At 57.9% G+C, this 56,156-nt stretch carries 55 protein-coding genes, 2 pseudogenes, 1 riboswitch and 1 other annotated feature (2 of these 59 only partly in view); of the genes and pseudogenes, 36 read left to right on the top strand and 21 right to left on the bottom strand.

The genetic code is table 11. From position 1 onward, the window contains the following. From EIO64_RS00915 to EIO64_RS00895, 5 genes are all read left to right on the top strand, one after another. On the top strand, nucleotides 1-314 hold the final stretch of the coding sequence (locus EIO64_RS00915; RefSeq protein WP_119311062.1) for a VanW family protein. It extends 517 nt beyond the left edge of the window; the window shows 314 of its 831 coding nt (coding positions 518-831); its start codon lies off the left edge, out of view; the stop codon is at nucleotides 312-314. A 72-nt stretch (nucleotides 315-386) separates the two neighbouring features. Beyond that, nucleotides 387-653 (top strand): hypothetical protein, encoded by a 267-nt coding sequence (locus EIO64_RS00910; RefSeq protein WP_025545273.1) that lies wholly within the window; start codon nucleotides 387-389, stop codon nucleotides 651-653. 56 nt (nucleotides 654-709) lie between these two features. Beyond that, entirely contained in the window at nucleotides 710-1,123 is a 414-nt protein-coding gene (locus EIO64_RS00905) for a DUF2752 domain-containing protein (protein ID WP_051320039.1), read from the top strand. 109 nt (nucleotides 1,124-1,232) lie between these two features. After that, nucleotides 1,233-1,727 (top strand): RNA polymerase sigma factor, encoded by a 495-nt coding sequence (locus EIO64_RS00900; RefSeq protein WP_025545271.1) that lies wholly within the window; start codon nucleotides 1,233-1,235, stop codon nucleotides 1,725-1,727. After that, on the top strand, nucleotides 1,720-2,643 hold the full coding sequence (locus EIO64_RS00895) for a hypothetical protein (protein WP_119311059.1): 924 nt from the start codon (nucleotides 1,720-1,722) through the stop codon (nucleotides 2,641-2,643). The genes EIO64_RS00900 and EIO64_RS00895 overlap by 8 nt, the downstream gene beginning before the upstream one ends. Nucleotides 2,644-2,728: 85 nt before the next feature. Here the strand turns inward: EIO64_RS00895 and EIO64_RS00890 are convergent, their stop codons facing one another. After that, nucleotides 2,729-4,420: a recombinase family protein gene (locus EIO64_RS00890; protein WP_136890686.1), complete on the bottom strand. Its 1,692-nt coding sequence runs from the start codon at nucleotides 4,418-4,420 to the stop codon at nucleotides 2,729-2,731. Between the two features lie 80 nt (nucleotides 4,421-4,500). After that, nucleotides 4,501-4,683, bottom strand: a complete 183-nt coding sequence (locus tag EIO64_RS00885) for a hypothetical protein (RefSeq protein ID WP_136890685.1) — start codon at nucleotides 4,681-4,683, stop codon at nucleotides 4,501-4,503. A 426-nt stretch (nucleotides 4,684-5,109) separates the two neighbouring features. Here EIO64_RS00885 and EIO64_RS00880 point away from each other — a divergent pair, with 426 nt between their 5' ends. Next, nucleotides 5,110-5,346, top strand: a complete 237-nt coding sequence (locus EIO64_RS00880; protein WP_136890684.1) for a hypothetical protein — start codon at nucleotides 5,110-5,112, stop codon at nucleotides 5,344-5,346. A gap of 597 nt (nucleotides 5,347-5,943) precedes the next feature. Here EIO64_RS00880 and EIO64_RS18945 read toward each other — a convergent pair. Continuing rightward, a complete protein-coding gene (locus EIO64_RS18945) occupies nucleotides 5,944-6,060 on the bottom strand; it encodes a hypothetical protein (protein ID WP_329757109.1) in 117 nt (38 codons plus the stop codon). 683 nt (nucleotides 6,061-6,743) lie between these two features. On the opposite strand from EIO64_RS18945, the gene EIO64_RS00870 reads away from it, so the two are divergent. Next, nucleotides 6,744-7,697 (top strand): carbohydrate kinase family protein, encoded by a 954-nt coding sequence (locus EIO64_RS00870; RefSeq protein ID WP_136890683.1) that lies wholly within the window; start codon nucleotides 6,744-6,746, stop codon nucleotides 7,695-7,697. A gap of 23 nt (nucleotides 7,698-7,720) precedes the next feature. Next, nucleotides 7,721-8,551: a DeoR/GlpR family DNA-binding transcription regulator gene (locus tag EIO64_RS00865; RefSeq protein ID WP_136890682.1), complete on the top strand. Its 831-nt coding sequence runs from the start codon at nucleotides 7,721-7,723 to the stop codon at nucleotides 8,549-8,551. A 139-nt stretch (nucleotides 8,552-8,690) separates the two neighbouring features. Here the strand turns inward: EIO64_RS00865 and EIO64_RS00860 are convergent, their stop codons facing one another. The 4 genes from EIO64_RS00860 to EIO64_RS00845 are packed head-to-tail and all read right to left on the bottom strand — an operon-like array spanning nucleotide 8,691 to nucleotide 13,870. Continuing rightward, nucleotides 8,691-11,156, bottom strand: a complete 2,466-nt coding sequence (locus EIO64_RS00860; RefSeq protein ID WP_136890681.1) for an alpha-ketoacid dehydrogenase subunit alpha/beta — start codon at nucleotides 11,154-11,156, stop codon at nucleotides 8,691-8,693. A 31-nt stretch (nucleotides 11,157-11,187) separates the two neighbouring features. Further along, nucleotides 11,188-12,552, bottom strand: coding sequence for a dihydrolipoyl dehydrogenase (gene lpdA, locus EIO64_RS00855; RefSeq protein WP_136890680.1), 1,365 nt, complete (start codon nucleotides 12,550-12,552; stop codon nucleotides 11,188-11,190). Nucleotides 12,553-12,569: 17 nt separating this feature from the next. Next, nucleotides 12,570-13,481, bottom strand: a complete 912-nt coding sequence (locus EIO64_RS00850; protein WP_158629665.1) for a dihydrolipoamide acetyltransferase family protein — start codon at nucleotides 13,479-13,481, stop codon at nucleotides 12,570-12,572. Beyond that, the gene (locus tag EIO64_RS00845) at nucleotides 13,451-13,870 is read right to left on the bottom strand and encodes a lipoyl domain-containing protein (RefSeq protein WP_136890678.1); all 420 of its coding nucleotides are present in this window, start codon (nucleotides 13,868-13,870) and stop codon (nucleotides 13,451-13,453) included. The genes EIO64_RS00850 and EIO64_RS00845 overlap by 31 nt, the downstream gene beginning before the upstream one ends. A 417-nt stretch (nucleotides 13,871-14,287) precedes the next feature. Between EIO64_RS00845 and EIO64_RS19115 the strand changes: the two are divergent. Beyond that, a pseudogene (locus EIO64_RS19115) lies at nucleotides 14,288-16,475 on the top strand (pyruvate formate lyase family protein). Here EIO64_RS19115 and EIO64_RS19110 read toward each other — a convergent pair. The 4 genes and pseudogenes from EIO64_RS19110 to EIO64_RS00815 form a co-directional block, all read right to left on the bottom strand. Beyond that, a pseudogene (locus EIO64_RS19110) lies at nucleotides 16,443-16,640 on the bottom strand (lipoate--protein ligase family protein); the annotation flags it as partial. The pseudogenes EIO64_RS19115 and EIO64_RS19110 overlap by 33 nt on opposite strands. 21 nt (nucleotides 16,641-16,661) lie before the next feature. Next, nucleotides 16,662-16,829 (bottom strand): hypothetical protein, encoded by a 168-nt coding sequence (locus EIO64_RS00825; RefSeq protein WP_158629664.1) that lies wholly within the window; start codon nucleotides 16,827-16,829, stop codon nucleotides 16,662-16,664. A 60-nt stretch (nucleotides 16,830-16,889) separates the two neighbouring features. Continuing rightward, the gene (locus EIO64_RS00820) at nucleotides 16,890-17,321 is read right to left on the bottom strand and encodes an MBL fold metallo-hydrolase (RefSeq protein ID WP_158629663.1); all 432 of its coding nucleotides are present in this window, start codon (nucleotides 17,319-17,321) and stop codon (nucleotides 16,890-16,892) included. Nucleotides 17,322-17,895: 574 nt separating this feature from the next. After that, the gene (locus EIO64_RS00815; protein ID WP_136890673.1) at nucleotides 17,896-18,582 is read right to left on the bottom strand and encodes a FadR/GntR family transcriptional regulator; all 687 of its coding nucleotides are present in this window, start codon (nucleotides 18,580-18,582) and stop codon (nucleotides 17,896-17,898) included. A 453-nt stretch (nucleotides 18,583-19,035) separates the two neighbouring features. Here EIO64_RS00815 and EIO64_RS00810 point away from each other — a divergent pair, with 453 nt between their 5' ends. The 5 genes from EIO64_RS00810 (at nucleotide 19,036) to EIO64_RS00790 (ending at nucleotide 24,047) form a co-directional block, all read left to right on the top strand. Beyond that, on the top strand, nucleotides 19,036-20,091 hold the full coding sequence (locus EIO64_RS00810) for a transaldolase family protein (RefSeq protein ID WP_158629662.1): 1,056 nt from the start codon (nucleotides 19,036-19,038) through the stop codon (nucleotides 20,089-20,091). Nucleotides 20,092-20,263: 172 nt separating this feature from the next. Then, nucleotides 20,264-21,076, top strand: coding sequence for a sugar phosphate isomerase/epimerase family protein (locus EIO64_RS00805; protein WP_136890671.1), 813 nt, complete (start codon nucleotides 20,264-20,266; stop codon nucleotides 21,074-21,076). A 38-nt stretch (nucleotides 21,077-21,114) separates the two neighbouring features. Next, the gene (locus EIO64_RS00800) at nucleotides 21,115-22,143 is read left to right on the top strand and encodes a TRAP transporter substrate-binding protein (RefSeq protein WP_136890670.1); all 1,029 of its coding nucleotides are present in this window, start codon (nucleotides 21,115-21,117) and stop codon (nucleotides 22,141-22,143) included. 141 nt (nucleotides 22,144-22,284) lie between these two features. Then, nucleotides 22,285-22,779: a TRAP transporter small permease gene (locus EIO64_RS00795; RefSeq protein ID WP_136890669.1), complete on the top strand. Its 495-nt coding sequence runs from the start codon at nucleotides 22,285-22,287 to the stop codon at nucleotides 22,777-22,779. Further along, nucleotides 22,776-24,047 (top strand): TRAP transporter large permease, encoded by a 1,272-nt coding sequence (locus tag EIO64_RS00790; RefSeq protein ID WP_136890668.1) that lies wholly within the window; start codon nucleotides 22,776-22,778, stop codon nucleotides 24,045-24,047. The genes EIO64_RS00795 and EIO64_RS00790 overlap by 4 nt, the downstream gene beginning before the upstream one ends. Nucleotides 24,048-24,345: 298 nt before the next feature. On the opposite strand, the gene glyA is transcribed toward EIO64_RS00790, so the two are convergent. From glyA to EIO64_RS00770, 5 genes are all read right to left on the bottom strand, one after another. Then, entirely contained in the window at nucleotides 24,346-25,599 is a 1,254-nt protein-coding gene (gene glyA, locus EIO64_RS00785) for a serine hydroxymethyltransferase (RefSeq protein ID WP_136890667.1), read from the bottom strand. A gap of 169 nt (nucleotides 25,600-25,768) precedes the next feature. Next, nucleotides 25,769-26,356, bottom strand: coding sequence for a 5-formyltetrahydrofolate cyclo-ligase (locus EIO64_RS00780; protein WP_136890666.1), 588 nt, complete (start codon nucleotides 26,354-26,356; stop codon nucleotides 25,769-25,771). Next, nucleotides 26,353-27,009, bottom strand: a complete 657-nt coding sequence (locus tag EIO64_RS18940; protein ID WP_346730062.1) for a DinB/UmuC family translesion DNA polymerase — start codon at nucleotides 27,007-27,009, stop codon at nucleotides 26,353-26,355. The genes EIO64_RS00780 and EIO64_RS18940 overlap by 4 nt, the downstream gene beginning before the upstream one ends. Then, nucleotides 26,967-27,566: a DNA polymerase Y family protein gene (locus EIO64_RS18935; protein WP_346730061.1), complete on the bottom strand. Its 600-nt coding sequence runs from the start codon at nucleotides 27,564-27,566 to the stop codon at nucleotides 26,967-26,969. Before EIO64_RS18935 ends, EIO64_RS18940 begins: the two co-directional genes overlap by 43 nt. Before the next feature lie 168 nt (nucleotides 27,567-27,734). Next, nucleotides 27,735-28,439: an ECF transporter S component gene (locus EIO64_RS00770; RefSeq protein WP_051320038.1), complete on the bottom strand. Its 705-nt coding sequence runs from the start codon at nucleotides 28,437-28,439 to the stop codon at nucleotides 27,735-27,737. A 104-nt stretch (nucleotides 28,440-28,543) separates the two neighbouring features. Then, nucleotides 28,544-28,672: riboswitch (FMN riboswitch) on the bottom strand. Between the two features lie 105 nt (nucleotides 28,673-28,777). On the opposite strand from EIO64_RS00770, the gene EIO64_RS00765 reads away from it, so the two are divergent. From EIO64_RS00765 to EIO64_RS00750, 4 genes are all read left to right on the top strand, one after another. Next, entirely contained in the window at nucleotides 28,778-29,341 is a 564-nt protein-coding gene (locus tag EIO64_RS00765) for an SLOG family protein (protein ID WP_249390752.1), read from the top strand. A 199-nt stretch (nucleotides 29,342-29,540) separates the two neighbouring features. Next, entirely contained in the window at nucleotides 29,541-30,104 is a 564-nt protein-coding gene (locus tag EIO64_RS00760; protein WP_136890664.1) for a helix-turn-helix domain-containing protein, read from the top strand. Further along, nucleotides 30,101-30,652 carry a hypothetical protein gene (locus EIO64_RS00755; protein ID WP_021748744.1) on the top strand — a complete coding sequence of 184 codons (552 nt, stop codon included), beginning with the start codon at nucleotides 30,101-30,103 and terminating at the stop codon, nucleotides 30,650-30,652. Before EIO64_RS00760 ends, EIO64_RS00755 begins: the two co-directional genes overlap by 4 nt. Nucleotides 30,653-30,676: 24 nt before the next feature. Next, entirely contained in the window at nucleotides 30,677-31,519 is an 843-nt protein-coding gene (locus tag EIO64_RS00750) for a magnesium transporter CorA family protein (protein ID WP_021748743.1), read from the top strand. Nucleotides 31,520-31,579: 60 nt separating this feature from the next. Here EIO64_RS00750 and EIO64_RS00745 read toward each other — a convergent pair whose 3' ends face one another. Then, a complete protein-coding gene (locus EIO64_RS00745) occupies nucleotides 31,580-32,197 on the bottom strand; it encodes a DUF1643 domain-containing protein (RefSeq protein WP_136890663.1) in 618 nt (205 codons plus the stop codon). A 98-nt stretch (nucleotides 32,198-32,295) separates the two neighbouring features. Between EIO64_RS00745 and EIO64_RS00740 the strand changes: the two genes are divergently transcribed. The 7 genes from EIO64_RS00740 to hflX all read left to right on the top strand — a co-directional run bounded on the left by EIO64_RS00740 (nucleotide 32,296) and on the right by hflX (nucleotide 42,918). After that, on the top strand, nucleotides 32,296-35,622 hold the full coding sequence (locus EIO64_RS00740) for a PD-(D/E)XK nuclease family protein (protein ID WP_136890662.1): 3,327 nt from the start codon (nucleotides 32,296-32,298) through the stop codon (nucleotides 35,620-35,622). A 1-nt stretch (nucleotide 35,623) separates the two neighbouring features. After that, entirely contained in the window at nucleotides 35,624-39,184 is a 3,561-nt protein-coding gene (addA, locus tag EIO64_RS00735; RefSeq protein WP_136890661.1) for a helicase-exonuclease AddAB subunit AddA, read from the top strand. A 12-nt stretch (nucleotides 39,185-39,196) separates the two neighbouring features. Next, nucleotides 39,197-39,613, top strand: coding sequence for an SRPBCC family protein (locus EIO64_RS00730; RefSeq protein ID WP_119311051.1), 417 nt, complete (start codon nucleotides 39,197-39,199; stop codon nucleotides 39,611-39,613). Between the two features lies 1 nt (nucleotide 39,614). Further along, nucleotides 39,615-40,682, top strand: coding sequence for a TRAP transporter substrate-binding protein (locus tag EIO64_RS00725; RefSeq protein ID WP_136890660.1), 1,068 nt, complete (start codon nucleotides 39,615-39,617; stop codon nucleotides 40,680-40,682). 126 nt (nucleotides 40,683-40,808) lie between these two features. Beyond that, nucleotides 40,809-41,012 (top strand): 50S ribosomal protein L31, encoded by a 204-nt coding sequence (rpmE, locus tag EIO64_RS00720; protein WP_021748737.1) that lies wholly within the window; start codon nucleotides 40,809-40,811, stop codon nucleotides 41,010-41,012. A gap of 112 nt (nucleotides 41,013-41,124) precedes the next feature. Beyond that, nucleotides 41,125-41,637 carry a flavin reductase family protein gene (locus EIO64_RS00715; protein WP_021748736.1) on the top strand — a complete coding sequence of 171 codons (513 nt, stop codon included), beginning with the start codon at nucleotides 41,125-41,127 and terminating at the stop codon, nucleotides 41,635-41,637. A gap of 9 nt (nucleotides 41,638-41,646) precedes the next feature. Continuing rightward, complete coding sequence (gene hflX, locus EIO64_RS00710; protein WP_136890659.1) at nucleotides 41,647-42,918, top strand: GTPase HflX; 1,272 nt, start codon at nucleotides 41,647-41,649, stop codon at nucleotides 42,916-42,918. Here hflX and EIO64_RS00705 read toward each other — a convergent pair. Then, nucleotides 42,860-43,111, bottom strand: a complete 252-nt coding sequence (locus tag EIO64_RS00705; protein ID WP_136890658.1) for a hypothetical protein — start codon at nucleotides 43,109-43,111, stop codon at nucleotides 42,860-42,862. The genes hflX and EIO64_RS00705 overlap by 59 nt on opposite strands. Nucleotides 43,112-43,209: 98 nt before the next feature. Here EIO64_RS00705 and EIO64_RS00700 point away from each other — a divergent pair, with 98 nt between their 5' ends. From EIO64_RS00700 to nifJ, 3 genes are all read left to right on the top strand, one after another. Continuing rightward, complete coding sequence (locus EIO64_RS00700) at nucleotides 43,210-43,428, top strand: helix-turn-helix domain-containing protein (RefSeq protein ID WP_021748733.1); 219 nt, start codon at nucleotides 43,210-43,212, stop codon at nucleotides 43,426-43,428. Between the two features lie 26 nt (nucleotides 43,429-43,454). Then, nucleotides 43,455-44,561: a YigZ family protein gene (locus EIO64_RS00695; protein WP_249390751.1), complete on the top strand. Its 1,107-nt coding sequence runs from the start codon at nucleotides 43,455-43,457 to the stop codon at nucleotides 44,559-44,561. Between the two features lie 258 nt (nucleotides 44,562-44,819). Then, a complete protein-coding gene (nifJ, locus tag EIO64_RS00690) occupies nucleotides 44,820-48,347 on the top strand; it encodes a pyruvate:ferredoxin (flavodoxin) oxidoreductase (protein WP_136890657.1) in 3,528 nt (1,175 codons plus the stop codon). 72 nt (nucleotides 48,348-48,419) lie between these two features. Here the strand turns inward: nifJ and EIO64_RS00685 are convergent, their stop codons facing one another. Continuing rightward, nucleotides 48,420-49,208: a GntR family transcriptional regulator gene (locus EIO64_RS00685; protein WP_158629660.1), complete on the bottom strand. Its 789-nt coding sequence runs from the start codon at nucleotides 49,206-49,208 to the stop codon at nucleotides 48,420-48,422. Between the two features lie 104 nt (nucleotides 49,209-49,312). After that, nucleotides 49,313-49,465 carry a hypothetical protein gene (locus tag EIO64_RS00680; protein WP_249390750.1) on the bottom strand — a complete coding sequence of 51 codons (153 nt, stop codon included), beginning with the start codon at nucleotides 49,463-49,465 and terminating at the stop codon, nucleotides 49,313-49,315. Nucleotides 49,466-49,606: 141 nt separating this feature from the next. Here EIO64_RS00680 and EIO64_RS00675 point away from each other — a divergent pair, with 141 nt between their 5' ends. The 7 genes from EIO64_RS00675 to EIO64_RS00645 all read left to right on the top strand — a co-directional run bounded on the left by EIO64_RS00675 (nucleotide 49,607) and on the right by EIO64_RS00645 (nucleotide 55,279). Then, nucleotides 49,607-49,891, top strand: coding sequence for a hypothetical protein (locus EIO64_RS00675; protein ID WP_025544700.1), 285 nt, complete (start codon nucleotides 49,607-49,609; stop codon nucleotides 49,889-49,891). Nucleotides 49,892-49,910: 19 nt separating this feature from the next. Next, nucleotides 49,911-50,156: a binding site (T-box leader), on the top strand. A gap of 71 nt (nucleotides 50,157-50,227) precedes the next feature. Next, entirely contained in the window at nucleotides 50,228-51,463 is a 1,236-nt protein-coding gene (gene tyrS / locus EIO64_RS00670) for a tyrosine--tRNA ligase (protein ID WP_021749320.1), read from the top strand. 181 nt (nucleotides 51,464-51,644) lie between these two features. Next, entirely contained in the window at nucleotides 51,645-52,076 is a 432-nt protein-coding gene (locus EIO64_RS00665; RefSeq protein WP_249390749.1) for an RNA polymerase sigma factor, read from the top strand. Then, the gene (locus EIO64_RS00660; protein WP_136890654.1) at nucleotides 52,069-53,151 is read left to right on the top strand and encodes a hypothetical protein; all 1,083 of its coding nucleotides are present in this window, start codon (nucleotides 52,069-52,071) and stop codon (nucleotides 53,149-53,151) included. The genes EIO64_RS00665 and EIO64_RS00660 overlap by 8 nt, the downstream gene beginning before the upstream one ends. A gap of 112 nt (nucleotides 53,152-53,263) precedes the next feature. Next, the gene (locus tag EIO64_RS00655; RefSeq protein WP_136890653.1) at nucleotides 53,264-54,274 is read left to right on the top strand and encodes a YeiH family protein; all 1,011 of its coding nucleotides are present in this window, start codon (nucleotides 53,264-53,266) and stop codon (nucleotides 54,272-54,274) included. A gap of 193 nt (nucleotides 54,275-54,467) precedes the next feature. Further along, complete coding sequence (locus EIO64_RS00650; RefSeq protein WP_249390748.1) at nucleotides 54,468-55,181, top strand: helix-turn-helix domain-containing protein; 714 nt, start codon at nucleotides 54,468-54,470, stop codon at nucleotides 55,179-55,181. Next, nucleotides 55,130-55,279 carry a hypothetical protein gene (locus tag EIO64_RS00645; protein WP_249390747.1) on the top strand — a complete coding sequence of 50 codons (150 nt, stop codon included), beginning with the start codon at nucleotides 55,130-55,132 and terminating at the stop codon, nucleotides 55,277-55,279. The genes EIO64_RS00650 and EIO64_RS00645 overlap by 52 nt, the downstream gene beginning before the upstream one ends. 102 nt (nucleotides 55,280-55,381) lie before the next feature. Here the strand turns inward: EIO64_RS00645 and EIO64_RS00640 are convergent, their stop codons facing one another. Further along, complete coding sequence (locus EIO64_RS00640; protein WP_025544735.1) at nucleotides 55,382-55,957, bottom strand: DUF5662 family protein; 576 nt, start codon at nucleotides 55,955-55,957, stop codon at nucleotides 55,382-55,384. Nucleotides 55,958-56,066: 109 nt separating this feature from the next. Here EIO64_RS00640 and EIO64_RS00635 point away from each other — a divergent pair, with 109 nt between their 5' ends. Then, a protein-coding gene (locus EIO64_RS00635) for a hypothetical protein (protein WP_136890652.1) crosses the window boundary here: on the top strand, nucleotides 56,067-56,156 show its 5' portion. It continues 522 nt past the right edge of the window; the window shows 90 of its 612 coding nt (coding positions 1-90); its start codon is at nucleotides 56,067-56,069; its stop codon lies off the right edge, out of view.

The raw sequence follows: 56,156 nt of genomic DNA, 5'->3' as shown, positions 1-56,156 counted from the left end.
GCGGCGCCACCTGCGCCTATCCCCACCGGGATCTGATGATCCGCAACGACACGGAACAGCCCTTCCAGCTCTGTGTCCAGGTGGGAAAGCAGGTTCTGAAGGGAGAGTGGCGGGCCCCGGCACCTCCGGTCTGCCGCTATGAGATCGTAGAGAGGAACCACCGGATGGACCAGGCATCCTGGGGCGGATATGTGCGGCATAACGAGCTGTACCGCCGCATCTATGACCTGGAGGGGGGCCTGCTGGAAGAGGAATTCCTCTTTGCAAATGACGCCATCATGATGTACAGCCCGCTTCTGCCGGAGGAGTCCTGACGCGGGCTTGTATTCTTTCCAAAACCGTGGTACACTATGGACAACCCCACTGAACCAAAGAGAGGTGTTTTTATGGATGCAAAAACGACGGGTATTGTCGCTTATATTACCTGGATCGGTCTGGTGATTGCCTTTGTACTGGGCGACCGGGAGGGCGCGAAATTCCATCTGAATCAAGCGCTGGTGATCTGGCTGGCGGGGCTGCTGAGCTTCATTCCATGTATCGGCTGGCTGTGGGGCATTTTTTGCTTCATCTGCGCGGTGATGGGCTTCATCTCCGCTGTCAATGGAGAGGAGAAGGCAGTTCCTCTGCTGGGACAGATCCGGTTGCTGAAGTAAAGGAGAAAGGGCCGCGCGCTGCGCGGCCTTTTTGCTGTTTACAGGGAGGAAATTTTATGCAGAGAGGTTCTATGACAGACCGGGAGGCCTATCCGACCGCCTGGATCACCCTGGCGGTTCTGGTGTTGCTATATCTGCTATGGCGCTTTGCGCTGGGGGCACCCACTGTCAGCCGCTGCTGGGTCTGGGAGCACTGGCATGTCTACTGCCCGGGCTGCGGAGGGACACGGGCGCTGATGGCCCTAGCCCAGGGACGGGTGGGCGCGGCTCTCTGGTACCACACGCCGGTGGTGATCACGCTGGCCCTGGCAGCGATCTATCTGTTTTCTCAAACCGCGTGGCGGCTGCGGGGAAAGCGGGGCTGGGTCCTGCGCTATGACCGCCGCTGGCCGATGGTCCTAGTGGGGCTGTTCCTGGCCAACTGCGTGGTCCGGAACGTCCTGTGGCTGGGCCTCGGCGTCCCGCTGTGAAGCGAATATGAGCCGCCTCATTGCGAGGCGGCTTTTTTGCGAGTACACCGTAACATTTTGCCACGCTGCTGGGTCATACAGGCAGAACAGGAGAAGGGGGGGGAAGGACATGACGCTGCCGGAGCAAGAGCGGGAGCGGTTCTGCCAAGTGCTGCATCACAGCCGGACCAGCCTGTACCGTCTGGCTTTCAGTATCACCCGGAACAGCAGCGATGCCCAGGAGGCGGTGGCAGAGGCAGTCTGCCGGGCCTATGAGCGGTATCCTCAGCTGCGGGAAAAGGAGAAGCTGCCCCGGTGGCTGCTGAAGATCACCGCCAATGAGGCCCGGCGTCTCTGCCAACGGCGAGGCCGGACAGTCTCTTTGGATGATCTGCCCACGGAACCGGCAATACCGGGCCGGGAGACGGGGGACGATACCCTTTGGCAGGCGGTGCAGACCTTGCCACGAGACCAGCGGGAGGCGGTGGTGCTGTTCTACTATGAGGACCTGCCCACAGAGGAGATCGCCCGGATCGTGGGGACGTCCCCGGGGGCGGTGCGGGTCCGGCTGAGCCGGGCACGTGAGAAGCTGCGGAGCATCTTGAAGGAGGGAGACTATGGATGAGCTGGACGCCCGCCTGCGGGCAATGGCAAAGCGGGAGGACTGGGCCCTGCCCGCAGCCTATGAGTCGGCTATGGACGGGCTGGAGGAACAGATCCGCCAGGGGGGCACCCTGGACCGGCCCGGAAAACGGCGGCTGGGGAAGCGGGTGCTGATCCTAGCGGCCATCGTAGCGGTGCTGCTGGCAGCGACGGCGGTGTCCATGGATTTTTGGAATGTCCGGGTGGAAGATGTTCTGGTGGGACAGGAAAGTTCCAGCTATCGGGTAAACGGAGAGATTCCCGTGATCCCTTTGGAGAGCTTTTCGGATGAGGTCGCGTCTGCTATGGAGGATGTTTCACAGAAAATGGAAGAGCAGGATCTCTATTTGAATTCCAGTCCAGGATATTGGCTTCGCACCTTTGACCGCTGGGCAGACTGTGAGGAGTTTATCGGGTTCCCTCTGAACAATCCCTTGGAGAAGTCCAGCCTGCTGGAGACAGCCAACTACTTCGCCATCGCGCAGGATGCGGAGACCCTGAATGAAGAGAGCCAACGCCATTGCGCGGTTGCTTTGCAAGGAAATATTAAAGGCGAGCTGCAGCACGTGACAATAGATACCGGCTATCTCATGGGGCCGATCCGCATTCAAATGACAGTTTCGCTTTATCCGGAGGGAAGCGGCATGGAGCCCGGGACAGGGGGCAGCTGGAACGGGGAAGCGGAATTTGAAATTACCTCCGGTGTGACTGGTGAGGGTATTCCTTATACATTGGTGGTATCCGAGACCCCGGAAAGCGATTACTACAATGACTTTTCTAGTGCAGACGCCTATTTTGTTTTGAAGAACGGGCTTTATACCCTCGATGCCGTATCTCCGGGCAGGGACAGCGGAGCGGACGCGAAAGCTGCCCTGGAAGAGCTCCTGGCCCTCTTCTGAGGAAAGGAAAAACCCGCGGAGGCATTCGCTCTCCCCTCACAGGGGTAACAAGTGATTCCTGGGATACCCCGGCAGGTCATCGTGTTTACGATGCCTGCCGGGGCTTCTCTGTGTCCTGGGTTTGCTGGGGTTCCGGCGCTTCCGGTGCTTCTTCCACATCCTGCCGACCACTGCCGACATAGCCAATGCCGTTGTAGTAGATCTCCACGGTCTGCGGTGCGTGCTTAGACCACTTTACCTCTTTCTCGTGAACCACGATCTTCTCAATAAACAGCCGCAGCAGTTCCAGCGTCAGCTCCGCAATGTCCGTGTACCGCTTTGCCCTATCGAGGAAACCGTCCGTCCCGCTCACCGTTTCTCGCAGGCGTTGGATGTCCATCTCTTTCTGCGGGATACCTGCGGCGATTTGATTCTGCTCTTCCGTATAGCTGCCGGAAAGCATCTGGAACTGCTCTGTGGTGATACGGCCCAGCACGCTATCCTCATACAGCTTCTTGAAGATGGTGTCCAGTTCAGCTTTCCGCTTCCGCATGGCGGCCAGTTCTTTCTCCTGCCTGCGGATCTCCCGCTGAAGTTCGGTGGACTGCCTGCTGCCGATATAGGCGGCAAACTTTTCCGGATGTTCCCGTGCCATGGCCGTTACTCTCCGTAAGTCCTCCAGCACCACCTCATCCAGAACGCACTCCCGGATGTAGTGGCCCGTACAGGCTTCGCCATCTTTCTTGTAGGTGCGGCAGGTAAAGTGATTGTAGCTGGCGGACATGGTATGTGCCCGGTGCAGCACCATGTTGGAGCCGCAGTCAGCACAGAACACAAGACCGGAATACTTGTTTTGTTCTTCCATCTTTGTCAGACGGCGCTTGTTCTTACGGACTCTCTGTACCACGTCCCAGACCTCCCGCGTAATGATGGCGGGATGGGTGTTCTCAAAGACCAGGCATTCCTCTCTTGGATGTTCGACCCTTCGCTTGTCCTTGTAGGATCTGCTGCTGTGCTTCATGTTGATGGTATTGCCCAGATAGATCTCGTTCTCCAGAAGATTGGCAATGGCGCTGTCAGACCAGTTATACGGATGTGCTGTATCCAGACAGGTGTGCGTGATGCCGTACCTGGTGTAGGCGTACATGGTGGGCGTCAGGATCTGCTCTTTCTTGAGAATGCGGGCAATTTGGCTGGGGCCACTGCCGCTGGCGCACATGGCAAAGATCCTGCGGACAATAGCTGCCGCCTCATCATCCACGATTAGTTTTTTTGTGCCTGGGTCCTTTCGGTAGCCGTAAGGCGCTCTGGTCCCCAGCCGTTCGCCCCGTTCCGCTTTGGCCTTCAGCACCGCACGGATCTTCCGGCTGGTGTCCCGAATAAACCACTCGTTGAACAAATTCTTGAACGGCATGAGGTCGTTGCTCTCGCTGCTGTCGGTGTCCACATTGTCATTGATGGCAATGTAGCGGACGCCGAACATGGGGAAGCGTTCCTCGATGTAGAGTCCCGTGTGAAGCTGATTTCTACCGAGGCGACTGAGATCCTTGGTCACAATGATCCCAATCTCGCCGTTTTCCATGTCTGAGATCATCTTCTGGAACGCCGGTCTTTGGAAGGTTCCTCCCGAAAAACCGTCATCCACATAGAAGCAGGGGCTGGGGAAATGGTGATCTTCCGCGAACTTCTGTAAAATGGCTTTTTGATTCTGGATCGAGTTCGAATCGCCCTCTATCCCATCGTCCTGGCTGAGACGGCAGTAAAGAGCGGTTTTCCTGATTTGGTTTGACTGATTCATACAGTCCTCCTTTTCTTTGTCAAACCGTTCAGAGCATTGCGACACCACAATACCCCGAACGGTTTGAATTGTCCAGCACTTTACGCACACAGCTTTCCCTGCTGAAAGTCCAGTTCTGCCAGGGCTTTCAGCTTGTCCTCCACGGTTTCGCTGCCATGCCGGGGAAACACGGAGATGACTTGAATCTCCCGCCCGCAGGCTGTCTGCGTCCGCTCCACGGTGATATGCTCCTTATTGATGGTGATATTGGCTTTTTGCTCCATAGGCTCTCCTTTTTCTATTGTTTACTAAGTTTGCCCACACGCCGCCTGTGGGGCCTCTGCCGGAGGGGATGGGCAAGGACACTGCCCATTACGGAAGAACGCCGCACGGGGCGGCACGGGGCGAACGGGTGAGTGTTTACCAACGGCTTTGAACTTCTAAACCGCTTCCGGCAATGTTGCCGAGAGCGGTTTTCTGTTTTTTCAGATGCCCCCTCACTACCCCTCCCGAAAAAACAGCGTGATGAATACCCCGGAATCAAAAGCTCCTGTAAAAGATTTAAGGTCAAGGGTGTGCAATAGACACCCTCGCCGTCCAACCTTGGGTGTCTTATTGACACCCAAGGTGAAAAAAATTGGCAGACAGGCTGTTGTAAAGTCTGTCTGCCGATGGTAACATACCGCAAATCGAAGAAGGAGGCTCGGAACATGATGTATGCTGTTTTATCATTGGGGCTGGCGCTGCTGGACGGGATCGTCCGTCTGGCACAGGTGCTACGGTTGTCTGCGCCGCTGCTGTACGGTGCACTGGTCATCACGGTATTCCGCCCGTGGTATCTGGCCCATACCGCTCTGGCGGACGGCATTTTCCTTGTGCTGGTGGGTCTTGCGGCGCTGTCATGGGTGGTGACGCTGATTCGAGCGGTGCGGGAGACGATCTGGTAAAGTAAGGGTTGGCAAGATTGCCAACCCTTACTTTCAGACAACCTTGTCAAAAAGTCTGACCGGGTTCGGTGAATTCACCGAACCCGGTTTTCAGCGTCTACCGCTTTTGACAATGTTGTCTGAAGCGCTTTTGAGCGATAGAAACAGGTAAGGAAGGAATGACAATTCTGTCAATCCTTCCTCATATCGACTTTGTCTTTGCGAGCAGATTTCCAGTCATATTGCAGGAAATTCAATCTCTATAGACCTCGTTGCAATCGGGTTTGGCAATATGGCCGAACCCGATTTTATATGCTACTTTCCGGCAATGCTGCCGAAAGGTTTCCGCCCGCAGGCGGCATGGGGGACTGGGGTTTACCCCAGCAAGCGCGTTTGTCATACAAACGCTATGCTTGCGTCAATGCCGCCATAGGCGGCAGGGACTTTCAATGATGTTAGCAATTATGATTCTATAGGACGATTTCTGCCTTGCTCCATGTCACTCTGACAGCGAAGACTTTTTGCGCTGATTGGGCGGTTATTTCATTTCACTGGCTTCAGAATGAATCAGCTACAAGGCTTTTTCTATTATTCAGTGCACATTAAATATGGCCGGAGTCAGATGTCTTGCAGACCCTTCCGCTTACGCATGGATTCTTTTCCGCCAATGATTATGGCGTAGGCATCGTGGACGATTCGGTCGCAGATGGCATCAGCCAGCAGCGGGTCAGACAACTTTTACGGCCAGCCCGGAATGTCAAACTGGGAACAGAAGATCGTGGAGTTTCGCTTGTACCGGGACTCCACGATTTCCAATAAGTCCCTATCTTCCGTTTCTTTCAAAGGGTGCAGAAGCCATTCGTCAATACTCTTCTGTGTGCGCTGGACCGCATCATTGATGAGGCTGCGATTCAAACTGCGGGGCGAGAGCTTCCGCAGGAAAAAGCTGGATACAGTTTCTATACGACTGGCAAAGTAAAGGCCGTTGAGCTGCTGGCTGACCGGCAAAAATAATAATACTTATTTGCTATTTTGGGTTGTTGGTACTATGAAATTCTATCGATTAGCTTCCGGTTTTGCGACAAAAAGCGGTTCGTTGCTCCCGACAAAAAACGGGGGCACGAATTCCCGACACTAACAGTTTTCCTGACGAACGCTAACAAAATTAACAAAACAGGTGGTGAATGTTGACTAATTAACATTAAAATGTTATAATTAGCCATAATTGTATGACTATTGACAGTTGTGGGCGTTGCCACCGTTACTGTTTTGAAAGGACTGTGGGGCGTTCTTTTTTGGAAAAGCGGATTTATGCGTCAGCAAGGATGATTTGTGCCTTTTGACATGAGAATATCCGAGAAATGTTTGAAAAAGTTTGAAGGAATCAGTATTAAACTAGCGTTAGGAGTGCATGAAATATGGACGTTTTGTGTATTGGAGAAACTCTAGTAGATATTATCACCCACCCCGTATCTAACACCTTTTTTAACAACGATAGTACCAATGTACAGGAGATTTTGCTGAAGACCGGCGGTGATGCGCTGAACAATTCTGTAGATCTGGCAGTGATTGGGAACTCCGTAACCTATGTGGGCCGCATTGGGTCGGATGTGTGCGGGAATTATATTATGGATATCTGCACTAGGGCGGGAGTTGATATGAGCCACACAATCCGGTCAGAGACTCCACATGGTAAAATGAATATCCTCATTGACGAGGAGGGAAACCGGGCATTCTATTACTTTCCCGGTGTTTCAAGGGAGTTTACTTCGGCGGATGTGGATCTCTCCCTATTGCGGCAGTGCAAAATTCTCCAACTAAGCAGCACCTTCCATCTGCCCAACTTTGACGGAGCCAACGGGGCCGCTTCGCTGTTGAAAATGGCGCAGGAAATCGGTGTGATTACGTCCATGGATGTGACTAAAGACCCAACAGGACGGTGGAATGAAATATTATCCCCATGTTATCCTTACTTGGATTATTTTCTTCCCAGTGAGGAGCAGGCGATGCTGTTGGCGGGCACGGAAGATGTGGAAGCCATGGCGGATTTCTTCCTGAAGGGCGGCGTGAAATGTGTGGTAATCAAGCTGGGAAGCCGGGGCTGCTTCTGCAAAACGGCGCAGCTGTCCTTTTACTGCGGCTGCTACGATGTTCCGGTAGTGGAGACTACCGGTGCGGGAGACGCGTTTGTGGCAGGCTTTCTCAGCGGCGTCTTGCGGAACGGGTCCATGGAGGACTGTGTTCGCCTGGGGGCCGCTGCTTCCGCGCACGTTATTCAATGTGTCGGTGCCAATACGGGCATTCGGGATCTGAAAACGCTGCTGGCATTTATAGGGACGCATCCTCTTGAGATTCGATATACGGGGAAATGATTCTTTAAAGTTGAGGTTTATTCATGTTAAATGAACGACAAATGTCAATCCTTACCTATATTACGGAGCATGGTGAGGCAAAAAATACGGCGCTGCAGTCTTTGATCGGGGACTGTTCCATGATGACGCTCTGGAGGGATTTGACCAAGCTGGAGCAGGAAGGACGGATCATCCGCGTCCGCGGCGGTGCGATTGCTGCCCAGAGCCCCATGGCCGGACAAGAAGCGAATTTTACCTGCCGCGCAAAGCAGAATGTCTCTGCAAAAGAAGACATTGCCAGGATTGCCGCAGATCTGGTATATCCGGGCCATGCATATTATTTGGACGCGGGGTCCACAATTCTGACGCTGACCTATTTTCTGCATGAGGGCAGCTATACAGTGGTCACCAGCGCGGCCAACACAGCGGCAGAGCTGGCACAGAAGAATCGCTACAATATTACACTTTTAGGGGGACAGGTCAGCGGCGTGACGCTTTCATGCTCCGGACCGCAGGCTGAGCAGATGCTGGATGGCATGAACATTGATGTGGCGATCATGGCTGCCTCCGGCTATTCCTTTAATGGTGGTTTTACAAGCGGTTCATTACAGGAGGCACAGCTGAAGCAGCGGGTGATTCGGAAAGCAGCCTGCACAATGATGCTGATGGATTGTGGAAAGATCGGACGGAGCCATCCCTTCACCTTTGCATCGCTGGACGATGTAGATGTACTGGTGGGGGACAGTATGCTCACGCCTGAATTTGTGAGAGAGGCAGAGGCGCACAATGTCCGTGTATTCAGCGTCAACGATGGATTGACCCCAGAGGAGCGCAGTGCGATCATGAAGGAGCTGTTTGCGCACAAATACAGATAATACTGGTAAAGCCGCGGAACCCGCCAGAGTCTATCTGGCGGGTTTCGTTATAAGCGATGGGAAGCAGTACCGTAATGGGTACTGCTTCCCATCGCTATATGAAAGGAAGAGAAAAATGGTTTGAATTTGGGGAAGAAAATCAGATGCCGTACTTGTTTTCGCGCAGCTGCTCCAGTTCCGTGCAGTTGTGGCTGCAGACATGGCCGGGAAGCGGCAGGATCCGCTCATGGATGGCATCCACGATCCAGGAGGGCTGGGGGAAGAAGCACTCCTCAAGTTCGTGGGCGGGGGTGATCCAGTTCTTCGCACCCACGACGACCGGGGGCGCATCCAGATAATCGAAAGCAAGCTCCGTGATGTTGGATGCCAGATTGCGCATGAAAGAATTGCGTTCACAGGCGTCGCCGGTGACGACGATGCGGCCTGTTTTCTTCACGGATTCGATGACCTTTTCATACTGGAAGGGGACCAGGGAACGGGCATCGATGACCTCGGCGGAAACGCCATACTGATTCTGGAGAATATCGGCGGCCTCTATGGCGCGATACAGTGTTGCTCCAATGGAGAGGATGGTGACGTCCGTGCCGCAGCGTTTTACGTCCGGCTCACCCAGCGTGATTTCGTATTCCTCCTCGGGAACGCCCTCTGGGTGGAAACGTTCGCCCATGTCATAGATCCGCTGGCTTTCCAAAAAGATGACAGGGTCGGTGCCGTTCAGTGCTGACTGCATCATACCCTTGGCGTCATAAGGCGTAGCGGGGAAGACTACCTTCAGGCCGGGGATATGGGCACACAGGGCGGACCAGTCCTGAGAGTGCTGGGCACCGTACTTGGAACCTACACTCATTCGAATCACCACCGGCATCCGCAGCACACCGGCGCTCATACTCTGCCACTTGGACAGTTGGTTGAACAGTTCATCGCCGGCGCGGCCGAGGAAATCAGCGTACATGATCTCCGCTACCACACGACCGCCGCTCATGGCATAGCCAACGGCTGCACCCACAATGGCCGCTTCACTAATGGGAGAGTTGAATAGACGGTGATAGGGAAGTGTTTCCGTGAAGCCGCGGTAGACCGCATAAGCACCGCCCCAGTCCCGAACGTCTTCGCCGAAAGCAATGAGAGTGGGATCCTCGTAAAATTTCTTTAGAATGGGCTCCGCAATGGCATCCCGGATCTGATAGACCTTGTTCTTGCTGACAGGGTTCCCCTTTTCATCCAGCCCCTTGCGGACCTTTTTGGCGATGGCCTGTGCCCGAGGGGATTCCTCATAGGGCAGCAGGGTTTCCGCTTTGCGATTTTCATCCATGGAGCGGACAGTCTGATTGGAGAACATCAGTTCACCGATAGCATTTGGTTTTTTTCCAAACACATCAATGCGGGGGGAAACAGTCTCGTCAATGGCCAGTTTCATATTTCGAAGCATATCCGCCGCCACGCCAGTACGAATAGCCTCTAAGTCTGCCTGCGTGCAAAGACCAGCTTCCATCAGTTGCTTTCCGTAAGCCAGAATAGAATCCTGGGCCTCCCAGGCCTCAATCTCCTCCTTGGTGCGGTAACTGCTGGAGTCGGAGGGGGAGTGGCCGGAAATGCGGTAGGTCACTACATCCAGCAGGGCAGGGCCGTGCTGCTTGATAATGTCCTTTTTCCGGGCATAAGCATCGATAACAGCCAGCGGATTGTAGCCGTCCACACGCTCAGCGTACATCTGGCTGGGCAGCAGGCCGGCGCCGATCCGAGCGGGAGTCTGATAGCCCATGGTCTCACCGTTGGTCTGACCTCCCATACCGTAGCTGTTGTTCCAAATATTGAACAGAATCGGCATACCGGTGAACTCATCGCCCCAGAGGGTGCGGATCTGATCCATGGAGCTGAAGACCATGCCCTCCCAAACGGGACCGCAGGCGGTGGCCGCATCACCAATGTTGCAGACAACGATGCCGTCTTTGTGGTTGGAGAGTTTATAGAGGGCCGCACCGGGCGCGATAGAGCCGGAGCCGCCTACGATAGCATTGTTGGGATAGATGCCGAAGGGGGTGAAGAAAGCGTGCATGCTGCCGCCCAAACCACGGTTAAAGCCGTTTTCCCGGCCAAAGGTCTCACAGGTCATGCCGTAAAGCAGGAAGTCCCGGCCCAGCGCCCGGATATCCAGCTGGCTGTTTCCCAGAACTCTGAGGATTTTTCCACCATCAAAGTCCTCCATAATGGAGCGGAGCTGTTCTTCCGGCAGAGTTTCTACGGCTCGCAGGCCCCGGGCCAAAATTTCGCCGTGGCTCCGGTGAGAGCCAAAGGAGAAGTCGTTAATGGACAGGTGGTAGGCCTGACCTACATAAGCGGCCTCTTGTCCGATACCCAAATGAGCCGGGCCGGGGTGATTGTAGGGAACGCCCTGATACTCACCAGTGGTTTTGATGAGTTGGATCATGGTTTCAAATTCCCGGATATAGCACATATCCCGATAGATTCGGATCAGATCCTCTCTGGGGAAGTTTCCGACTTCGTCCTTAACGGTTTTCTGGTACTGATTTTCCAGAATGTCAGTAAACTCAATTTTGCCGGGTGCCCGCATTTCTCTGGGGTCCACAAATAACTGCTTAGACATCTTTCAGCTCTCCTTCTGCCGTTATGCCGGCTCAATATTTGCAGATGGCTTCCCGCAGGATCTCCGCCACAGTGGGATGCGGGAACACAATTTCCTTCATATCCGCCACAGTCAACTCCAGCTCCATACAGATGCCTGCAGCAATGATGAACTCAGACGAGTAATTTGCCAGCGCCTGGGCACCCAGAAGAGTCTTTGTTCGTTTATCGAAGACCAGCTTGCAGATGCCGTCGCCACCCTGGTTTTCCGCCACATAGCGGCCGCTGTAGCTCATAGGCAGCTTGACAACCTTAACATCGTAGCCCTTCGCTTTGGCGGATTCCTCTGTCTCACCTACGCTGCTGAGCTCCGGCACTGTATATAGGACGCTGGGAATCGCCTGATAGCGCATTCGGTCGCGTTTTCCGAGAATATTGTTGACAGCGACCTCCGCTTCCCGATATGCGGTATGGGCCAGCATGGCTTTGCCATTGGCATCGCCTACGGCATAGATACCAGGTACATTGGTCTGCATCCGCTCGTCTGTGACAATAGCGCCCCGCTCTGTCAGCACACCGACATTTTCAAGGCCAATGCCTGCGGTGTTGGGTTTACGGCCAATGGACAAAAGCACCTTATCAGCAGGGAGTGTGCAGGTTTTTCCTCCTTGCTCATAGATAACGGAGCCCTCCCGGATCTCTGTAACCTTGGCGTTCAGCAGGAAGTGCATGCCCTCTGCCTCACAGTTTTTCTGAAGAATTTTCACCATGTCACGGTCACTGGGGCCGCCGATATGATCCTGCATTTCTACGACTGTCGTGTCTACATCTGCCATGGCGTAATAAGTTGCCATTTCCAGACCGATGACACCGCCGCCAAGCACCACCAGATGTTGAGGAAGCTCCCGCAGTGCCAACATTTCCCGGTTAGTCAGCACGAAGCCGGAGGCAAGTCCTTCCTTCAAGCCGGGAATGGGAGGAACGGCGCAGGAAGACCCAGTGGCAATAATGAGATTCTTAGCTGTATAGGTTTGACCGCCGGCTTCAACAGTACAGCCATCGGCGGTGCGGCCGGTGATGACGCCTTTTGCGTCCACAACATCCACATGACAGGCTTTCAGTGTAGCGCCCACACCGCCCACCAGCGTGCGGATCACCTGCTCTTTTCGGTCAATAACGGCGCTGTGATCCAGTGTAACATCTTTGGCATGGACACCGTAGGCCTGACTGTGCTTGGCATGGGCATACAGTTTGCCGCTATACAGCAGGGTTTTGGTAGGGATGCAGCCCTCATTAAGACAGGTGCCGCCCAAATGGGCCTCTTCGATGCACAGAACCTTTTTTTGGGCCTGTCCCGCCCGCTCAGCGGCCAGATATCCGCCGGGGCCGCCGCCTAAAACAATAATATCATATTCCATCCTATGCACTCCTTAATTCACTCCGCCAGCAGTGCGGAAAAATGTTCCAGAACTGTTTTGAGCTCTTTCAGGAAGCGAGAGGCCGGTGCGCCATCCATGGCTCGGTGGTCATAGGTCAGGGAGAGGCCCATGGCGGGATAAACGGAAATGTGCCCGTCGGCCATACGGACCCGGTCCACCATGCAGTCAACGCCCAGAATGCCGGTTTGGGGAGGATTGATCACAGGGGTGAACATCTCGATATCCAGTGTTCCCAGATTGGATACCGTGAATGTGGCACCGCTCAACAGGTCCGGACTAATGGAGCCTCCCTGGGCGGCAGCAGCCAATTCTTTGGTTTCCTTGGCGATTTCCGCCAGGGACTTGGTATCCGCATTGAAAATCGTGGGAACCAGCAACCCTCTCGGCGTATCCACCGCCATGCCCAGGTGAACGTGGTCAAAGTAACGGATCTTATCATCCATCCAGTGGGCATTCAGAACAGGATGATGCTTCAAAACACGGGAGACTGCATAGAGTATCAGATCATTATAGGTAATGCCGGGAAGCTCCAGAGATTCGGCGGCTTTCAATTCCTTGCGGTATGCGATGATGCTGCTGGCGTCAAAGGAACTATGATGGGTGAGCTGCGCCATGGTAGCCAGAGAATTGTGCATGGAATCCGCAATGATCTTCCGCATGTGGGAGATCTTTTCATCGTGATATCCCAGAACGGAGGATGTCTCGGACGCGACGGCGGCAGGAGCCTGCTGATCGGCCAGCGTGACCCGGCCGCCTAACCCAGTTCCCGGTATACCAGCTGTAGAACCGGCTGCCACTGCGGCAGAGGTACTGCGGCCGGCTGCCAGCACATCCCGCTCCAGAATACGGCCATGAGGACCAGTGGGGGTCACACCGGTCAAATCCACATGGAGCCGCTCTGCGGCCACTCTAGCCCGAGGGATACACCGGCAGCCGCTGTGGGAGCAGTGAGTTGTACGGCCATGGGCGCGGCTGCCACCGCGGGAGTAGCTGCCTGCGCCGTTTCCGGCGCAGCGGGCGACACATCTGCATGAGGACCGAAAGCGGAGATATCCTCTCCGGGGGTGCCGATCACCGCCACTTCAGAAAGGCAAGGCACGTCGTCCTGCTCCTGATAAAATACTGCAAGCAGTGTGCCGTCTACTTTGGCCTCCTCATCGAAGGCGGCTTTGTCAGTTTCGTAACTAAATAGGGTCTCGCCGGTATGAACCGGGTCCCCAACCTTTTTGGCCCAGCTGGTAATGACGCAGCTTTCCACGGATTGTCCCTGCCGGGGCATGATAACTACTGTTGCCATGTTTGCACCCTCCACATGTTGTTATGATTTATGATGATATATATTCCGTTTAGAATTTGTTATATATCATATTTTTGACATGATTATAACAACATACATTGAGCGTGTCAAGATGATTTTGAAAAAACACTTCATTTATGATAAAATAAGACGAGGTCAATTTTATGTTAAGAGCAAGACAATATGGTTAATTTTCTGACAAGTATCTGTATATCCATGGTGCAGATTGTGCAATATAGCCAGCGCAAAAGGGAGCATTTGTGGGGTGAGGCTTGCATTTTACCTTGACAGCAGCAAATGCGGATGTTAAAACAATCATAACAAAAAACGTTATATTTCAAAAGCGCATGGTTTTAATGTATGTTGCCTGTGGTTTTAGTTTTGGTGACTCGAAAAAGGAAAGGATCTATCTGAAAAATGGCTGATTTTGACATCAATAGGCTCCCCGCAAAGCCAACAGAACGGGTTATTAAAGCAAAAGAGATGTTTTTGGAAGAGAATCCAGAAATGTGCTGTCAGAGAGCCATTATTTATACAGAGGTGTACCGAAACCTGTCCGGGAGATGTCCCACGATTTTGCTGAGAGCAAAGGCTTTGTGCAGGACATTGGAAGAACTCCCAATCTTCATTCAGCCCCAGGAGGTCATCGTTGGACACTCAGCTTCTCGTCCACGCTCTGCGGAGGTATTTCCGGAAGTGAATATCAATTTTACGGATGAGATCGACCAGTTTGAAACCCGGAAGTACAATCGGCTACGAGTTAGACCAGAGGTACGGGCGAGCCTGTTGGAAATTGCTCCGTTTTGGAAAGGGAATACACCGCACGATTATTTGATGAGGCAGAGAACAGCGGCAATTCAGAACGCCTACGTCTGCGGACTGTTGTCTGATCCTCATGAGGGGAGCGGTTTTGCGCATGTGGCAATGAATTATCAGCAACTGCTTCAATTTGGAATTAACGGAATGTTGGAAAGGGTGAGAAAACAACGGGATACACTAAACCGATCTGATCCCGCGTATGATGGAAAATTGGCTTTTTATGATGCCGAGGAAGAGGTTTGTGTCGGTGTGCTTGTTTTTGCGGAGCGCTACCGCAGACTGGAGAAGAAAATGGCCGTGCAGGAGAAGGATCCGTGCAGAAAGGTGGAATTGACCGCAATTAGCCGCGTCCTGGCCCGCGTGCCTGCGCAGCCTGCGTCATCTTTCCATGAAGCATTGCAGATGGTTTGGCTAATGCAGTTGATTCCTCAGATCGAATCAAACGGATTCTCTATCAGCCTCGGACGGTTGGACCAGTATTGCTGGCCCTATCTGAAAGCGGATTTGGCAGCAGGCACGATCACATTGGAACAGGCGCAAGAACTCCTTGACCTGCTCTGGCTAAAATTCTGCGAGATTCTGCGGGTGGACAGCAGAGACGCGGCCGAGGTCAACGCGGGCTATTATGTGGCAGGGCAGAATATTGAAGTAGGAGGGGTTGACCGCGGCGGTCATGACTGCACAAATCTTCTGTCTTACCTCTGTCTAAATGCAAACAGACATATCCAACTGCATCAGCCCAATTTTACAATACGACTACACGCGGGGACACCTCAGGAGTTTTTGGATCATGCAGTTGGCAGCATTGCTTGTGGAAATGGAATGCCGCAGGTGCTGAATGATGCAGTCATCATTCAGCACCTGCGGCATTCCTCTTCAGGAGGCACGGGACTATATCGCTGTAGGTTGTGATGAAATCTCTGTGCATGGCCATTGGGCGCGGTGCAATGGCGGCTATATCAACTTGCCGAAAGTTTTAGAGTTGACTCTGGGAAACGGAACGGACCCGAAATCTGGCGTCTCCATGTTCCACCCAGACGATGCAGAGCCGAAATCTTTTCGGCAATTGATGAATCGCTTCTACAGCTATTTCCAACAGGGGATCGCCCTACAGGTTGAAGAGACGAATATCACAGATGGAATTCATAAGGAGCTTTTGCCTCTTCCTTTTGTCAGTCTGTTTTGGGACGATTGCGTTGCCAACGGGCGTGACTGTACGAATGGCGGAGCGCACTATAATACAACTGGATTGGTTGCTGTCGGCACGGCAACGGTAGTGGATTCTTTGGAGGCCGTCCGGCAGTTGGTATACCGAGGCCAAAGATTGACACTGAATGAGTTTGCTCGGATTCTGAAGGATAACTTCCGGGATCGAGAGCCACTGCGGCAATTCATTTTAAACCGTATTCCAAAATTTGGAAACGATGTTGACCGTGTTGACATACTGGCTGTTGAAATTACGGACATGTTTGCAAATCAGTTGGAGCGGTTCGAAAATTCCAAGGGGCAATTCTGGCCAGCACTTTATTCTGTCAGTGCGCAGGTGGGTTGGGCAACGCCTGCGGAGCCACGCCAGATGGATGTCTTGCAGAGCAACTGCTACGGGCGTTTGCGGCTCAGGGCTGCTTCCATTGGCAGTTCAATATTGTGGATAATTCCGTGTTGTTGGCGGCGCGGAAGGATCCGGATTCTTACCGCAGTCTGGTGGTTCGGATGGCCGGTTAGGGTGTCTCCATCGCCGTTTCCTAATATCCTCCCCGGCATCGGTGATGAAGGAATAGTTTAAATTCCCAAGATCATGATACACAGCGCCTCCGCCGGTAGATCTTCGAACCACATGAATCTGATGTGCTTCTACAAAGCTGCGGTTGATTTCCTCTTCGCTATTTTGATTTTGCCCGATGACGATGGTATTGTCATTCTGCCAAAGGATTAGATAGTCTCCCTCCACGCGGTGCGTTAGGACGAATTCTTATGGGTTCTGAGAACCCGTTTTCAAGTAAAATACCGGATGATTCATAATGTTCGCTCCTGCCGCTAAAATTCCACATATTGGTACGGCCCACTCAAGATGGCAACCTTCCCTTGCTCTTGATTCCACCGGTGCAAATTGTGCGATAGCATCGAGCAAATTTGCCACCGGTCATCCTCCTGAAAAGGGATATGATAGACGCAGAGAAGATCTGGCTGCAGTGTGCCCTTAAAAATGTTCCGGTTCGAAGTGCATTGAAAAGAGTGGATTAACAAACGCCGCATTTATGTGAACACACGAAATCTGTTCAAAGGTTTCTATTGTATAATCCACATCAGCTGTCAGCAAGACATGTTTTTCGCCGAAGGAGATCAAATAGCAGCCATGCGGCATATTCCAAAAGGCTTTATCAATATGCCGGGTAAAATAGGGTCGAATAACGGTCCCTCCCGGAATTTGAAAGTCCGCCGTCTGCATCCGTGCTGTAAGCAGAGTCCACTGGATTCTCCGCTCTTCCAAGAATGGCTGCAGGATTTCCCAATGCTGGGGCTCCATAACAGGAAGCACTACCTGTCTGACCGTACGATACCGAAGGTACTGCATCAGGCGCTCCGGGGAAAAGTGATCCGGATGACCGTGGGTAAACAGCAACGTATCCACACCGTCAAAAGGGGGCTCTCCGGCCAGCATTGCGGACCACGCGGCTGGCGGGGGGGCTGAAGGGATCTGTGGTATGGTAGATGGCATCCACCAAAAGCTTCACTTCCCTATATTCCAGCAAAAGACCGGCATTAGAGATCAATGTTGCCCGGACCATATTCTCCACAAACATTCTCCTCGTCCCTGTTCCAGAGGCTTTCGTTCTTCAGCGTTGAATAACGGTACAACTGCCGGTGTTATCTCACATGTACAGTCCGCCGTTGACATTCATATAATCTGAGAGGTCACTGGCATAGAAGAGGACAGCGTTGGCAATGTCTTCCGCTGTCCCGTAACCAGCACATCAGTCTGCACTTGCGCGCGGCTGCAGGCACCGCCCTCGGATTTGCAATGGCGGATAAGGTAAATCTTTGCCATAACCCCTATGTAATTATTAGTAATAGCCATGAGCAAAACTCAAAAAGAGTAGTAACTACAAGGGATTCCAGCCATGATTGAAGCTTGGAATCCCTCATATAATATAGAAAGCGGAGCTTCTTTTAGAAGTAACTTGCAAAGAAAAATTATACAAAGATTACATGAAGTTGGAAACACGGGTCAAATGATCGTACATCAGTTTTTCTGCCAATTGGGCATCCCTACAAATCAATGCACGATAAATCTCATGATGTTCTTCCAAAATGCGTTCATGGTCCATGCGCAGTCCTACAAAATACTCAATATGGCTCAGGCGAAGGTTGCTGATTACTTCATAAAGGGAAATAAACAGAGAATTATTGGTCAGGAGAACAATGTTGCGATGAAATGCTATATCCATTTCAAAGGTCACGGTTCGAATATCGTTTTGATCTTTGATGCTTTCCAAGGACGGAGCGTACTTCTCCAATTCAAATAGCTGCTGATTGGTGGCGGTTTCTGCCACCTTATGCACACAGTATGGCTCAAAAATCTTTCGGAACTCCAACAAGTCCACGATCTGTTCATGAGAAACAGCGTTGCAGGACAAAATGGTTTCCATCGCCTCCAAAGGAGAATTCCCGCACACAAAGGATCCACTGCCTTGGAGAGAACGTACAACCCCAATAGCACGCAGGCGCTGGAGGGCTTCCCGAATAGGGACACGGCTTACGCCAAACTGCTCCGCCAAATCTTTTTCCGAGGGAAGGCGAGTTCCTACCGGCCACTCTCCGGAGATGATATAATGCAGAAGCTGTTCATAGATTTGACTGCTTGCACTGTTGTGATTAACTGGTTTTAACATAATCCTCTCCTAATATCGTTTATTGAGGGTTGAGCAAAACGCAAGCCTTGCAAAATTAAGGTACAATATATAGGGTGCATCTGAAAAGTCATCTTTACTGGGAATCTAATCACGGTCGCTGCCAGCAGCTTCAGGCGTATCTGGACGAGTCTTGTTTCCGCTTCAATTGTAGAAAAACCGGAGATCAGAACTTCATGCGCATGGCAAGAGCCGCCACTGCATTTTGTGTCCGACTGCGTTAAGCTGATAAGTATAGATTGTATTATATATCATTCCCAGTCAAGTTGTCAAATAAGCATACAACTTCTTTGTGTATATTTTCAACAATAAAATGCTTGCTTTTTCCCATAAGAGATGTTATACTTTGACCATGAGCTGTATGACAACATGGCAACATTACAACGCTGATGTCGAAATTCAAAAATGAAAGAGAAAGGATGCAAGGAAAAGCCGATGAAAACCTATCTGGAACGAATCAATGAGCAGACCCCTACTAGAATGTGGGTCAACAATCCGACGCCTTCCGAGGCAAAAAAGGGACTTGAGGCGGGAACTTTTGGAGCAACCTCTAACCCCACCTATCTTTCTCATATGCTTAAAGCGGAGGAGACAAAGGACGCAGCGCTCAGCGCAATCGACCGCTATGTGCGGATGACAGAGGATGATCATCTAGTAGTGGCGTTGGCCTATCAGGAAATGATCGCAAAAATCGCAGAGATTTTCTTGCCGTTGTTTCAGGAGACTGGCGGCGAAAAGGGCTGGGTCGCCATTCAGGGAAATCCCTATCGGGATGACGACATTGACTTTATCCTGCAGGAAGCTCACCGTTTCTATGAAATTTCCCCCAATATTGTTGTCAAGGTTTCAGCAACGCTAGCTGGCATTGCAGCCATGGAAAAGCTGACCAGTGAAGGCAGGTGTGTTTTGGCAACAGCGGGCGTTTCTAATTACTATGCTGTACAGATGTTTGAGGCATATGCCAGAGGAGTACAGATTGCTGGTTCGGCCCCCACGCTGTTTGTGACCACATTGGCGGCTCCTTTTGAAAATTATGCAAAAAAATATGTGGAAGCCAATCACATTTCTATCTCTCCCGACTTGGTTGAGAAGTCAGGGACGGAAATGTCTAAAAAAATCTATCAGATTTGGAAGGAAAAGTATTCTACGCTTAACTGTAAATTGATGGGGGGAGGCGTCCGAGCTGCCAGACATTTCACAGAAATGGTCGGTGGTGATATGCATGTTACCTGCGGTTGGAACTTCATTGATGAGATGAACCGCACAAATCCTGAAATTCTGAGTCGAATCGATGCAATGGCCAGTCCGGAGGAATTGGAAGAGCTTAAAGAAAAAATTCCGGCCTTCCGACGTGCCTATGAAGCAGATGGTCTGGTGGCCGCTGACCTTTCTTCACATCCGGCCTTTGAGCTGTTTCATAATGGCTTCTTGACTGCATGGGACGGGGTTCTGTCTACAGTTCGGGAACGCAGACTGCTTCTGTGCCGATAAAAGGAAGGCTTGTTTCTAAAATATAGGGATGAGCAAAATATTGATTTGCTCATGAGACTATACAATAATGCCACTATCGGGCTTACTAAAGTCTATCTATATATTGTGCATTGGCTTTGCAAAGCTTGCGTTTTGCTCATCCCTATACTAAAACAGGATAGGAGGTGTGTTTATGAAGCTAGCATACCAGGTAGCTATGCCAGACTTGGAATCCAGTCCTTTGCTGACAGCTTATCAGGGAAGTTTGGAGGACTCCTTTCGACACTTAGCGGAAAATGGATACCAAGGAATCGAATTGATGGTTCGCGACCCCCAAAAATTGGATCCCGAACTGCTCAACCGATTGACTAGCACCTATGGTTTGGAAGTTGTCATGTTGGCAACAGGAGAGATATGGGCACAGGATCATATTTCTTTAAGTAGTTCGAATCCTGAAAATCGCCTGCGTTGCATCAAACGATTTAAGGAATTCATCGACTGTGCTGCTCCCTATCATGCCCAAGTCAATATTGGCCGTGTGCGGGGAGAACTAGTACCAGGGATCCCGCCGGAAACGACTCTAGATCTTGCCGTGGATGCCTTTCGCCAGTTGGCCAGTTATGCGGAGGACAAAGGTGTTACAATCGCTTTGGAGCCCGTCAACTTCCTACAGTGCAATTTTATTAATTCTACCGCTGAAGGCCGAGACATCGTAGACCGGGTGGGATATCAAAATTTTCGGATTATGTTGGATGTATTTCACATGAATATCCAGGATGCGGACATTTTCAAAGAAATTCAACGCAGTAAAGGATATTTTTCCTATGTGCATCTGTGTGATAACAATCGCCTATATCCCGGGAACTGCGGATTGGATTTCCCGAAAATCATGCAGTCACTTCATGCGGTGGACTATGAGGACTATGTCAGTGTGGAAGTGTTACAGTTTCCCAGCGGCGACATTGCACTGACTAAATCTGCGCAGTGTCTGCTGCCATTGCTTTGATATACAACGACTGGAAAGATTATTTTCAGGAGGACATTATGAAAAAGAAATTATTTGCTGGATTACTTGCAGCACTTATGCTGTTGCCGATGCTTAGTGCCTGCGGAAGCAATAATGCCAGTGAGAAAGGGTCAGAGGGAAAAAAGCAGGAAGCCACATATGTGTGGAAATGTGCGCTAAATTCCACGGAGGGTGACAACTGTTATGATCAGGCAGTGCTTTTTGCGAAGAAAATTCAGGAACTGACAGGCGGCCAGGTTCAGGTCGACCTTTATGGTGGAGCCAGTCTGGGTAGTACCTCCGAAGTCTTGGAAGGTATGTCTGCCGGCGTGGCAGACATCATATGTGAAGCTCTGGGAGTGCTGGCCCCATTTACAGAACTTGGAAATATTGACGCTATGCCATATATGTACAGCGGAGCTGATCACTTCATGGCAGTATGGTCCAGCGATCTGGGGGATGAAATAAAAGAGGCAGCCGGAGAAGCTTCTGGATTTAAACTGATGGGCGGAGCCTATCGTGGTCCCCGCGTTGTCACAGCTACAAAGAAAATGGAGACCATTGATGATTTCAAAGGTTTCAAACTCAGAGTACCCAATCTGGAGGTTTACCTGAAAACTTGGCAGTGGCTGAATACCTCACCGACTCCTCTGGCTATGAACGAGGTATATACTGCACTGCAGCAGAATACCGTGGAGGGACAGGAAAACCCCTTTGCGGATTCTCTGAACTATTCCTTTGATGAAGTCTGTAAATACTGGATCAAAACCAATCATGTATATAGCTGCAACCTTTTCATGATGGACCGGACCTATTTTAACAGCCTCCCAGAGGAGATTCAGAATGCAGTGATAGAGGCAGCGGAGTACGCTGGTCAGGAAATCAGCGCAGTTCAGAAGCAGAGAGACCAAGAAGCGGAGCAGAAAGTTCTCGATGAGGGCTGTGAGGTCATCGAAGTGGATACAAAAGCGTTTGCAGATTACTTTGATACCTTTGCAGAGACAAACTTCCCCAACTTGGCGGATTGGGTGGGCCGCATCAAGGCAATGGATCCGGCTAATTCGTAGTTTTCATGTAGCAGGCATTGGTTTGTATCCGCTGGGTCGGCGGCAGCAGGCCCTTGCCGCAACTTGAAATGGACACAAAAGCCCGGCATCTGTCGGGCTTTTTGTTCTAAGTCTCAGCTGTGACAGGAGGCAAAAGAAAAAATGAAGGCATATTCAAAATTTTTAGATATTGTGGAAAAAATAGAAAAAGCGCTGCTATGCATTTCAGTAGCAGTAATGCTGGTTGTCATGATCTATCAGGTTATTTTGCGCTATGTCTTTGCACATGCTACCGCATGGAGCGAGGAACTGGCTCGGTATTTATTTATCTTTCAGGTGATGCTGGCTTCTGCAATTGGTATACGACGAAATAGCCATCTGCAAATCGATGCATTGATTCATCTGCTGAAGCCGCGCTGGAGAATGCTGAGCACAGTTATTTCAACTTTGATAGGTGTGGTTTTCCTCTGCTTTTTACTGGTATATTCTATTGATTTGGTAAAGACTGGAGCAAATAATCTTTCTGTGGGACTAGGCGTTCCTATGTCGATTCCTTATCTGTGTCTGCCGATTGGAACCGTCCTGATGATTTTGACTTCAGTTGAAGTGATTTTCAAGCAAGTCAGGGACTTTCGTAAAGGAGGGAAAGAAGAATGAATGTGGGAGTTGTGGTGATCATCTTCTTGCTGGTCTTATCTTTCCTTGGTGTTCCCATTTTTATTGCCTTGGGAATCGGTACTCTGGTAGCGCTCCATATGGCGGATATGGCGCTGATCGTGTTGCCACAAAAACTCTTTGCTGGCATGAATTCTAGCTCTTTGCTGGCAATTCCTTTTTTTATTTTGGCAGGGAGTCTAATGTCCCGAAGTATTACCGAGAAACTGATCAACATTGCAAATGCGTTGATTGGGCAAATCAAAGGCAGCTTGGGAGTGGTAACTGTTTTGTCCTCTACGCTGTTCGGTGCTATCTCAGGTTCTGGTGTGGCGACGGCCTCTGCCATTGGTGGCATTACGATCCCCGCAATGAAAAAATCGGGATACCCGGATGAATTTGCTACGGCGATTTCTTCTATTTCTTCTATTTTAGGTCCGATCATTCCTCCATCCATCCCCCTTATTGTTTATGCAAGTGTCAGCACAGTCTCTGTGGCGTCACTGTTTATTGGTTCGGTTTTGCCGGGCATTCTCTTAGCGTGTGCCATTGCAGTTTACTGCCTTATTTACGGTCGAAAGCATGATCTCCCGTCTTATCGGAAAAGCAGCCCCATAGAGATCCTGCGGGCTTTCAAGAACGGTATTTGGGCCTTGCTGATGCCAATTATTATTTTGGGAGGCATTTTTGGAGGCATTTTTACGCCGACAGAAGCGGCAGCGGTCTCCGTTGCCTATGCACTCTTTGTCAGTGGATTGATTTACAAAGACCTGACATGGAAGGACATTCCTCAAGTTTTTGTGGAGACATCTATTTCTACTGCGACTATTATGATGTTGGTTGGCTTGTCAAAAGCATCCAGTTATGTGGTGGTCACATCGGGATTGCCTCAGCAAATGCTGGAATTCTTCACCTCTATTACCAGCAGTAAGGCCGTGATTTTGCTGTTGCTGAATCTGCTTTTCTTGATTATTGGTATGTTGATGGAGGCCAGTGCTGCCATTATCATGATGACGCCCCTTCTGACTCCGCTTTTACCGGTTTTTAATATTGATCCTTTGACTTTTGGTGTGATGATGAGTTTTAACCTCTGTATCGGTTTGGTGACACCTCCGGTAGGATTATGTCTGTTGGTCTGTAATCAAATCGGAGAAACCAGTTTGTCCAAGACTATTCGCACAATGATCCCCACGCTGATTATCTCATTGGTGGCATTGATGCTGGTCACATTTATCCCACAATTGACACAGTGGCTCCCTAGCATTTTGTGATGAATACCCCACCCAATTTGAGCAAGTTGATGAGACTTGCCCGAATTGGGTGGGGGTATTTTATGTCTTGATAGCTTTGATCTGACTGGTGTTTTGGAGGTTGTCACGCATGGGGGGTGCTAGCGTTCACCAGGAAACCACTGAGGGGGGTAGTGCCTATCAGGGCTAATAAGGGCGTCAACTTGTATCATGCAAAGCAAGGCCACCGGGTGATTTACGGTGGCCTCATGCTCTACTCATGAACGGTATTTGGTTGATGCCCCTGTGCGGGGGTGCCTTTGCCTCCGCGGGGGTTGTTTTAGTCCTGATAGAGCGGGAACCGCTTGCACAGCTCCGCCACTTCCGCACGGACCTGCTCCGCATGGTCCGCATAGTCCTCTTTTGCCATGAGGCCCATCCACCGGGCGATCTCCGCCATCTCCGGCTCCCGGAAGCCCCGGGTAGTGACGGCGGGAGTGCCCACCCGGATACCGCTGGTGACGAAGGGCTTCTCCGGGTCGTTGGGGATGGTGTTCTTGTTCACCGTGATGCCTACCTCATCCAGCCGGTGCTCATACTCCTTGCCGGTGAGGCCAAAGTGCCGGGTGTCCACCAGAATCAGATGGTTGTCCGTGCCGCCGGAGACCAGCCGGAAGCCCTGCTCGATCAGCTTTTCCGCCAGAACCCCGGCGTTGGCAGCCACCTGCCGCCCATAGGCCCGGAACTCCGGCTTCAGCGCCTCGCCCAAGCACACGGCCTTGGCGGCGATGATATGCTCCAGCGGACCGCCCTGTGTGCCGGGGAACACGGCGGAGTTGATCTTTTTGTACAGGTCGTCGTCATTGCACAGGATCATGCCGCCCCGGGGACCCCGCAATGTCTTGTGGGTGGTGGTGGTCACCACATCGGCGTAGGGGATGGGGGAGGGATGAACACCGGCGGCCACCAGACCCGCAATGTGGGCCATGTCCACCATCAGCCGGGCGCCCACTGCGTCGGCGATCTCCCGGAACTTGGCAAAGTCCAGGGTGCGGGGATAGGCGCTGGCCCCTGCCAGGATCAGCTTGGGGCGGCACTCCTTGGCGATGGCCATCACCTGCTCGTAGTCGATGGTCTCTGTGTCGTCAGACACGCCATAGGGAACGATGCGGAAATATTTGCCGGAGATGTTCACCGGGCTGCCGTGGCTCAGATGGCCGCCATGGGCCAGATTCATACTGAGCACTGTGTCACCGGGCTGCAGCAGGGCAAAGAACGCCGCCAGATTGGCGTTGGCGCCGGAGTGGGGCTGGACATTGGCGTGCGCACAGTCGAACAGCTGACAGGCCCTCTGCCGCGCCAGCTCCTCCGTCACGTCCACGGCATAGCAGCCTCCGTAATACCGCTTTCCAGGATAGCCCTCCGCATACTTATTGGTGAGACAAGTGCCCATGGCCAGCAGGACGGCCTTGCTGACGATGTTCTCGGAGGCGATCAGCTCAATGTTGTGCTGCTCCCGGTCGAATTCCTTCTGAATAGATGCCCCCACCTCGGGGTCGGCCTGGGAGAGAAAGTCCATGATGTCCTGGATCATTGCAGGGGTCCTCCTTCGTGTGATCCGGTCTTCCGGAAAATATAAGCCTTTTCCAGCTTATCAGAGTTCCAGGGACCTGTCAAGGGAACAAGAGGTAATACCCCCACAAAATGTTGTAGAGATAGTGGGAATATTTTGACGATTTTGTGGGAGGCGGACCTTTTCCCAGTCATTCCAGCCGGGATGGCGTGCCGTCCTCAAAAAGTCCGGCTTCTGTCAGCACCCAGGGGATGGGATAGTCGTGGACGCCGAAGGGGATCTCCTGGCGCAGCAGCCGCTCCCGGCACAGCAGAACCGCCGCGCCCCGGTAGTGGGCCAGGAAGCGGTCGTAATAGCCGCCGCCCCGCCCCAGACGGCGGCCCTCCCGGCTGCAGGTGACACAGGGGATCACCGCCAGGTCGATCTGGTCCGGGGAGAGGGCAGGGCTGTCTGCCGGAGGCTCCAGAATGCCGTAGGCGCCGGGGAAGAGCTCCTTCAGGTCGCGGATGGCCCGCAGCTCCATGATGCCATCCGCCACACACAGAGGGACGCACAGCATCTTGCCGTCTGCCAGAGTCTGCTCCAGGATGGGACGGGTGTCGATCTCCCGCCCGGCGGAGACGAAGCAGAACACCGCTCCGGCACTGCGATACTCTGGAAGAGCCAGGAGATGGCGGGCGATGGCCCGGTCCGCTGCTTCCCGGTACCGGAAGGGGAGCTGGGCGCTGAGGCGCCGGATCGTAGCCCGGAGCTGCTGTTTTTCCTCGTCTATTGTCATGGCAGGGGATCCTCCTCTTTCTCTGGACGGGCCGCGCCGTAGGAGATGACGTCGGTCCCGAACTTTCCACGGAGGCGGTCCATAGCCGCCTCCAGCTTTTCCTGTTTTTCTTTTTTGGGCGCCGCCCCAGCTGTGAACAGGTCTACCTGTTCATAGGCGTCCTCCGACCGAACCAGATGGATGGCGGTAACAGTCAGGGCCCGCACGGGAGCCGGGGGTTTCCACAGCTGGCCGGTCAGGTCCATGGCCGCCGCCGTCAGCTCCCGGATCAGGTGGGTGGGGGCGGAGAGCTGCATCTGACGGGAGCGGTCATGGAACTGGGGATCCCGCACCGTCACCTGGACGCCGCCGGCATACAGCCCGCTGTGCCGCAGTCGGGTGGCCACGGAGTCCGCCAGCACGGCGACGCCGCCCCGCACCTGCTCTGCGGTGGTGAGGTTTTTCGGGAAGGTAGTGCCGTTGCCAACGGACTTCACCATCTCCGGCTCGTACCGGGAGCGGACTGGATCGGTGTCCAGCCCGTTGGCATAGTCGTGGAGCTGGACGCCCATTTTGCCCATCAGGGTCTCCAGGGCATCCCGCTTGCAGGCCGCCAACTCTCCGATGGTCTTCACGCCGAACTGGGCCAAAATCTTCCGGGCGGCGCCCCCCACGTACAGCAGCGCCCCACCGGCAGAGGCCAGACCAGCCTCTGCCAGTTCTCCCGGGAGACGACAGTGGTGGCGTCGGGTTTCCGGTAGTCGCTGCCCAGCTTGGCAAACACCTTGTTGAAGGAGACCCCCACTGAGAGGGTCAGTCCCATCTCCTGCTTCATCCGTTGCCGCAGATGGTCTGCCAGGGCCTTGGCATCACCGCCGAAGAGGTGGAGGGTATGGGTGACGTCCAGCCAGCTCTCATCGATGCCGAAGGGCTCCACCAGGTCCGTGTACTGCTCGTAGATGGTGTTGACCTCTTTGGAGACCTGCCGGTACAGTTTGTGGTGGGGTGGCAGCAGCACCAGCTCCGGGCACTTTTTCTTGGCCTGCCAGATGGTTTCCGCCGTCTGGACGCCGAATTTTTTCGCCGGTTCATTCTTGGCCAGGATGATGCCGTGGCGGGAGGTGGGATCTCCGCAGACCGCCACGGGCACGTTCTGCAGGTCTGGTCGGCTCCGCAGCTCCACGGAGGCGTAAAAGCTGTTCAGATCGCAGTGCAGGATGATGCGGTCCATGGCCCCGCCTCCTTTCTCACTTCTATTATAGCACATCTGTTCGTTCCTGAAAAGGGAGAAGGGATGGGAAGGTTTTGACATACCGGCGCAGGGAGGCGGAGGGACGGATATGGGCCGCAGTAAAAGGCGCGGGGACGGTATCCGCCCCCGCGCCTGTGGTGTTCAGATTTACAGAATCCCCATCAGCACCAGGGCCAGCACCACAAAGGTTGCCAGCAGGGCCAGGGAGAACAGGAGGAACCCGGCGCTCAGCTTGCCCTTGCCCTCGACAGGCGCATGGGACTCCGGTACCAGCCGGGCCTTCCGCAGGGCGGTGACCACCGGCTTGTAGAGCAGCAGGATCAGCGCCATGTTCAGGCCGCCCTTCACCAGGTTGAAGGGCAGGAACACCGGGATCAGCATGGGGACCACGATTTCCTCGCGATCCATTCCCATGTAGATGGGCGTGATGAGATAGTTCCACAGCAGCATCACCACGGTGAGGCAAACAGTGCCCAGGGCCAGACCGATGACGGCGCCCTTGCGGGTGTGGAACTTCTTGTAGACGAAGGCGGCGGTGCAGCAGAAGGCGCAGGTAGCCAGCACATTCATGATGCAGCCGATGGGGCCGGTGTCGCTGACGGTGAACATCTCCACCACGGCCACCACGATGGAGATGACGGCGGCGGACAGAGGTCCGAAGAGGAAGGCGCCGATGCAGATGACCGTGTCCTTCAGGTCCATCTGCAGGAAGCCGGACACCTGTGGCAGCATCTTGCTGAGGAGCATCACCACATAGGCGATGGCCGCCAGCATGGCCAGGGAGGTGATGGTTCGGACGTTTGTTGCGGGCCGGGAGGGGTTCTTGATGGCGTTGGCATTGGGTTCGGACATAAAAATACACTCCTTTTCGTTGCTTGAAAACACCCTGGACGCTTTGGCTTCTCCAAGGTGATCCACGCAACGCAGGAGCGCGAACAAACGCGCGGCCACGCCGCACTCATCTTCTTCCATCCAGACTGTAACTGTTGGTCCCGGAGTTTCACCGAGTCAGCGCCTGTGCATACGCGCAGGCGGTCGCGGACTGTACCGCCAGTGGGGAATTTCACCCCGCCCTGAAGACAAAGTATTCAGTTGCTTTCTGGCCATAGTATATGACAGCGCGGAAGAAATTGCAAGTCCCTAAATGAAAAAACGGCAAATTTCCCGTGGGTCTTTACAAACAAGAACGGATGTTCTATACTGAATCAAAGACCAGAAGGAGGGAGGCGGAGACCATGCGGGGGCGGCAGGCGGCCTGCTGCTTTACCGGGCACCGGCCCGGTAAGCTGCCATGGCGGTATAACGAGGAGGACCTGCGCTGCGTGTCGCTCAAGGCCCGCATCGCAGACGCGGTGGAGGCGGCCTATCAGGAGGGATTCCGTCACTTTCTCTGCGGCATGGCCCTGGGCTGTGACCTGTATTTCTGCGAGTGCGTCCTCCGCCTGCGCCAGACGCACCCGGACGTGACGGTGGAGGCGGCCGTCCCATGTCCCTCCCAGGCGGATGCCTGGCCGCCGGACCAGCGGCGGCGGTATGAGCGGCTGGTGGCTGCCTGTGACTTTGAGACCCTGGTGTCCGCCTGCTACACCCCCGCCTGTATGCAGCGGCGGGACCGGTATATGGTGGACCACGCCGCGCTGCTGATCGCCGCCTTTGACGGGTCTCCCGGCGGAACCCGGTACACGGTGGAGTACGCCATGCGCCGGGGGCTGGAGATCGTGGACCTGCCCATTGTGCTGGAGCCCGCCCGATAGGCCGGGGCGCTTGGATGCGGAGACGTCCGGTGCCTTGGTTTTTTCTTGCAATATGGGCCGGAGCCGTTGCGCGGGGAGCCCTGTTGTGGTATGTTGGAGAGGAAGGCAATCTGAGATTGCGGAACTTCCATGCTTGGTTGCTGGTATGCAACCGGGCGGCCTGATAAGCTGAAGGCATCCAAGAGAAGGGAGAATGCCTATGACATTCGGAGAGAAGCTGCAATCCCTCCGGCAGAGAGCCGGCATGAGCCAGGACGCGCTGGCCGAGCGCCTGCAGGTGAGCCGGCAGGCCGTCAGCCGCTGGGAACGGGACGAGACCATGCCGGAGACGGACAAAGTGGTGGCCCTGGCGGATATTTTCGGTGTGACAACAGACTATCTGCTCCGCCTCCAGCTGGAGCAGACGAAGCCGGAGGAGAAGCAGCCGCCGCCCCAGGAACGGAAGGACTGGGTGGAGCGTTTTTTGGCCTTTAGCAAGCGGAAGTGGTACCTGCTGGGATGGGTGCTGATCGCCTGGGGCGTATTGGATCTGGTGCAGCTGGCGCTGTTTTATCTGGCGTACCGGGGGATGCTGGGCGGATTCACGGGTCTGATCGGCTGGGATATGGCGGAGATGGGCGGAGTGAATCTGCTTGACGTGTTCCCGGCAGGTGTGCTGCTGTTCCCGGCCCTGTACGCCGCCGTGAAGATCGCGGCGGGGGTGCTGGTGCTGTATTTCGGAAAAAGGCATGTACAAAAGAAGCGGGAGGAGGAAATGCAGTGAAGGGAATCTTTTGGGGGTTCTTCTTGATCTTTATCAATTTTTATGTGACAATCAACGGACATACACTGAATCTGCTGCCGACCTTTGCGGGTTATATCTTACTCTATCGGGCAGCAGGGGAATTGTTGGGAGAGAGCGGTCGATTCGGGAAACTCCGCCCCTTTGCTGTGGCTGTGGCCATATACACAGGTATCCTGTGGGTGGGAGACTTGCTGGGCGTGACCGGCGCAAACTGGCTGAGTACGCTCCTGGAGCTGGCTGCTCTGGCGGTCGCCCTGTATATTTCCTGGAGCGTGATCCAGGCCATTTTGGAGATGGAGACCCATTATGGGACAGATCTGAACGGCACTTCGGCACGGACCGCCTGGTTTGTCCTGTTGGCGGCACAGATTGCCGGAACGCTGGGCGGCCTGCTGCTGGACGCTTTGGCACTGATGGCCCTGATTGCCCTGCTGGTGGGCATCATCTGGTTTCTCGCGGCACTGTGGAAGTGCGCCGGGCTCTATGACGGCCTGCCGCCCAAGGACGCCGGCCTGGAAAACCTGTGAGAGACCGAGAGGAGAGAGACCGCCATGCGAAAGGTACTGCCCATGTCCCGCATCCGGGAGATGGAGCCCTATATGGACGCCAAGGTGCTGGACTACATCCACGAGGGGCAGATCGAAGCGTTTGAGGGCTTTGAGGACTTCGATCTGATCGCCTTTGACTGGTACGACGTGCGCAGCGAGCGGACGGCAGCATCCCAGATGCTGCTGTATCTGGACCGGGAGGACCTGTTCGTCTTCTGTGAGGACGACGCAGCGGAGGACGCCGCCCAGGCGGCCCTGCTGGTGCCGGAGGAAGAGGCACTGTCCAACGAGCAGGTGCTCCACCGCTTCTTCGTCCGGCTGCTGAGGGGGGATATGGCCCATCTGGACCGGCTGGAGGCGGACATCAGCGATGGGGAGACAGAGGTGCTCACCGGTGCCCATGAGGCGTATCTGGACCGGATCATCGCTTGGCGGCAGGAGCTGCTGCGGCTGAAGCGGTACTACGAGCAGCTGGATTCCATCTTTGACGAGCTGGCGGAGAACGACAACAGCCTGCTGGGCAAGCAGAACACCCGCCGTTTTGCAAACTTGGGCAATCGGATGGAGCGGTATCTGAACGCGGTCCAGTCCCTGCGGGAGTCCGTGGCCCAACTGCGGGAGGCCTATCAGTCCCAGCTGTCCATCCAGCAGAACGACCTGATGAAGATCTTCACCGTGGTGACGGCGGTGTTCCTGCCCCTGACCCTGCTGGTAGGCTGGTATGGGATGAACTTTGTGGGGATGCCGGAGCTCCACTGGAAGTACGGATACCCGGCGGTGATTCTGGTGAGCGTGGGGATCGTGGCGGCGCTGGTGATCTACTTCAAGAAGAAAAAGTGGCTGTGACACAGAAAAACAGCAGGCCGTCCCCATTGGGGGGCGGCCTGCTTTGTGCCTCGCAGCGGTTCAGGTTGCCCGGTCCCGCAGATATCTGTCGATGTCGAAGGCCAGCAGCTTCGTGTCCCCCTTGAGATACAGGGGGTGGTGGGGGTGGCCGGATTTCAGCAGGGGGCCGGCGGTGAACCACCCGGCCCCGGCGGCGCTGGCGTCGGCGGCAAAGTCCCGCATACAATCCATCAGATACCCTCGCTTCTCGATGATGTTCCCCCAGGCGGCCCACAGGGCGGGGGCCGGGGACAGAGAGAGGAGATACCAGAAGGCCCTTCGGTTCTCCGCATGGAGCACCGGGTTGCAGGACCGCTCCATATCGTCGGGCCGGGTGGCCCGCTGGGCGTAGACGTTGAACATCAAAAAGCTGTCGTACCCGTTGGAAAGCGCGATCCGCTGGGCGGACTGGAGGGTGGGGTCCAGAGCGTCCGGCGCGGCGGTGGAGGGGTTGATACCCATGCAGATCAGGGGCTTCCGGCCCCGGGTGCCCAGGATGTACCGGTATTCCGAATAGTGGTTGGGGACGTACAGCCACCGGCTCACATCATAGTCCGGCGACGGCCGGAGGGCAGCGGCCAGGGCGTCGTCGAAGAGCTCCAGCGCCAGGGCGGCTGTGGGGCCTTGGGGAATGTGCATGGGTCAGTCCTCCTCGGAAAATCTTCAAGAAACAGGATAGCACGAATCGGCGGGATATGCTACAATGAATTTTGAAATTGCGCAAAGGAGGTCCCGCCATGCTGACGATCCTGATGGGCCGGGCCAAAACGGGAAAATCGGAACAGGTGCTCCGCCGGATCGGAGAACTGGGGGATTCCAGCCGGCAGATCCTGCTGGTGCCGGAGCACGCCTCCCACCAGGCGGAGGTGGATCTGTGCCGTGCCTGCGGAGACACTGCCAGCCGCCATGCGGAGGTCCTCAGCTTCCGCCGCCTGTGCGACCGGGTGCTGACCATCACCGGCGGCGCCGCTCAGGTGACATTGGATGCCGGCGGCAAGCTGTTGACCCTGCAGAAGGCCCTGGGAGAGGTGGCCCCCTTGCTGAAGGTGTATCGCCGTCCCTCTCAGAAGGCGTCGTTTTTACAGCAGCTGCTGGACCTCTTCGACGAGCTGCGCTGCTACGACGTGTCCCCAGAGCTGCTGGAGAGCCAGGCACGGGAAATCCAGGGCGCCACCCGGGACAAGCTGCTGGACCTGAGCCTGCTGTACGGCGCCTATGAGTCCCGGCTGTACCGCCCCGGCCTTGATGCCCGGGACCGGATGACCAAGCTCTGCGAGGCGCTGGAGTCCTCCCGCTACGCTTTCGGCAAGGACGTGTTTGTGGACGGCTTCACGTACTTCAACGCCCAGGAGCGGCAGGTGCTGGAGAGCATCCTGCGGCAGGCTCGGTCTGTCACTGTCACGCTGCTGGGGGAGCCGGACAGCGCGGAGGAGATGTTTCAGGTCTCTCTCCGCACCCGGGACCAGCTGACGCGGCTGGCGGACCAGGCGGGCTGCCCATGGGAGGTCCGGACGCTCACCAGCGCCGACGACTCCGCCCTGGGATATTTGGAGCATCACTTCTTCGGAGAGGGGGAGCCCTACCAAGGAGACAGCTCCGCCATCCGGGTCCGGGAGGCGGACACCGCTTTTTCCGAGGTGGAGCAGACGGCAGCGGACATCCGCCGCCTGGTAGCGGCGGGGAAGTGCCGCTACCGGGATATCACCGTGGCCGCCCGGAACATGACCGACTACGAGGGCACCATTGAGACGGTATTCGAGCGGTACAGCATCCCCGCCTATCTGAGCCGCCGGAGCAGTATGTTGGAAAAGCCCGTGTGGAGCCTTATCACCGGCGTCCTCTCCGCTCTGGAAAACGGCTTGGAGTACGAGGACATGTTCCGTTGGCTGAAGACCGGCCTGGCGGGCCTGATGCCGGAGGAGTGCGATGAGCTGGAAAACTACGTTCTCACCTGGGAGATCCACGGGAAGATGTGGCTCCGGGATGTGGACTGGACCGACAATCCGGACGGTTATGGCGCACCTTGGGATAAGCGCCGCCAGGCCCGCCTGGACCGGGTGAACGAGCTGCGCCGCCGGGTACGCGCACCTCTTGCGGAGCTGTATGAAGGGCTGAAAGCCGGCGTTACAGCTGGGGAGAAAGTAAATTCCCTTTATAGTTTCCTGGAGCATCTGAATCTCCAGAACGCGCTGGAGGAACAGATGCGGGCCCAGGCGGAGGCAGGGCGCCTCCAGGACGCGGAGGAGACCGCCCAGCTGTGGGAGATCCTCTGCGCCATCCTGGACCAGTTCGTGGAGATCCTGGGGGACGAGCCTATGGGGACCGATGAATTCAGCCGCCTGCTGCGGCAGGTGGCCTCCCAGTACAGCGTGGGCACTATCCCCGTGTCTCTGGACCAGGTGTCCGTCACGGAAATCACCCGAAATGACCGTCACACGGATGCCTACCTGTTTCTGCTGGGGGCCAATGACCATGTGCTGCCCGCTGTGGGACAGAGCGGCGGCATTCTCAACGACGATGACCGGGAGGAATTGGCCCAGCGGGGTATCCGCCTGGCGCCCAGCGGCATGGAACAGATGGGCATTGAGCTCCAGAACCTCTACGCCGCTCTGGTTCAGCCCCGGGAGGGACTGGTGGTCAGCTATCCCACGGCGGACGTGTCCGGTGCAGAGCTGCGGCCTGCCTTTGTAGTGGACCGCCTGCTAACGCTGTTTCCGGAGCTGCGTATCGAGCACGAAGGGACTGATAAGGCTTATCGCCTTACAGCAAGGATCCCTGCCTTGGAGACCGCAGGGACCGCCCCAGGGGGGATCCTGTGGCGGTATTTCGCAGATGACGAGGTCCTGGCGCCCCCCATGGCGGCCATGGAGCGGGCGGCTGCGCTGAAGCGGGGGAGCCTCTCCAGGAGCGCGGTACAATCGCTGTACGGGGAGCGGATCTCCATGTCCGCCTCCCGGGTGGAGCGGCTGCGGAGCTGCCACTTCGCCTACTTTATGGAGTACGGCCTGAAGGCCAAGGCCCGCCGGGCGGCGGCCTTTGACGCCCCCCAGATCGGAACCTTCCTCCACTACCTGCTGGAGCACGTCACAAAGGACGTGCTGGACCGGGGCGGCTTTGCCGCAGTGGGAGAGGAGGACCTCCACGCCTTGGTGCGGCGCTATATTGAGCAGTATGCGGCGGAGGTGCTCCAAAATCTGGAGGGCCGGAACGCCCGGTTCCGGTACCTCTTCGCCCGGCTGCGGAACACCGCTTACGCGGTGGTGGACCAGATCGCCGAGGAGATGCGCTGCTCCGACTTCGTGCCCCTGGCCTTCGAGCTGTCCTTCGGCGAGCGCGGAGAACTGCCGGCGGTGACGGTCAGCGAGCCGGACGCGGAGCTGCGAATCGGCGGCAAGGTGGACCGGGTGGACGGCTGGGTGAAGGACAACAGACTGTATCTCCGGGTAGTGGACTACAAGTCCGGCAAGAAAGCCTTTGACCTGGCCGCCGTCCGGATGGGCCTGGATATCCAGATGCTGCTGTACCTGTTCGCCCTGAAAAAGGAGGGCAAGCAGCGGTTTGGCATGGACATTGAGCCCGCCGGGGTGTTGTATCTCCCTGCCCGGGATGAGATTCTCTCCGCCGAGCGAAATATCACGCCGGAGCAGCTCCAGAGCCAGCGGGAGAAGGAGCTGCGCCGAACGGGCCTGCTGCTCTCTGAACCGGAGGTGCTCCAGGCCATGGAGCACGAGGCTCTGCAAAGTCCCCGGTTCCTACCGGTGCGGGTAAACCGGGAGGGGGACGTGTCCGGCGCCCTGGCCTCCGCCGATCAGCTTGGGCGGCTGGGGCAGTATGTGGAGCGGCTGCTCCACCAGATCGCCCGGGAGGTCCGGGACGGCAACATCGACGCGGACCCCTGCTGCCACAATGAGGACAACAGCTTCTGCAAATACTGCGACTGGGCCGACGCCTGCCACTTCCAGGATGGGCGGGACGGCGACCACCTGCACTACATCCTGCCGGTAAAGCCGGAGGAGTTCTGGCGCCAGGTGGAAGAGGAGACAGAGAGAGGAGGCGGACAGTAACATGGCAAAATTGACCCTGACCCCCCAGCAGCAGGCGGTGGTGGAAAACCGGGGCGGCAGCCTGCTGGTGTCCGCCGCCGCCGGCTCCGGCAAGACAAAGGTACTGGTGGACCGGCTTTTCCGCTATGTGACGGAGGAACGCTGCAATATCGATGATTTCCTCATCATCACCTACACCAAGGCCGCCGCGGCGGAGCTGCGGAGCAAGATCGCCTCCGAGCTGTCCAAGCGGCTGGGCCAGACGCCGGGGGACCAGCAGCTCCGGCGGCAGCTGCTGCGGGTGTATCAGGCGGACATCAAGACCGTGGACGCCTTCTGCACGTCGCTGCTGCGGGAGAACACCCACCTCCTGGCCCGGGAGGGGGACAGCCGGGCCCTGACCCCAGACTTCCGGGTGCTGGACGATAACGAGGCCCAGCTGATCCGCCAGCGGGTGCTCTCCCGGACGCTGGAGGACTTCTATGACCAGCTGGACGAGGGCCGTGGCCTGCTGGCGGACACGCTGGGGGCCGGACGGGACGACAGCCGTCTGGCCGCCCTGGTGCTGGAGCTGTACGACAAGGTCCAGAGCCACGCGGACCCGGCCGGGTGGCTGGCGGAGAACCGGACCGTCTGGGGCGGCTGGGAGGGCGGCTTTGATGACACCCCCTACGCCGCCGAGCTGCTGGCCGCCATCCGCCGGAAGGGGGCCCATTGGGGGGCCCTGCTCCGGTCCGCCTCCGCCCGGACCGAGGGGGACGAGGCGCTGTACCGGGGGTACGGGGAGAAGTTTCTCCAGGTGTCTGTGGCCTTTGACGCCCTGGCCCAGGTCCAGACCTGGGAGGCGGCCCGGCAGACGGAAGCGGCCGTCGCCTTCCCCCGGCTTTCCACCCCCAAAGGACGGAAGGACGAGCCGGGCATTGCCGCGCTGAAACAGGTGTGGGAGCGGTGCAAGGCGGAGGAGAAGAAGCTGGCGGGCCTGTTGTCTGTCTCTGAGGAGGAGGCTATGGAGGACCTGACTGCCGTGGCCCCGGCCATGGTGGCCCTGCTGGAGCTGACGGAGGACTTTGCGGAGCGGTACCGGCAGGAGAAGCTGCGGCTGAACGCTGCCGACTTCTCCGACCAGGAGCACTTGGCCCTGGGCCTGCTGGTGGGTTCCGGCGGTGCCCCCACAGAGCTGGGGGAGCAGGTGGCGGCCCGATACCGGGAGATCCTGGTGGACGAGTACCAGGACACCAACGAGATCCAAAACGCCATCTTCCGGGCGGTGTCCAAAAACGGGCAGAACATCTTCACTGTGGGGGACGTGAAGCAGAGCATCTACCGCTTCCGCCTGGCGGACCCCACCATTTTCCTGGGAAAATACAACCGGTTCAAGTCCTGGCAGGAGGCGGCTGACGGAGAGGAGCGGAAGATCCTGCTGTCCCGCAACTTCCGCTCCCGGCGGGAGATTTTGGAGAGCACCAACTTCATCTTCTCCAACATTTTGTCTGTGGAGATGGGGGAGATGGACTACGGCGAGGACGAGGCCCTCCACTTCGGGGCGGCGTATTACCCGGAGCGGATGGATTGCCAGACAGAGTTCCATCTCATCTCTGCCCACCAGAAGGCGGGGGAGAATGACAAGCCGGTAAAGAAGGTCACCGCCGAGGCCCGGTTCGTGGCGGCGCGCATCCGGAAGCTGCTGGATGAGGGCTATCCCGTCACGGAGAGCGACGGCACCCTGCGCCCCTGCCGGCCGGAGGATATCGTGATCCTGATGCGTTCCCCCGGCAGCCGGTCTGCCGCCTTCGCCGCCGCCCTGGCGGAGCGGGACATCCCCTGTTCTTTCCAGGAGAGCGGGGACTTCTTCCACACCATGGAGATCTCCGTCATGCTGTCCCTGCTGGAGATCGTGGACAACCCCCGGCAGGACGTGCCTCTGATCTCCGTCCTCCGGTCACCCCTGTTCGGCTTCACGGCGGACCGGCTGGCGGAGGTTCGCTCCGCCGCCCCCACCGGGGACTACTACGACGCTGTGACTGCCGATGGGGGAGAGGACTGCAAAGACTTCCTGGCAATCCTCTCGGATCTGCGGCAGGCGGGCCGGGACATGAGTGTCCACCGCCTGGTCTGGCACATCTACAACCGACTGAATGTGCTGGGGGTCTTCGGCGCCATGGATGATGGTGCGGCCCGGCGGGAGAATCTCATCGCCCTGAGCCAGCACGCGGAGAAGTTTGAGAGCAATGGATACCGGGGCCTCTTCGCCTTCGTCACTCAGCTGCGGCGGCTGCTGGAGCAGGACCAGGCTCCCGCCACCCGGGGCCCGGCGGAGGCTGCCGGCGTGCGGCTCATGAGCATCCACAAGTCCAAGGGCCTGGAGTTCCCCATCGTCATCCTGGCAGATCTGGACCACGCGTTCTCCCGGCAGGACTTCGACACGCCGGTGCTGGTGCACCCGGACATGGGCCTGGGGCCCAAGCGCATCGACCTGGAGCGGAAAATCCAGTATCCCACCCTGGCCCGGCTGGCCATTCAGGAAAAGCTGCGGCGGGAGAACCTAGCGGAGGAGCAGCGCATCCTCTACGTGGCCATGACCCGGCCCAAGGAGAAGCTGATCCTGGTGGACGCCCTGTACAACGCCACCGGGCGGCTCCAGAAGCTGGCCGCTGTGGCTGCTTGTCCCGTGCTGCCGGAGACGGTGGCAGAGGGCCGCACCCTGGGGGACTGGGTCCTGCTGCCCCTGCTGTGCCGGCCGGAGGCCGCACCCCTGCGGGCTATGGCGGAGACAGAGATTGACCAGCTATATATTGGAGAGGACAGATCCTGGCAAGTGTTTTTACATGACAGTGAGGACTACCGGGAACGGCCCGCTCGGCCCCAGGCGACGGCGGAGGAGACAGGGGAGACCGCCCTCTTTGACCCGGAGCTGCTGTCTTTCATCTACCCCTACCAGCGGGAGACGGCCCTGCCCGCCAAGGTGACGGCCACCCAGCTGAAGGGCCGCCCTGCGGACCAGGAGATCGCGGAGTATGCCGCCCATACCCCGTACCTCCGGCCCCTGAGCCAGCCGAATTTCCGGCGGGAGCGGCAGGGCCTGACCCCGGCAGAGCGGGGCACTGCCACCCACCTGGTGCTGCAATACCTGGACTTCTCAAACGTTGACGTGGCGGGCCAGATCGAGGCGCTGCGGCAGCGGAGCCTGCTGACGGACCAGCAGGCCGCGGCCGTGGAGACCGCGCCTTTGGAGCGGTTTCTCCGCTCCCCCCTGGCGGAGGAGATCCGCAAAAGCCGAAGCGTCCTGCGGGAGTATCGCTTCACCCTGCTGATGGATGCCCGGGACTACGATCCCGCCGCGGCGGCGGGGGAGGAAATCCTCCTCCAGGGCGTGGTGGACTGTTGCTTCGAGACGGCAGACGGCCTGACCGTGGTGGACTTCAAAACGGACCGTGTGTTCTCGGCATTGGAGGTCCGGCAGCGGGCGGAGCACTACCGCCCCCAGCTGGAGGCATACAGCCGGGCCCTGGAGCGGGTGCTGGAAAAGAAGGTGGTCCGCCGGGCCCTGTATTTCCTGGCTGCAGGCGAGACCATGGAGATTTGAGGAGGAAGGCCAATGGGAAGGGAAATCGTCAGTATAGCCACGGCCCTGGTGCCGTATCCGCCGGAGCGGGTGTGGGCGGTGGTGACGGATCTGGACTGCTGGCAGTGGCGCAGCGATCTGAGCCGTCTGGACCACGTCGGTGAGGACGCCTTTACGGAGTACGACAGAAGCGGCTTTCCCACCCGCTTCACCGTCACGGAACGCCGCCCCCTGTCCCGCTGGGCCTTTGACCTGGACAATGCCAATCTGGCGGGCCGGTGGGCCGGGGAATTCCGGCCGGAGGGCGGCGGCACCCAGGTCACCTTCACCGAGACCATCACCGTAAAAAAGCCCTGGATGCGCTTCTTTGCCAAGGGCTACCTCCGCCGCCAGCAGGCTCGGTATCTGGCGGACCTGGGGCGGGCGCTGGAACAAGAAGGAGGGACCTGAAATGAAGCGCCGTCTTACCAAGCTGACCGCTGCCGGTCTGGCGGTCCTGGCCCTCACCGGCTGCACCGGCGGAGTGCCGGAGGAGGTTTCAGAGGAGCCGCCGGTTCCGAAGAATGTTGAGACAACCTGGACCCTGGTGGTGGGCCAGCCGGAGGGCTCCACCTGCTGGGACGCGGCGGAATCTTTTGCCGAGGCACTGTCCGACGCCACGGAAGGCGCCGTGGCGGTGGAGGTTCAGCCGATGCCCCTCGATAGGGTTACCTCCCTGGAGCAGGCTGCGGCCGGGATCGTGGACCTCTATCTGGACAGCAGTTTCGTATATGGCTCCTACGGCGACGAAGAAGAGTTGGGCAGACCGTTTTTCTCCGTGACCATGCCCTTTCTGTTCCCGGACGCCGAAACGGCGGCGGAGGTCCTGGACAGCACCGGCGGAGAGGCACTGAACGGTGTCCTGGCGGAGCTGGGGCTCCGGGGCTTGGCATACGGGGAGCTGGGCTTCCGGTATCCGACGACTTCTGAAGGCCGTGCGGTGACTGCCCCGGAAGATCTGGAAGGGCTCAAGATCCGCACGGCGGGAATGCTGGAAGTGTCCGTGGCGTATGTGGATTGCTGGGGAGCGGAACTCTACCCCTCCAGTTTTTTAGATGTGATGACGCCTTTGTCTGCGGGATACTATGACGGCCAGGAGAGCACCCTGGCGGAGGCGGACGCGGCGGGCTACCAGACGGTCCAGACGGACGTGACCATCTTCCCGGCATTTTATGAGCCCGCCATCCTCACCATGAACAGTGATCTGTACGACTCCCTCTCCCCGGACCTGCGGGAGGCGGTGGACCGCTGCGGCCGGGAGGCCATGGCGGACCAGCGGCTCCGGAACCGGGAGCAGGAGGCGGAGATCCTGGAGCGGTGGCAGGAAGAGGACGGCATCTCCGTCCATGTTTTGACCGAGGAGCAGTGGAGCGCCTTCCAGGCCCTGACGGACCGGCTCTACGACCCGGAGGACCCGGATCACCAGGACTGGTTTGCGGACTGTACGCCGGAGTGGGTGGAGCAGTTTCGCCCCTCCTGAAAAAATCTCCGGAAAAATGAAAAAAGGTCTTGCAATCTTGACGTCCGTGTGATACACTGATAAACGCCTTTATGGGGTGAAAGCTCCGGCGAGGTAGTCTGGATCAGAAAGAGGTGAACGAGAGCAATGAAGGAAGGAATCCATCCCAATTATCAGCAGACTACGATTACTTGCGCCTGCGGTAATGTGATTGAGACAGGTTCTACCAAGAAGGATATCAAGGTGGAAGTCTGCTCGAAGTGTCACCCCTTCTTCACGGGCAAGCAGAAGCTGGTGGATACCGGCGGACGCGTGGCCAAGTTCAACAAGAAGTTCGGTCTGGACAAGTAAGTCTGACACGTCACAAAAAGGGTCTGCCGGTTGGGCAGGCCCTTTTTTCATTTACTTTTCCGGCAAAAGCGCATATACTGTATGGTATCAATGAAGCGGAAGGAGCGTTTGCATGAAGCTGCATCCTGTGGAGTTGGAGCGTTTGACGCCGGAGATCCTGCATGTTTTCGGACGGCAGCCCCCGCTGCTGACTGCCGGAGACAAGACCGGCCTGAACACCATGACCATCGGCTGGTGCCAGTTGGGCCGGCTGTGGAACCTGCCGGTCTGCACAGTCTACGTGCGGCCCGAGCGATATACCTATCAATTTATGGAGTCCCACGATTATTTCACCGTCTCCATCCTGCCGGAGGAGGCAAAAAAAGTGACCGCCCTCTGCGGCAGCAAGAGCGGCCGGGACGTGGACAAGGTGAAAGCGTGCGGCCTGACGGTCCGCTGGGGGGCCGGGGACGCGCCCTTCTTTGACGAGGCGGAGTGGGTCCTGGTGTGCCGGAAGCTGTACGCCCAGGACATGGACCCTGCCTGCGTGCTGGGGGAGGGGGAGATCCTGCCCTTCTACACGCCGGGGCAGGGCGGCTGGCACCGGATCTATGTGGGCCAAGTCGTGGAGGCCTATCAAAAATAAGGAGTTTGCATGGCAGAGACACAGGAAGTACGAGACAAAGTGGTGCTGGTGGGGTTGAACTCCCCGGTGCTGAAAAAAGAGGAAAACGCCGACGAGGACACCATGGAGGAGCTCTCCGCCCTGGTGGAGACCGCCGGAGGCGAGACCGTGGGGATTGTGCTGCAGAACCGGCCGTCCCCGGACCCCCGGACCTTCATCGGGGAGGGCAAGGTGGCGGAGGTGCAGCTCTACTGCGAGAACACCGGCGCCACCATGGTGATCTTCGACAACGATCTGTCCCCCTCCCAGATGCGGGTGCTGACGGAGCTGCTGGGCGTTCAGGTGCTGGACCGGTGCGGATTGATCCTGGACATCTTCGCCCAGCGGGCCAAGACCAAGGAAGGGCGGCTCCAGGTGGAGCTGGCCCAGTACCAGTATCTGCTGCCCCGGCTGACCGGCATGTGGACCCATCTGGAGCGACAGGCGGGCACCAGCGGCAAGGGGCCCATCGGCTCCAAGGGCCCCGGCGAAACCCAGCTGGAGACGGACCGCCGCCACATCCGCCGGAAGATCGACAAGCTCCGGGAGGACCTGGAGGAGGTCCGCCGGGTGCGCTCCACCCAGCGGCAGCGGCGGCAGAAGAACGAAATCCCGGTGGTGGCCATTGTGGGCTATACCAACGCGGGCAAGTCCACGCTGCTGAACCACCTGACCGGGGCGGGCATCCCCGCCAACAACCGGCTGTTCGACACGCTGGACACCACCAGCCGCCTTCTCACGGTCAGCGACACGCTGGACGTGGTGATCTCCGACACGGTGGGGTTCATCCGCAAGCTGCCCCACCAGCTGGTGGAGGCATTCAAGGCCACGCTGGAGGAGTTGGAGTACGCAGATCTGCTGCTCCACGTCATCGACGTGTCCAACCCGGAGTGGCAGCAGCAGGCGGCGGTGGTGGAGAACCTGATCCGGGAGCTGGGGGCCGGAGAGCTGCCCCGGATCGACGTGTTCAACAAGTCCGACCGGCTGCCCGCCGGAGAGATCATGCCCCACGGGGCGGACATCTGCTCCCTCTCCGCCAAGACCGGCGAGGGTGTGGACAAGCTGTTGGAGATGATCGGGGAACGCCTGGACAGCGGCAGCCGCCGCTGTGTGCTGCACATCCCCTACGACAAGGGCGGCCTGCTGGACCAGCTGTACCGGGAGGCCAAGGTGGAGAACGTGGAGTACGGGGAGACCATCGCGGTCACGGCGGTGTGCACGCCGAAGGTCCTGGGGCAGATGGCGCCGTTCCTTGTGGAATGAGCGCCCCCAGGCCCGCCCCGGTGCGCAGGCCCAGCAGGAAGGCGTGGATGGCGGTGAATTCCAGGGTCTTGTCGAATTCCTCCCGGAATTGATATTCCAAGTCGCTCTCCATCAGGGACAGCCACATCTCATATTCTTCCTGGGGCGCCGCCTCCACATAAGGGCGGATATACCGGGGATAGAGCCATTTCATAAAATCTGTCATCCTAAAAATCACCTCGAATAACATAAAAAATGGCGTGTTTCTAAGTTTAGTATAATACCTAAAATTTGGCGTGTCAAGGGGGACGCATGGAATTTCAGGAAAAATTGCGATCGCTCCGAAAAGAGCGCGGAGAAACCCAGGCCCAGGTTGCCACGGCCATTGGAATTGGAGAACGGCATTACCAGAAATTTGAGTCTGGAAATAATTTGCCTAGTTTCCATAATCTGTGCGCCCTGGCGGACCACTTCGGCGTGTCCATGGACTATCTGGCGGGCCGGACGGACCGGCGGGACGTGTGGAAATGAGCGCGGAGCAGACAGGGAGGACGGCCATGACCACCTATCGGGTGCCCTTTGAAAACGGGGAGAGCGCGTTCACGGAGAAGCGATCCCGCTTCATCAGCCACATCTGGCGGGTGGAGACCGAGGCAGAGGCCCGGGAGCGCATCGAGGAGATGAAGAAGCGCTACTACGACGCCCGCCACAACTGCTGGTGCTATCTGCTGCAGGAGGGCGGCGTGGTCCGCTACTCCGACGACGGGGAGCCCCAGGGCACGGCGGGCCAGCCCATGCTGAACGTGTTCCAGCGGGAGAGCGTCACCAACGTATGCTGCGTGGTGACGAGGTACTTCGGCGGCGTGCTGCTGGGGGCCGGGGGACTGACCCGGGCCTATACCAAGGGAGCCAAGGAAGCCCTGGACGCCGTGGGCATCAGCACCATGAGCCTGTGGACGCTGTGGGACGTGCCCTGCACATATCCCCTCTTCGAGCGGGTGAAGCTGGAGATCACCGCCTGCGGCGGCGTGGTGCGGGACACGGCGTACGGCGCGGACATCCGCCTGCGGGCGGCGTTCCCGGCGGGCGGGGCGGAACAGTTCGTTCCCCGCCTCACGGAGCTCTCCGCGGGGAGTCTGGCTATGGAGGCGGCGGGGGAGGAGTTTCTTCCAGGCCCCGGGAGTCCGCCAACGGAACATAAACAAACCGGGAGCCGGCTTTTTGGCCGGTTCCCGGTTTTGTTATGCGTGTTCCTGCCGGACGTGGTAGCCCAGCGCCTGGATCTTTTCCAGAATGTCCGCCTGCCGGACGCCTGTGGCGTCGTAGTCCACCGCCAGCTGTCCGCCGCTGCTGACACTGACGGAGGTGACGCCCGGCAGGGTGTCCAGCTCCCGCTTCAGCAGCTTCACGTCATGCCGGTCCGCGTTCCGGTCCAGGGAGACGGAAATGCTTGCCATTCGCTTCACCTCCCAGCTGTGGGGAAGAAGTCCGGAGTCCTCACAGGTCCTCCAGGTCTGCCGCCGGAATGTCGTTTTCCACGTTGTCCCGGGCCAGATCGGTGTCCAGCACCGGATAGACGCTGGGGATGGGCTTCTCCTGCTTTCTCCGCCGGGGGAGCTCTACCTTGCGGCTGTCATCATGCATTTAGATCACCTCCGCCCTAGCTTGTCCCGCGCCGGGCCGAACCATGCCGGAAAAAGCCGGAAAACAGCGGCAGGCACATGCCCGGCCTGGACGCAAAAGCGCGGCCGGGCACAAAAACTCCTGGGAAAACTGGGGAGATTGCCGTCCGCATCCGTGGAAAATCCGCGGGATTTTTCATAAATTCCATGGATTTGGACAGGAGGCATCCCCCTGCGGTAAAGTAGGAAAGGAAATCACGCTGTCCTCCCCGAGAGGATGGAAAAAAGGAGCGAGACTGCATGAGCCTCAAGAAATTCAAGACCATGGACGGCAACGAGGCAGCCGCCTATATCTCCTACGCGTTCACGGAAGTGGCGACGATCTACCCCATCACGCCCTCCAGCCCCATGGCAGACCACGTGGATGAGTGGGCCGCCGCCGGCATGAAGAATATCTTCGGCCAGCCTGTGAAGCTGATGGAGCTCCAGGCCGAGTCCGGCGCCTGCGGCGCCATGCACGGCGCGCTGGAGACCGGATCCCTGGCCACCACCTATACCGCCTCCCAGGGCCTGCTGCTGATGATCCCGCCCATGTACCGGATCGCGGGCTCCATGCTGCCCGGTGTCATGCATGTCTCCGCCCGGACGGTGTCCACCCACGGCCTGTCCATCTTCGGCGACCACTCTGACGTCATGGGCTGCCGCCAGACGGGCTTCGCCCAGCTGGCCTCCTCCAGCGTGCAGGAGTGCATGGACCTGGGCGCCGTAGCCCATCTCGCCGCCATCAAGGGCAGCATCCCCTTCCAGCACTTCTTTGAGGGCTTCCGCACCTCCCATGAGATCCAGAAGATCGAGGTGCTGGACTACGACGACATGAGCCGCCTGGTGGACTGGGACGCCGTCCGCCGCTTCAAGGCCCGGGCCCTGAACAGCGAGCATCCCACGGTCCGCAACACCGTCCAGAACCCGGACACCTTCTTCCAGCACCGGGAGGCCTGCAACGGCGCCTATGACCGCCTGCCCGCCATCGTGGAGGAATACATGAAGGCCGTCAGCGACCTGACGGGGCGGGACTACCAGCTGTTCAACTACTACGGCTCGCCGGACGCGGACCGGGTGGTCATCGCCATGGGCAGCGTCTGCGGCACCCTGGGGGAGGTCATCGACTACCTGAACGCCCAGGGCGAAAAGGTGGGCATAATCCAGGTCCATCTGTACCGCCCCTTCTCCGTGTCCCACTTCCTGGCCAAGCTGCCGGATACCGTCCAGACCGTCTCCGTCCTGGACCGGACCAAGGAGCCCGGCGCCATCGGCGAGCCCCTGTATGAGGATGTGTGCACCGCCCTGGCGGAAGCCGGGCGCAGCGGGATCAAGGTGCTGGCCGGCCGGTACGGCCTCAGCTCCAAGGACACCACCCCCGCCCAGATGAAGGCTGTGTACGACAACATGGCCGGCGAGCAGAAAAACCACTTCACCGTGGGCATCGTGGACGATGTGACCCGCCGCTCTCTGGACGTGGGGGAACACATCAGCACCGCCGGCGGCTCCACCATCGAGTGCAAGTTCTGGGGCCTGGGCTCCGACGGCACCGTGGGCGCCAACAAGAACTCCATCAAGATCATCGGCGACAACACGCCCCAGTACGTCCAGGCGTATTTTGAATATGACTCCAAGAAGTCCGGCGGCGTCACCAAAAGCCACCTGCGCTTCGGTAAGGAGTCCATCCGCTCTGCCTACTACGTCACCCAGGCGGACTTCGTGGCCTGCCACAAGCAGAGTTACATCCACTCCTATGACATCGTCCACGAGGTGAAGCCCGGCGGCACCTTCCTGCTGAACACCCTGTGGAAGGGGGAGGAGCTGGAGCGGAATCTGCCCAACCACGTGAAGCGGACGCTGGCCCGGAACCATGTGAAGTTCTATACCATCGACGCCGTGTCCATCGCCCAGGAGCTGGGTCTGGGCAACCGGACCAACACGGTCCTCCAGGCGGCGTTCTTCAAGCTCTCCGGCGTGCTGCCGGTGGATGAGGCCGTCCAGTACATGAAGGACGCCATCACCCACAGCTACTTCAAGAAGGGCGACAAGGTCCTGAACATGAACTACGCCGCTGTGGACCGGGGCCTCCAGTCCGTGGAGGAGATCCGAGTGCCCGACAGCTGGAAGGACCTGCCCGACGAGCCCCTGGAGCAGACTGAGACCGCAGGTGTGCCGGACTACGTCCGGGACGTGCTGATCCCCGTTAACGCCCAGGCCGGCGACAAGATCCCTGTCAGCAAGTTCCTCAGCTTTGCCGACGGCGTGACGGAGGTGGAGACCTCCAAGTACGAAAAGCGCGGCATCGCCGTGGATGTGCCCCAGTGGCTGCCGGACAACTGCATCGGCTGCAACCAGTGCTCTCTGGTGTGCCCCCACGCCGCCATCCGGCCCTTCCTGTTTACCAAGGAGGAGGCGGAGCAGGCCCCGGCCGGCTGCATCACCCACAAGGCCAACGGCAGGGGGATGGAGAATTATACCTTCCGCATCCAGGTGGATCCCCTGGACTGCCAGGGCTGCGGCAGCTGCGCCGACGTGTGCCCCGCCAGGGAGAAGGCCCTGGTGATGAAGCCGCTGGAGTCCCAGATGCCGGAGCAGGACAACTGGAATCACTGCCTGTCCCTCTCCGAGAAGGCCAATCCTCTGGACAAGTTCACCGTCCGGGGCAGCCAGTTCCAGCGGCCGCTGATGGAGTTTTCCGGCGCTTGCGCCGGCTGCGGCGAGACCCCCTACATGAAGTTGATGACCCAACTGTTCGGCGAGCGGATGTACATCGCCAACGCCACCGGCTGCGCCCAGGCCATGTTCCTGTCCGTGCCCTCCATTCCCATGGTGAAGGACTCCGCCGGTCACGGCCCGGCCCTGTCCAACTCCCTCTTCGAGAACAACGCCGAATACTCCCTGGGCATGTGCCTGTCCGTGGACCAGCAGCGCAACCAGGTCAAGACCCACGCCAAGGCCGCCCTGGACACCACCTCCGACGCTGCCCTGAAGGCCGCCCTGGAGAGCTGGCTGCAAGACGGCGACGACGGCGACAAGACCCGGGCCGTGTCCGACGCCCTGATCGCCGCCCTGAACCAGACCGCCGACTCCAGCGCCGACGTGCGGTTCCTGCGGGACAACGCCGACCAGCTGGTGAAAAAGACCATGTGGATGTACGGCGGCGACGGCTGGGCCTATGACATCGGCTACGGCGGCTTGGACCACGTGCTGGCCTCCGGCATCGACGTGAACATCCTGGTGGTGGACAACGAGCTGTACGCCAATACCGGCGGCCAAGCCTCCAAGGCCACGCCCATCGGTGCGGTGGCTCAGTTCGCCGCCAGCGGCAAAAAGACCCCCAAGAAGGACCTGGGCATGATTGCCATGAACTACGGCCATGTCTATGTGGCCCAGGTGTCCATGGGCGCCAACCCCGCCCACGTGGTGAAGGCCCTGAAGGAGGCCGAGGCCCACAAGGGCCCGTCCCTCGTCATCGCTTACGCCCCCTGCATCAACCACGGCATCGCCAAGAGCATGAAGGTGAGCCAGGCGGAGCAGAAGCTGGCGGTGGAGTGCGGCTACTGGCCCCTGTTCCGGTACAGCCCTGAGCTGGCGGCGGAGGGGAAGAACCCCTTCCAGCTGGACAGCAAGGCCCCCAACGGCAAGCTGCGGGAGTTCATGATGGGCGAGGTCCGGTTCTCCGGCCTGACCCGCACCTTCCCTCAGATCGCCGAGCAGCTCTTCGCCGAGGCGGAGGAGCAGTGCGCCGCCCGGTACGCCCAGTACGAGAAGCTGGCGGCCCAGAAATAACTTTGCTGAAATCGACACTCCTATAAACGAAAGCGCCCCAGGGCTTTGCCCTGGGGCGCTTTCGTTCCGCCGTCAGCGGGATCCGGCGGCGTGAAAGGTGCGGTTGATGAGGCAGCGGCTGCAGCAGAAATCGATGTGCCGCTCCATGGCGGAGCGAGCCAGCTCCGGCAGCCCCAGGCCGATGGCGGAGCAGATAGCCACGTGCTGGGAGCCCATGACGATCAGATTGTCCTTTTTCTGTTCCGTGGCAACGAACTCGCAGGAGCGGATAGACAGGTAGTGAAGGGTGCCCTGGAGGGTTTCGAACATGTCGATGAGATACTCGTTCTCTGTGGTCAGCACCAGCTGGTGGTGGAACTCCAGGTCGATCTTGGCCCGCTCGGAGGCGGTGGGGGCGGTATCCAGATCCTTCGCAAAGTCCTGCCAGGCGGACTGGAACTGGTCCGCCAGCTTCTGGAGCCTGGGCAGGTCAATCAGAGTCCGCTTCTGTGCGCAGAGGAAGGCCGCCTCTCCTTCGATGGCCCGCCGGGCCACGAACAGGTCCTCCAGGGACTCGCTGCTGAGGTCAAAGACGAAGTAGCTGCGGTATTTGCTGTCGCTGCTGCGGACGGCGGTCACCAGGCCGTTTTCCTCCAGCCGCTCCACCGCCCGGGTCACCGGGGAGGTGCTGACCCCCATCTGCTCCGCCAGCTTGGAGATGTTCAGCTTGCTCCCCGGCGGGATGGCGGAGGAGAAGATGGCCTTCTCCAGCAGTTCATAGACGATGTCGGAGATCTTGGCAAAGGGATTCTTCTCCTGGGCCGCTGTGATGTTCTGTGCGGTGAATTGGCAGCCGTCCCGCTGTCTGGGATCCTGGGGCATAGGGCACCTCACTTCTGAAAAATATCTGTATCCTATCATAGCGGCCGCGGGCGCGAAAATCAAGCCCGGCGCAGAAAACCGCGCCGGACCGGGAGGGGGCTCCTTCAGTCCCGGAGTTCTTCCTCCAGATTGATTTTGCCGTGGACCTGCTCGAACTCCGTGATACAGCGGCGGATCAGGTAAAGAATCTGCCCGCTGCCTGTTCGTCCTTCATATTCCGCGATATAAAACAGCTTGTCATGTGTCTCCTTATCCATGCGAAATCCAAGATGACTGTCCCGTGGCTTTTTCATAGTAAACTCCATTTCAGTAGAATATAAGTTGATTTTAAGTACAAAACGAGTTACTATGTAAAAAGCGTACTAGAATATAGACACAAAATTTAAGGAGGTGTCAGAATGGACGATCTGGAGACGGCGGAGGCATACAGGCGGGAAGCGGAGTTCTATAAGGAGAAAGCGGAGGAGAACATCCGGTACAAGTACCTCTATCTGCGGCTCGGCGGCGAGATGTATGAGGTCCTGGAGATCCTGCGGCGGACACCCTGCGCCTGCGCCCCGCTTCAGGAGGCGGAGAGCCGTCTCCGCCAGATGCTGGAACAGGCGGATGAGGACGACTGCCAGAAGGGTGTATACGATTTCTTCCGCAAAAAGAAAGGCCGTCCACCCGTTGACAAGCTGTAAAAAATCGGCTAGAATACCTCTTACAGTGATGAAGCGGAGCAGTACCCGGGAAGACCGCCCCCAAGAGAGCCTCTGGTCTGGTGGAAAGAGGCGGGCAGGGCCCGGCGAATACACCGCGGAGCTGGCACCCAAACGGCCTTCGGCCCAGTAGGCGTGCTCCGGGAGCGCCCGTTACAGCGCCGCCGTGTGTTCGCACGGCCTGAGGCGTCTGCCCGCGAGGGCGGCGCGAACAGAGGTGGTACCGCGAGAACTTCTCGCCCTCTGTCCCCTGGGGGACAGAGGGCGTTTTTGATACCTGTCCCAGATTTCACAAACGGACAAAAGGAGAGACAAATCATGCAGATCTACGAGGAACTGAAGGCCCGGGGGCTCATCGCCCAGGTGACGGACGAGGAGGAGATCCGGGAGCTGGTGAACAACGGCAAGGCCACGTTCTATATCGGCTTTGACCCCACGGCGGACAGCCTGCACGTGGGCCACTTCATGGCCCTGTGCCTGATGAAGCGGCTGCAGATGGCGGGCAACCGCCCTATCGCCCTGATCGGCGGCGGCACCGGCTATATCGGCGACCCCTCCGGCCGGACGGACATGCGTTCCATGATGACGCCGGAGACCATCCAGCACAACTGCGACTGCTTCAAGAAGCAGATGGAGCGGTTTATCGAGTTCGGCGAGGGCAAGGCCCTGATGCTGAACAACGCCGACTGGCTGCTGAAGCTGAACTATATCGAGCTGCTGCGGGAGGTGGGCGCCTGCTTCTCCGTCAACAACATGCTGCGGGCCGAGTGCTACAAGCAGCGGATGGAAAAGGGCCTGAGCTTCCTGGAATTTAACTATATGATTATGCAGTCCTATGATTTCTACCACATGTTCCAGACGGTGGGCTGCAACATGCAGTTCGGCGGCGACGACCAGTGGAGCAATATGCTGGGCGGCACGGAGCTGATCCGGCGCAAGCTGGGCAAGGACGCCTATGCCATGACCATCACGCTGCTGATGAACTCCGAGGGCAAGAAGATGGGCAAGACCGCCAGCGGCGCCGTGTGGCTGGACCCCAACAAGACCTCTCCCTACGACTTCTACCAGTACTGGCGGAACGTGGGAGATGCCGATGTGCTCAAGTGCATCCGGATGCTGACCTTCCTGCCGCTGGAGCAGATCGACGAGATGGATACCTGGCAGGGCAGTCAGCTGAACACCGCTAAGGAGATCCTGGCCTTCGAGCTGACCAAGCTGGTTCACGGCGAGGAAGAGGCCGCCAAGGCCCAGGAGGCCGCCCGCGCCCTGTTCGGCGGCGGCGGGGACAGCGCCAACATGCCCTGCACCAAGCTCTGCCGGGAGGATTTCACCGCCGAGGGAGAGATCGACATTCTGACCCTGCTGGTAAAGTGCGGCCTGGCTGCCTCCAAGGGCGAGGCCCGGCGGCTGGTGCAGCAGGGCGGCGTCACGGTCTGCGGCCAGAAGGTGGCCGATATTGAGGCCAGGTTCAGCTGCAAGGACTGCTGCGGCGAGGGCGCGGTCATCAAAAAGGGCAAGAAGGTCTATCACAAGGCCGTGCTGGAAGAGCAGTAAGCGGACATTCGGTCAGCCCGCCGGGATATTCCCGGCGGGCTTTTTGTATGTCCCTGTCAGATGGCAGCCTCATCATTCGTTTTATCAGCAGAACGGCGCCGGCAAAGGAGTTGATTGTACGGAACAAATCACATATACCCGCCCGGAAGCGGAGGAACTGGTAGAGCGGTGGTCGGACACCGTGCTGCGGATCGCCTGGACCTGGACGGGCAGCGTCCACGACGCCCAGGACATCTGTCAGACGGTGCTTTTGAAGCTGCTGACCAGTCCCCGCCGCTTTGCGGAGGAGCGGCTGGAGCGGGCCTGGGTGGTCCGGGTGGCCGTCAACTGCTGCAAGGACTGGAAGAAATCCGCCTGGGTCCGGCGGCGCCTGCCGTTGGAGGCGGCGGCCCACGCGGCGGTCCATCTGCCGGAGCCGGGGGAGAGGCCTGTGCTGGCGGCGGTGCAGGCCCTGCCGGAGCGATACCGCCAGGCGGTGTACCTGCGGTATTACGAGGGATACGAGCCGGCGGAGATCGGGACGTTGATGGGCTGCACGGCCAGTCAGGTCAGCACGTATCTCTACCGGGGCAAGGCAAAATTGCGGAACATGCTGGGAGGCGCTTATGGATAGGAATGCTTATCAGAGTGAGTTGGACCAGGTACAGTTCACGGAAGCGGGGAGGTCCGCCCTGACGGACGCCCTGATGGCGGAGCAGGCCGGACCGCCGGTCCAGCACCGGAGCTTGTGGATGAAACGGGGGATGGCGGCGGTACTGGCAGCAGTGCTGTTGGTGGGCACGGCGGCGGCTGTTACTGCGTCGCTATGGGACAGCTTTTTCGGCAGACTGGACCCGGGGGAGCAGGCGGTGGTGGACACCCTCAGCGGCGGCCTGTCGGGTGCGGTCTCCGCAGGCGGAGCCATGATGACACCTATGGCGGCCTTCGGCATGGATGGGGTATTCTACCTGATGCTGGAGATTCAGGCCCCAGAGGGCACGGTCCTGCCACCCTTGGACGGTGAAAATGAAACCTACCAGCTCTTCGGCGATGATATTTTGAACGGCGAGTGGCTTGAGCTGCGGGAGCCGGACGGCGGGGACCCGGCGATCTCTTATTCCACGGAGTTCACTTGGCTGGAGGACCCGGATCCTGCGGACAACACGCTGACAGTGGTACTCTCCATTCTGGCGGACGGAGACCTGGAGGGAAAGGTCCTCCACATACCAGGGCTGTGGAAGCAGACGGATGGGAAGGCCTATACGGAGATCTTCTCCGGCGATTTTGACTTCGTGCTCTCCGGTGGTCTGGCGGAAGATAGCCTGCTGGCGGTGGATGTCGCCGGTGTCACGGCACAGGCGCCCTGCGGCACCTTGACCATGGATCGTCTGAAGGTCTCTCCTCTGGGGCTCCAGTGGAGCTATCACTACGATGAGAACGCCGTCCAGGCCGCGGCGGCAGAAAACGGCAGAGACGCCGTGGCGCTTGTGACGGCTGACAGCGGAGAGGTAGTGGAATTCTCAGATATAGCTATCCCCGACACAGAACTGCTGCTGGTTTTGAAAGATGGGACGCAGGTGGAGGTTGCCAGCAGCTTCAGCAAGGGCGGCAGCGGCTGGATGGAGCAGAGCGGCTTCTTCGCCCGGCCTGTGGATCTGTCTCAAGCGGACTATCTGCTGTGGGGAGAGACGGAGATCCCCCTCCACTGAGCCTGGCATTGCATCATCGGGGCGGCCAGAGGCCGCCCCGGATTTTTTTGACAAATCCTGAACGGCATGATATGATACAACTCCGATTGTCAAGAGAGAAAGGAAACGAATTATGGAATTTGTCAAAAAAAACGCGCTGGGTATCCTGATCTGTCTGGTAATCGCCGTGCCTGCCTGGCTGCTGGGCCAGCGGTTCGAGGTGGTGGGCGGCCCGGTGTTCGCCATCCTCATCGGCATGGTGATCGCCCTGTTCTGGAAGGATCAGAAAAGTGCCAAAAGCGGCATCACCTACACCTCCAAGAAGGTTTTGCAGCTGGCGGTGGTGCTGCTGGGCTTCGGCATGAATCTCTCCAGCGTGTTACAGGTGGGGGGACAGTCACTGCCCATCATCGTCTCCACCATCGCCACCAGCCTGATCGTGGCCTTCGCCCTCTATAAGGCCCTGCACATGGACAGCAACATCTCCACTCTCATCGGCGTGGGCTCCTCTATCTGCGGCGGCAGCGCCATCGCCGCCACTGCCCCGGTCATCGGCGCGGATGACGAGGAGATCGCCCAGGCCATCTCTGTGATCTTCCTGTTCAACGTCATCGCGGCTCTGATCTTCCCCACTCTGGGAGGTGTGCTGGGCCTCTCCAACGAGGGCTTCGGCCTCTTTGCCGGCACCGCGGTGAACGACACCTCCTCCGTCACTGCGGCGGCCGCCGCCTGGGATGGAATGCATCCCGGCGCCAATACCCTGGACACCGCCGCCATCGTGAAGATGACCCGGACCTTGGCCATTATCCCCATCACGCTGGTGCTGGCCCTGCTGAGGACCCGCCGGGAGGGAAAGCAGGGCGGCGCCCAGGTGGACATCAAGAAAATCTTCCCCTGGTTTGTGCTGCTGTTCCTGCTGGCTTCCATCATCACCACGGTTCTGCCCATCCCTGCGGCTGCGGTGAGCTTCCTGAAAAACGCCAGCAAGTTTTTCATCGTCATGGCCATGGCAGCCATCGGTCTGAACACCGACATCGTGAAGCTGGTGAAGACCGGCGGCAAGCCCATCTTCATGGGCTTCTGCTGCTGGGTGGCCATTGCCGGCGTCAGCCTGCTGGTCCAGCACCTGCTGGGGATCTGGTAAAACACCCTGCCTCATCGCCCGTCGCAGCAGGAACTCCCGCCATAGCACCCGGAGCCTGGCAAAAATCTGGAATCCCCTGGGCCTCAAGGGCTGCAACCTGGAGTTGACAAAGTTCCACCCGCCGCGTTCTTGCCAGGTGCGCGGCGGGTGGCTTATCATAAGGGCATCCAAATGAGAAAGCGAGTGTTCTCCGATGACATTTTCCGAGAAATTGACGGGGCTGCGGCGGAAGTCCGGCATGAGCCAGGAGCAGCTGGCAGACCGCCTGGGGGTCACCCGGCAGTCTGTCAGCAAGTGGGAGGGCGGCACTGCCATGCCGGAACTTGTGAAGTTGATCTCCTTGTCAGAGCTGTTCGGCGTGTCCGTGGACTATCTGGTGAAGGACTGGATGGAGGAGCCGGACAATCCATGCGGCGGAAGCGGGGAAATCTCTTCCAAGCAGGCAGACCGGCTGGAAAAAAAGGTGGACGAGCTGACCAATTATGTGAAGGGCAGGGTCTACCGCTACGACAGCAAGACCCGGATCTTCGGCCTGCCCCTGGTGTCTATCCGGTTCGGCTTCGTCCGGAACGGGAAACTGTCCATGGATAACACGGCCAAGGGCATCATCGCCATCGGCAACTGCGCCATCGGCGTGGTGGCCATCGGCATCGTGGGGGTGGGCCTGTTCACCTTCGGCGTGCTGGCCATGGGAATGCTGTCCCTGGGCATCGTGGCGGGGGATTGGCGGCTTTCGGCGTGGCGGCCCTGGGGTATCTGGCCCTGGGGGTCAGCGCCGTGGGGGTCTATGCCGGCGGCGTGGCGGCCATTGCCGCCAAGATCGCCGTGGCGGTCTCCGCCGTGGCGCCCACCGCCGTGGGGGAGTTCGCCTCCGGCAGCCATGTGCTGCTGTGGGGAGACGGCCTGACGGCCCCGGAGGTCCAGACCTTTCTGCTGGAGCACCACCCGGACCTGTGGCGGCCCCTGCTGCGGCTGCTGACGGAGATCGGCGCCCATATCAAGTAAATCGCTGCCCAGTCTCATGCCGGCGAGCAAACATGGTCAATGTTTGCTCGCCGGCATACGGCTCTTCTCGGCATCAGTGGAGGGGGACAATCTGTGCACCTGTCAAAAGCGCCGGGGGTCCGGCGGTGGGGCATCCTGGGACTTTCCCAGGATCTCCTGCCGGATATATGCAAAGGCCGCGTCCTCGCCCTCATCCCGGAGCTTTAAAAGCATGGTCTCCAAAAGCGCTGCAGTGGCCGGGTGGATCAGCAGCCGCCGGTCCTTGCCCCGGAGATAGAACTGGTAAGGGTCACCGGGATTGAAATCCTTTCCCCGGTAGACCTTGCTGGCGGCCAGACGGTCGCAGAACATCTCCGCCACATATTTTCTCGGCATCTCCACACCTACGATCCCCTCGCCGGTGGGGCTGTAATCCGTCCAATACTCAAAGTGGTGGCGGTTGCGGCCCTTGTGGTGGAGCCAGGAGGCGCTGTATCCATGTTCCTTCCGCTGGGCGTCGTTTGGGCTGTGATCCCCCTGGAAGTATTTCACCCCGGCAAAGAACTCCACAGGGGCGTACTTGGACAGGTCATGGGTCAGGCCCTGCCAGTACAGCCCCAGGCGGAAGCAGTACTTCCGCACCAGTGCCCGGTGGCGGTTTATGGTCCGCAGATGGGCCCAGAAATGCAAGGAGATCACCCCGTTTCCAGTATCTTACGTTCCAGTATAGCACGGCAGGTGCAAAATGACGAGCAAATTTTTTGCATGGAATCCAACCTCCAGCAGACACTAGCCGGGAGGTGTTTTGATGGAGGGAGTTATCTTCTGCTGTCCCCCGGCGTGGAGAAAGCTGCTGCCGCCCGGCGTTCTGGGGGCGGAGCGGGCGGAGGCGCTGGCG

The organism is Dysosmobacter welbionis (genome assembly GCF_005121165.3).
Lineage (GTDB): Bacteria > Bacillota > Clostridia > Oscillospirales > Oscillospiraceae > Oscillibacter > Oscillibacter welbionis.
This window is presented reverse-complemented; position numbering and strand designations above follow the sequence as displayed.

Excerpts from the sequence above, each read along its gene's own strand:
- EIO64_RS00655 (WP_136890653.1), top strand. The coding sequence starts at position 53,264 with ATGGAATTTGTCAAAAAAAACGCGCTGGGTATCCTGATCTGTCTGGTA.
- lpdA (WP_136890680.1), bottom strand. The coding sequence starts at position 12,552 with ATGGAATATGATATTATTGTTTTAGGCGGCGGCCCCGGCGGATATCTG.
- EIO64_RS00705 (WP_136890658.1), bottom strand. The coding sequence starts at position 43,111 with ATGAAATGGCTCTATCCCCGGTATATCCGCCCTTATGTGGAGGCGGCG.
- EIO64_RS00815 (WP_136890673.1), bottom strand. The coding sequence starts at position 18,582 with ATGTTAAAACCAGTTAATCACAACAGTGCAAGCAGTCAAATCTATGAA.
- EIO64_RS00745 (WP_136890663.1), bottom strand. The coding sequence starts at position 32,197 with ATGCACATTCCCCAAGGCCCCACAGCCGCCCTGGCGCTGGAGCTCTTC.
- EIO64_RS00845 (WP_136890678.1), bottom strand. The coding sequence starts at position 13,870 with ATGGCAACAGTAGTTATCATGCCCCGGCAGGGACAATCCGTGGAAAGC.
- EIO64_RS00780 (WP_136890666.1), bottom strand. The coding sequence starts at position 26,356 with ATGACAATAGACGAGGAAAAACAGCAGCTCCGGGCTACGATCCGGCGC.
- EIO64_RS00900 (WP_025545271.1), top strand. The coding sequence starts at position 1,233 with ATGACGCTGCCGGAGCAAGAGCGGGAGCGGTTCTGCCAAGTGCTGCAT.
- EIO64_RS00700 (WP_021748733.1), top strand. The coding sequence starts at position 43,210 with ATGGAATTTCAGGAAAAATTGCGATCGCTCCGAAAAGAGCGCGGAGAA.
- EIO64_RS00660 (WP_136890654.1), top strand. The coding sequence starts at position 52,069 with ATGGATAGGAATGCTTATCAGAGTGAGTTGGACCAGGTACAGTTCACG.
- EIO64_RS00885 (WP_136890685.1), bottom strand. The coding sequence starts at position 4,683 with ATGGAGCAAAAAGCCAATATCACCATCAATAAGGAGCATATCACCGTG.
- EIO64_RS00650 (WP_249390748.1), top strand. The coding sequence starts at position 54,468 with ATGACATTTTCCGAGAAATTGACGGGGCTGCGGCGGAAGTCCGGCATG.
- hflX (WP_136890659.1), top strand. The coding sequence starts at position 41,647 with ATGGCAGAGACACAGGAAGTACGAGACAAAGTGGTGCTGGTGGGGTTG.
- EIO64_RS00760 (WP_136890664.1), top strand. The coding sequence starts at position 29,541 with ATGACATTCGGAGAGAAGCTGCAATCCCTCCGGCAGAGAGCCGGCATG.
- rpmE (WP_021748737.1), top strand. The coding sequence starts at position 40,809 with ATGAAGGAAGGAATCCATCCCAATTATCAGCAGACTACGATTACTTGC.
- EIO64_RS00750 (WP_021748743.1), top strand. The coding sequence starts at position 30,677 with ATGCGAAAGGTACTGCCCATGTCCCGCATCCGGGAGATGGAGCCCTAT.
- EIO64_RS00810 (WP_158629662.1), top strand. The coding sequence starts at position 19,036 with ATGAAAACCTATCTGGAACGAATCAATGAGCAGACCCCTACTAGAATG.
- EIO64_RS00740 (WP_136890662.1), top strand. The coding sequence starts at position 32,296 with ATGCTGACGATCCTGATGGGCCGGGCCAAAACGGGAAAATCGGAACAG.
- EIO64_RS00675 (WP_025544700.1), top strand. The coding sequence starts at position 49,607 with ATGGACGATCTGGAGACGGCGGAGGCATACAGGCGGGAAGCGGAGTTC.
- EIO64_RS18935 (WP_346730061.1), bottom strand. The coding sequence starts at position 27,566 with ATGGACCGCATCATCCTGCACTGCGATCTGAACAGCTTTTACGCCTCC.
- EIO64_RS00795 (WP_136890669.1), top strand. The coding sequence starts at position 22,285 with ATGAAGGCATATTCAAAATTTTTAGATATTGTGGAAAAAATAGAAAAA.
- EIO64_RS00770 (WP_051320038.1), bottom strand. The coding sequence starts at position 28,439 with ATGTCCGAACCCAATGCCAACGCCATCAAGAACCCCTCCCGGCCCGCA.
- EIO64_RS00870 (WP_136890683.1), top strand. The coding sequence starts at position 6,744 with ATGGACGTTTTGTGTATTGGAGAAACTCTAGTAGATATTATCACCCAC.
- EIO64_RS00715 (WP_021748736.1), top strand. The coding sequence starts at position 41,125 with ATGAAGCTGCATCCTGTGGAGTTGGAGCGTTTGACGCCGGAGATCCTG.
- EIO64_RS00680 (WP_249390750.1), bottom strand. The coding sequence starts at position 49,465 with ATGGATAAGGAGACACATGACAAGCTGTTTTATATCGCGGAATATGAA.
- EIO64_RS00910 (WP_025545273.1), top strand. The coding sequence starts at position 387 with ATGGATGCAAAAACGACGGGTATTGTCGCTTATATTACCTGGATCGGT.
- EIO64_RS00880 (WP_136890684.1), top strand. The coding sequence starts at position 5,110 with ATGATGTATGCTGTTTTATCATTGGGGCTGGCGCTGCTGGACGGGATC.
- EIO64_RS00860 (WP_136890681.1), bottom strand. The coding sequence starts at position 11,156 with ATGTCTAAGCAGTTATTTGTGGACCCCAGAGAAATGCGGGCACCCGGC.
- EIO64_RS00790 (WP_136890668.1), top strand. The coding sequence starts at position 22,776 with ATGAATGTGGGAGTTGTGGTGATCATCTTCTTGCTGGTCTTATCTTTC.
- nifJ (WP_136890657.1), top strand. The coding sequence starts at position 44,820 with ATGAGCCTCAAGAAATTCAAGACCATGGACGGCAACGAGGCAGCCGCC.
- EIO64_RS00890 (WP_136890686.1), bottom strand. The coding sequence starts at position 4,420 with ATGAATCAGTCAAACCAAATCAGGAAAACCGCTCTTTACTGCCGTCTC.
- EIO64_RS00865 (WP_136890682.1), top strand. The coding sequence starts at position 7,721 with ATGTTAAATGAACGACAAATGTCAATCCTTACCTATATTACGGAGCAT.
- EIO64_RS00725 (WP_136890660.1), top strand. The coding sequence starts at position 39,615 with ATGAAGCGCCGTCTTACCAAGCTGACCGCTGCCGGTCTGGCGGTCCTG.
- addA (WP_136890661.1), top strand. The coding sequence starts at position 35,624 with ATGGCAAAATTGACCCTGACCCCCCAGCAGCAGGCGGTGGTGGAAAAC.
- glyA (WP_136890667.1), bottom strand. The coding sequence starts at position 25,599 with ATGATCCAGGACATCATGGACTTTCTCTCCCAGGCCGACCCCGAGGTG.
- EIO64_RS00765 (WP_249390752.1), top strand. The coding sequence starts at position 28,778 with ATGTTCTATACTGAATCAAAGACCAGAAGGAGGGAGGCGGAGACCATG.
- EIO64_RS00800 (WP_136890670.1), top strand. The coding sequence starts at position 21,115 with ATGAAAAAGAAATTATTTGCTGGATTACTTGCAGCACTTATGCTGTTG.
- EIO64_RS00730 (WP_119311051.1), top strand. The coding sequence starts at position 39,197 with ATGGGAAGGGAAATCGTCAGTATAGCCACGGCCCTGGTGCCGTATCCG.
- EIO64_RS00695 (WP_249390751.1), top strand. The coding sequence starts at position 43,455 with ATGACCACCTATCGGGTGCCCTTTGAAAACGGGGAGAGCGCGTTCACG.
- tyrS (WP_021749320.1), top strand. The coding sequence starts at position 50,228 with ATGCAGATCTACGAGGAACTGAAGGCCCGGGGGCTCATCGCCCAGGTG.
- EIO64_RS00685 (WP_158629660.1), bottom strand. The coding sequence starts at position 49,208 with ATGCCCCAGGATCCCAGACAGCGGGACGGCTGCCAATTCACCGCACAG.
- EIO64_RS00805 (WP_136890671.1), top strand. The coding sequence starts at position 20,264 with ATGAAGCTAGCATACCAGGTAGCTATGCCAGACTTGGAATCCAGTCCT.
- EIO64_RS00905 (WP_051320039.1), top strand. The coding sequence starts at position 710 with ATGCAGAGAGGTTCTATGACAGACCGGGAGGCCTATCCGACCGCCTGG.
- EIO64_RS00895 (WP_119311059.1), top strand. The coding sequence starts at position 1,720 with ATGGATGAGCTGGACGCCCGCCTGCGGGCAATGGCAAAGCGGGAGGAC.